We start from the raw sequence: 54,782 nt of genomic DNA, 5'->3' as shown, positions 1-54,782 counted from the left end.
GGCCACCTGCGCCTCCTGGAACGCGCCGCTGCCCTCGGCGATCACCTCGTAGTGGGGGTCGTTTCCGACGAACTCTGCGCCATTAAGGGCAAACAACCCTCCCAGGACGAGGCAACCCGCGCCGCTGCCATTCACGCCCTGCCCTTCGTCCGTGAGGTCTTCATCCAGCGCATGCTCGACCAGAAGGAGTTCGACATCGAACGGTTCGGCGCCGCCCATCTTGTCGTCGGCGACGATTGGATCAATCACCCGCGCTTCGAACAGGTGCGGGACTACCGGGGCGTCGAGCTTCACTACCTGCCCCGCACGCCAGGCATCTCGTCAACATCCCTCCGCGCGGAACTAACGGCAGGCAGCCGGGGCCCATGACCGCGGCTCTGCCCCTGCACCTGCAATCCTATTTGGCGACAGTCGAGCCGGGCAGCGTCGTCGCCGTCGAACCCATCGATCAGACGCCTCCACCCGCATCTGGATCGCGTCGGGTGACCTACGCCGATCCCACCACAGGCGTGATGTACTGCGTCCATCTCAGCCAGTTCGCGATCAGCCAGGTCAATCTCGACCTCAAAGCCGGCATTGTCACCAAGACCGTCGGCCGCTTCAGCGAATTCGGCATCCTGGAACGCGAAATCTTCTGGCTCAACCGTCTGGCCACTTCAGGCATTGTGCCAAGGCTGATCAGCACCACAGATATGACCCTCTGCCTCACCTATGTCGGCGAACCGGTCCGCCGCTACAATCTCCCTTCAGACTGGCGTGAGCAGGCCGAGATCATCCTATCCTCGCTGGCCGCCGCCGCCTGCCGGCATAACGACATCAAATGCGACAACCTCACGGTTCTCGACGGGTGCCTGTATCTGCTTGATTTCGGGTGGGCCACTGCCGCAGGAGACCCCATCCCTCCCGAATGGCCCGAAGGCATCGGCCGCCAGCACCGTCTCGGCATCCACCAGTTCGACGACCGGCACGCCATATTTGCCGCTCTCGAGTCTGCCGAACGAGACGCCGTGGATCGCTCCATCGCGATGAGAGTAGCGACGTCGTCTACAAATTAGCTGCTCAGGGGGGCTTTCCAGCAAGCGCCGTTACTATCCTCGACTTTTCGTGCTTCAGGGCCACCCGTCCACTTAACTTGCAATTATGAGATAATATATCATATTTGTGAATGTCGCACAGCACGGAATGACATGCGGAAATCACGATACGGCCGTTGTGAATCTCGATTGGCGCCTGAGGTCTGACCCTTGGCTGCTCGTCCCATTCGCTCTTTGTCCCCTCAATTGATCAATATTCTTCAACAATTCGCGCCGACGACCGAACTGGAAGCGCACTCGCTTCATGCATTTGGTTCGAACTTTGACCCAACCAAGATTTCCGTTGTTGCAGTTGTAGACTCTCACGAAATTGATCAAACTACTTTTGGTTTACGGCTACACTTCCGTCATGCATCAGGGAGAGTATTGGAGATTGTTTCCGAAACATCTGTGAAAAATACAGTACGCGTTAATCTCAATAATTCTATCGTATCAAAGATCTGTCTTTATCACCCCCACTTGGCACAACGAGAGGCCCACTGGTTGAGAAGGGTGAGAGGCCCCGTTGTTGCGCGTCTCGCTGGCGTAAAAGACGCAACAATCGCAACGTCTTACGAAGGCGAACCCGTCAACATCTATAACCTTCCTGAGGACTGGCGGCAGCAGGCTGAGGCCATCATCGCCCACCTGCGCACCGCTGGCTGTTGCCACAACGACATCAAGGCCGGAAATGTGGTGGTAAGCAATGGGCGCCTGAAGTTGATCGATTTTGCCTGGGCGACGCAAATCGGCGAACCTATCCCGGAGGAGTGGCCCATCGACCTCGGATTCCAGCACTTCATCGCCCCACACGAGTTCGACGACCGCAAGGCAATCTTCGAAGCGCTTGGCGAGGTTGAAACCGCCGCGCTGGCAGCGCTTACGCCACCAGCGCCTGCGGCACCGCCTCTGCGATAAACCCGCCACCGAGCACTTCGCTGGTCTCGCTCTCATCGGCGTAGAACACGCAGGCCTGCCCGGGCGAAATCCCGTATTCGCCAGCAAACAGCGTCACGAACACCTCACCATCCTGCATATGGATGGCACCCTGTTGCGGTGGCCGCGTCGAGCGTACCTTCACTTCAATTGGCGCGCCATTGCCTGACGCCAGTGCCTCAAGCCGCTCGATCCCAAGCCAGTTGACATCCCGTAACCGCACCGTCTTGGTCATCAGAGCCTCGCGCGGCCCGACGATCACCCGACCCGTCTTGTGCTCCAGCTTGACCACATAAAGCGGCTCACCCGCCGCCACGCCGAGCCCCTTGCGCTGCCCAACAGTATAATTGACGATCCCCTCGTGCCGCCCAAGTACGCGGCCATCCAGATGCACGATCTCCCCGCCTGCCAGGGCCTCGGGATGCATCTTGCGGATTACATCGGCATACTTGCCCTGCGGCACAAAACAGATGTCCTGGCTGTCGTGCTTTTCAGCAATCTCCAGCCCAAACTCGCGCGCCAGTTCGCGCACCGCCGGCTTGGTCATCCCACCCAGCGGAAAGCGCAGGAAATCAAGCTGCTCGTCCGTGGTAGCAAACAGGAAGTAGCTCTGGTCGCGCGACGCATCAACCGGCCGGAACATCCGCCGCTTGCCGTCGACCAGCTTGCTTTGAACATAGTGCCCGGTCGCCAGCACATCGGCCCCGAGGTCACGCGCCACTTCCATCAGGTCCACAAACTTGACGCTCTGGTTGCAGGCGATGCATGGCACCGGCGTCTCGCCCTGCCTATAGGCATTGGCGAACGGCTCCATCACCGATTTCTTGAAGCGCTCTTCATAGTCGAGCACGTAGTGCGGAATCTTCAGCGCTGCGGCCACCCGTCGGGCATCATGAATGTCCTGGCCAGCGCAGCACGCGCCCTTGCGGTGCGTCGCTTCGCCGTGATCGTAAAGTTGAAGGGTAACACCGACCACATCATACCCTTGGCGGGCGAGCAGGCCGGCAACAACGGAGCTATCAACGCCCCCCGACATCGCGACAACAACGCGCGTGTCTTCAGGGCGCTTGGGCAAATCAAGCGAATTCATCATCTCTCACATCCAGAAGGGTTCAAGGTCCAGCGGATGGCGCGGGTATAGAGCGGAGTAGCCCCAATGCGCAAGCCAGTCTCCCTGCGCTGGGGGATCGCCGCCAGGTTCGGTCGGCAGTTTTTGCCCAAGAGCACCTAAGCTGCCTAGCGGTCCGAGTCGATGCCCACTGGTAACTCATTGAAATAACTAGCCTGATGCATCCGGCACGCAACTTGCAGCTCACCTCCTGAACAACTGTGTCTCGTGAGGCCTTCGTGTCAGCAACGGTAACTGTGGGATTTGCTCCGGCATCAACGCCAGCCATCGCGGCCGGCCTCGCCAGCACGCCCGCCGCTGATGCAAACGCCGACGACGGCGGCAATCCCTTCGCCGCCTTTCTTGCTTTGGTCGGCGCCGCGATAGCGCCGACAACTGAACCAGTTGCCGATGCTGCAGTTACGCCGCCCGTTACCTTCAGCGTCCCCCAGACCGCCGCGCTGCCCGCCATCGATCTCACCGATCTCGGCAACGCCCCCGCCTTGCAGAGTGAAACCGGAAAGTCGCTGCTCAACGCCTTCAGTAAAGCGCTGATCGCGGTCAAGGATGCGCTTGCCGATGGCAAGCCGGTCGACCCAACGCTGGAAAAAAAGCTCCAGAAGACAGTAGACGACCTGTCAGCCCTGCTCGGCATTACCCTGCCTCAGCCCGTGCAGACGCCGTTTGCTCCGGTAATCGCTGCGGCAGCCAGCGGCGACTCTCTGCTCCCCGTCGGTGACACCGCCCCGGCGCCCCCAATCCAACAGACACCCGATCTCCCCGAAGCCGCCACCCCAATAGCGGCCGATCCAACTGGTGACATTTTCCCTGCCGAGACGAGCGCTTCTGCCAACACCGGCGCCGTTGTCCCAGCTTCGATCGATACAGCCGAGCCGGTCGCTGCAGCACCCGCAACAGAAACGCCTGTCGATACACTCGCCCGACTGGTCGAGGATCTGGGTGACAAGCTGCAGCAGCAATCGCCCGATCTCGCTAACAAGCTCAAGGCGGTCGCCGAGGCGCTCTCGTCAGGCAAGGTGCCGACCGATCTGCTCGCCAAGATCGGCCTCAGTACCGAGCCGGGCAAGTCCGCCCCCGAGCTCACCCAACTGATCGACGCGCTTGCCGCGCCAGCCAGCAGCAAGGAAAAGCCCGCGCCGGTCTTCACCGCTCCGGTCCTCGCGGCGCCCACTGCGGTTCTACCCAAAGGCGGGGCGAACAAAGTCGACAAGAGCGCCGCCCAAGTCGGCGCAACTGCTACTTCCGGCACTGCCACTGCAGACTCGACGGCAGACACCACGCTGGCGCCCACGGGGCCCGCACTCGATACAAATGCGGCCAAGTCCGACAAACCAGCTGATGCGAAGACCATCGACGCTACGAGTGCGTCAGGCACTGCGCATGACGCCACAAAGAGCGATAAAGCCGACAAGGCCGCCGCCGCTAACGCCAACACCATCGCCCCGGACGCCGCCGCCACGAGCCCCTCCCAGGTCGCGGTGACCAATGTCGTCGCGGGCACCCGGGCCATCCACGCCGCCTACCAGGCAGCCGTCCAGCAGATCAACCTGCCCCAGGTAGCCTTCGAGGTCGCCCGGCAGGTCCAGGCCGGCAATTCGCGTTTCCAGATTCGCCTCGATCCCGCCGAGCTCGGCCGCATCGATGTGCGTCTCGATGTCGACAAGGACGGTACGGTCAACGCCCGGATGTTCGTCGAGCGCCCCGAAACGCTCGATCTCATGCAGCGCGATCAGCGCGCCCTGCAGCAGGCGCTGCAGCAGGCGGGGCTCGATGGCAGCAAGACGAGCCTCGAATTCTCGCTGCGCCAGAACCCCTTCGCCGGCAATCCGGGTGGCAATGGCGGCAGCAGCGGCGAGCAGGGCTTCGGCCCCTTCGGCGATTTAACTACCGCCGACGCCACGGCAGAAGCAGCCCCCATCAGTCTCTACCGCGGCACCAGTTCTGCCAGCGGCGTCAATTTGGTCGTGTAGGAGTCAGCCATGTCCGTCAGCAGTGTCGCGTCCAACTCCGCCAGTTCCCTCACCGGATCGCGTGCGAGTATCGCTGACAATTTCGATACCTTCCTGCAGCTCCTCACTACCCAGCTCAAGAACCAGAATCCGCTCGATCCCCTCGACACCAACGCGTTCACCCAGCAGCTGGTGCAGTTCACTGGCGTCGAGCAGCAGCTCAAGACCAACGACTTCCTCGCCGCAATGATGAGCTCGACCCAGAACGCCAGCAATTCACAGGCGGTCGGCTATATTGGCAAGATGGTCAGTGCCTCTGGCGTGAAGTCCGAACTGGTCAAAGGTTCCGCCAGCTGGCATTTTGCCATCGCCAAGGACGCCGACGTTACGGTCACGGTCAAAGACGCCAAGGGCAACTCCGTGTTCACCAAGCAGGGCTCGGTCAAATCCGGCGAAAGCGTCTTCAACTGGGATGGCCTCGGCTCAGACGGCACCCAGAAGCCCGACGGCTCGTACACCATCTCGGTCCAGGCGCGGGATTCCGACGGCAAGCTCATCGACGTCGCCACCGAAATGACTGGCGAGGTCACCGGCATCGACCTTACCGGCTCCGAACCTGTGCTCATCATCGGCACTGCCCGCGTCAATCTTTCCAGCGTTCTGTCGGTCCGCTCCAAGACGGCGACCGATACCAGCACCGGCACGGGGACCGGCAGCAGCGTCTAGAGAGGGCAGTCTCCACCGCTACTTTCCGAACCCCGTGGGCAGCCCGTCCATGCTGACCATGTTCTTGTCGGCCCAGTAGTCGACGATCCCGTCGGGCCCCTTGGCTTCGGCCCAGCGGTCCATCGTGTCGCGCTCGCCCTCATAGCTCATCAGCGGTACGCCATAGCCGCATGAGGTCTTCACGAGGTCGAAATCCAGCACGATGATCTGCCGCGCTCCCAGTGGCTCCGTGTCGGCGAACTGCGCGCCCAGCAACTCCTGGTAGTCCGCGCTCCCGCGCGCCACCGCCCGCCCCTTGCCATAAAGTCTCAGGATCAGCGGCGGCCCCTCCACGGCACAGAACATGATGGTCAGCCGCCCGTCTGCCCTCAGGTGCGCCGCCGTCTCGTTGCCACTCCCGGTACGGTCCAGATAGCAGGCTGTATTGTCCCCCAGCACGCGGAACATATCGGTCGAACGCGGCGACAGGTTGATGCGCGTGCCGGCCGCTGCCGATGCGGTGAAAAAGAAGTGCTGCTTGGCGATGAACTCGCGATGATGCGGATTGAGTGCCGGAAAGTCCTTGGCCATTCGCAACTCCTTGAAGCTGTGTCGTGCCCTAGCCGCCTCCACTGTCGCAATCTATTCGACCATGGACTCAGCCTCGCACTGGCGCACCAGCAGACCTTAACGCCAAGCCACTCTCAACACTCGGTGTTTTAACGCCTTGTAAGCTTTGTCTTAGCCGATTTTTAAGCGCGATGGGCTAGGGTTTCCGAAGTGGTCAGGTTGAGTAAGTGAGTACAATGACCGTCCAAATGCGTCCCCGCGTAAAGTATGTCATCGGCCCCGATGGGAGCCCGCTGACAATAGCGGATCTGCCCCCGCGTAACACCAGGCGGTGGGTAATTCGTCGCAAAGCCGAGGTTGTCGCCGCAGTTCGCGGTGGCTTGCTCAGCCTTGAAGAAGCCTGTCAGCGCTATACCCTGTCAGTGGATGAGTTCCTCAACTGGCAGGCTGCGATTGACAAGCATGGCCTTGCTGGTCTGAGGACCACCTGGATCCAGCACTACCGAGAAGGCTGAGCCGCGCCCTAAGGGCCGTCTCTAGAACCAAATGCCCGCCCGGTCCGCCGCGGCGGGCTTTGCGTTTTTGGGCGTTCCTCCCTAGGGCGTCGCCTCTCCCAGATACTTGGCCCCGGCAGCCGTTGCCTGCATCGCCGCATAGTGCGCTGCGACCGCGGGCAGTTCCGGACCATCCGTCACCGTCGAAAACCAGCGGTGCGACGAGAGTGCCAGCGCAATATCGGCCAAACTCATTCTCCCGTTAACGACGAAGCCGTTCCCCTTGGCCAGTTGCGCCTCGACAATGCCCATCGCCGCGCCCCATTTGGCAATCGAGTCCGCAATCCTCGCCTCATCGGTGAATGCCGGGTTCTTCCGGATCAGCGCCTGCACCGCATAGACCCAGGCCGGATTGAGTTCGGTCGCCTGCCAGGTCAGCCATTGGTCCACCAGGGCCCGTTCACGCGGGTTGGCCGGCAACAGGTCGCTGCTCCGGGTCTCGGCGAGGTAGCGCATGATGGCGCCGCTCTCCCACAGCACGAACCCGTCATCGATGATCACCGGCACCGATCCGTTGGGGTTGAGCGCAAGGAACTCCGGCACCCTTGGGTCCCGATGCGGCAGCCCCCAAACCTCCTGTTCGTACGCGATGCCGATCAGGTCCGCCGTCCACATCACCTTGCGCACGTTGATCGAGGTGGTCCGGCCCAGAATCTTGAGGCGTGTCAATTTCATAAATCCTTAACTGCAAGCGGCAATCTCTGCCGGTTCTAGCAATCTGCGACCGCAAGTTAATAACTTGTTTACCATCCACTGGGTAATTTTTGCCTATGGGCTCGGTGTGCGTCGCGCAGCCGAATGGACGATAGGTCGGGTTACCGCGTGAACGGCTTGCTGCAGTTATTCAACCGCTTGGGATTGGCGCGCGTCGCGGCCATGGCCGTCATCGCCGTACTCATGCTCGGGTTCTTTGCCTTCCTCATCATGCGCGCCTCCACCCCACCGATGGCGCCGCTCTACACCGGCCTTTCGCTTGAGGACTCCTCGGCGATCGTCACCGAGCTGCAGAGCCAGAACATCCCATATGAGCTGCGCGGCGATGGCGACACTATCGTCATTCCGCGTGACCAGATCACCGCCACCCGCATGTCGCTCGCCCAGAACGGCCTGCCCACCCGCGGCCAGGTCGGCTACGAAATCTTCGACCAGCAGTCCTCGCTTGGCGCCACCAGCTTTGTGCAGAACATCAACAATGTGCGCGCCCTCGAAGGCGAGCTCGCCCGCACCATCTCATCGCTCGCCCGCATCAAGTCGGCCCGCGTCCACCTCGTGCTCCCCGAGCGCGCCCTGTTCAGCCGCGAGCAGAAAGATCCCACCGCCTCGATCGTCCTGTCGGTCCGCGGCGAACTCTCGGCTGGTGAAATCCGCGCCATCCAGCACCTCGTCGCCTCCGCCGTCGAGGGCCTGACCCCGATGCGCGTGTCGGTGGTCGATGACACCGGGCGCCTGCTCGCCAATGGCGCCGGCAATGGCCCTGACGAGATGGCCGCAGGCGAAAATGACGAGCGCACTGCCGCCGTCGAAACCCGCCTCCAGAGCCGGGTCGAAGACCTCTTGGCCAACATCGTCGGCTCCGGCCGCGCCCGGGTGCAGGTGAGCGTCGATCTCGACATGAACCGCGTCACCAAGACCGCCGAAACCTTCGATCCCAATGGTCAGGTGATCCGCTCCACCCAGACCCGCGACCTCGCCAATAACGCCACCGGCCCCGGCGACAGCGGCCAGGTCAGCGTCTCCAACAACCTGCCCAACGCCAGTGCCAGCGCTGGCACCTCGGCCAGCGGCACCTCCGAGCAGGCCTCGACCACCGAGGAAACCACCAACTACGAAATCTCCAAGGTCACCCAGACCGAACTTACCGAAGCTGGCAGCGTCAAGCGGCTCTCCGTCGCTGTCGTCGTCGATGGCGTCTACACGACCGATGCCAGCGGCAATTCCACCTATGCGCCGCGGCAGCAGGCCGAAATCGACCAGATCACCTCGCTGGTCAAATCGGCCATCGGCTACGACGAAAAGCGCGGTGACCAGGTGCAGGTCGCCAACCTGCAGTTCGCCTCCCGCCCCGATACCACCACCGGCACCGCCGCCCCAGGCCTCTTCGACTTCACCCGCGACGACCTGATGAACGGCGCGGAAATGGCCGTGACCTTGCTCATCGCCCTGGCCCTCGTCTTCTTCGTGCTGCGCCCCCTGCTTAAGCGCGTGCTGAGCCCCGAAAAGCAGATCCTCGCCCTGCCCCAGAGCGCCGAGATCAGCAATCCGGGCATGGCCGGCCCCGGCAATTTCGGCCCGGCAAGCGTCCATTCCCCCATGACCCAGTTGCAGCCCGGCGCCCAGAACGACGACGGCGAACGCGTTCCCGCCTGGATGGACAGCGCCAAATCGATGGGCGAAGCGCAGGCAAAGACGCTTCGGACGGTTGGCAATCTGGTCGACGAAAACCCCAAGCAGGCCGCGCTGATCGTGCGCGACTGGCTCTCTGCGGCCAGCTGAAGGTAGGACCAGAAACCAATGGCCGTCGCAACCCAACTCAACCCGCAGCAAGGCTCCAACGGCGGCAGCAAGCAGCTCGTTGTCGACGGCGGCGCCAACCAGCGCGCGCTCGCGGGCGACGAGAAGGCCGCCGTGCTGCTCTTGGCGCTCGGTCCCGATTTCGGCAAGCCGATCCTCCAGGAACTGGACGAAATGGAAATCCGCGCCCTGTCGCGCGCCATGGTCCGCCTCGGGCCGATCACCCAGGACATGCTGGACTCGCTCCTCGTTGAGTTCGTCACCACCGTCTCGTCCAACGGCAACATCTCGGGCAATTCCGAAAGCACTGAACGTCTCCTCCTGTCCTTCCTTCCGGCCGATCGCGTCGACGCCATCATGGAAGAGATCCGCGGGCCCGCCGGCCGCAACATGTGGGAGAAGCTCTCCAACGTTCAGGAGGACGTGCTCGCCAACTACCTGAAGAACGAATACCCGCAGACCATCGCCGTGGTGCTGTCCAAAATCGACTCCGACCATGCCAGCAAGGTCCTGGCCTCGCTCCCCGAGGAGCTGGCGATGGAAGTCGTGCAGCGCATGCTGTCACTCGACCCGGTGCAGAAGGAGATCCTCGAAAAGATCGAGACGACACTCCGCACCGAGTTCATGTCGACGCTGAGCCACACCAAGCGCCGCGACAGCCACGAACAGATGGCGGAGATCTTCAACTCCTTCGACCGCCAGACTGAAGCGCGCTTCATCACCACCCTCGAAGAGCGCAACCGCGAGGCCGCCGAGCGCATCAAGGCGCTCATGTTCACCTTCGAGGATCTTGCCCGCCTCGAAGCGGCCGCCATCCAGACCCTCGTCCAGAAAATGGACAAGAAGGAACTGGCGCTCTCCCTCAAGGGCGCCAACGACACCGTCAAGGAAACGTTCTTTGCCAACATGTCGGCGCGCGCCGGCAAGATGCTCAAGGACGACATGGAGTCCATGGGCCCGGTCCGTCTCAAGGACGTCGACGAATCCCAGGCCAAGATGGTCTCCACCGCCAAGGATCTGGCTGCCAAGGGCGAAATCGTCATCGCCAAGGGCAAGGCCGACGAACAGATGATCGGCTGAGATGACCGCCCCCCTCGCCAAATTCACCTTCGATCTCGACCTGGGCAGGCGCCAGGAGCGCAACTCCGTCGTCACCGAAACCGCCATGGCCACCATGCTGGCCGAGGCCCGCCGCGAGGGCCACAACCAGGGCCTGATCGAGGGCGAGCGCAGCGCCACCGCCCAGGCCGCGCGTCAGCTTGCCGCTTCCGCCGAAGACCTCGCCAACCGCGCCGCCGCCATCGCATCGGCCGTCGATGAGGCCAAAAAGCACACCCTCGCCGAGTCCATCACACTCGCCGTCTCGGTTGCCCGCAAGCTCGCCGGCGGCCTCATCGACCGGCAGCCCGCCTCCGAGATCGAATTGCTGATCACCGAGTGCCTTTCGACCATCGGCAGCGTCTCGCATCTCGTCATCCGCTGCCACCCCGAACTGGCCGACGCCGTCCGCGACCTAGCCTCTGCGCGAATGCAGACCTCCGGCTTTGCCGGCAGGCTCGTGGTCATGGGCGATCCCGAGATCGTTCCGGGCGATGCCCGTATCGAGTGGGCCGACGGCGGCATCGTCCGCGACGTCAACAAGCTCTCGGCCGAAATCGACGCCCGCATCGCCGAATATTTTGCCGCCCATAGCATCGACGCCCCCACTCCCGAGGAGACCCTGCCATGAGCACCGGCGACACTGATACCGGTATTGCCTTTGAGGAGATGGCTGCTCCCGGCCGCGATGGTCAGGGTGCCTACGGCGAGCGCACTGCTGCCGATCTCGAAGCGGTCTTCGACGTCCCTGTCCGCATTTCGGTCGTCCTCGGTCGCGCCAAGGTGCCGGTGGCGAACCTGCTCAAGATGGACGTCGGCACCGTCGTCGAACTCGATCGCCAGGTCGGTGAAGCGGTCGAAATCTACGTCAACGATCGCCTCGTCGCCCGCGGCGAAATCGTCCTCGTCGAGAACCGTCTCGGCGTCACCATGACTGAAATTATCAAAGCAGCCTGAGGAGTTTATCATGCGTCTGTTGATCGTCGGCGCCCTTGAAGGCCAGCTTTCCGAAGCCACCAAGCTCGCCATGGATGGTGGCGCCAAAGTATCGCACGCCCCCTCAATCGAGATCGCACTGGCGAGCCTCCGCGCCGGCCGCGGCGCCGACCTGCTTCTGGTCGACGTGATGATGGATATCGCAGCGCTGATCGCCGGGCTCGAAGCCGAACGCATCGTTATCCCGGTCGTCGCTTGCGGCACCGAGAGCAACGCCGCCGCTGCCGTCAGCGCCATCCGCGCCGGCGCCAAGGAATACATCCCGCTCCCGCCCGATGCCGAGCTGATCGCCGCCGTCATAGCTGCAGTGTCGCGTGAATCCTCCGATTTCCTCTATCGCGACCCCGCCATGGCGCGTGTCGTAAAGCTCGCCGATCAGGTCGCCAATTCCGATGCCTCCGTGCTGATCACCGGCGAGAGCGGCACCGGCAAGGAAGTGATGGCAAAATATCTGCACTCTCGTTCCAAGCGCGCCGGCCGCGCCTTTATCTCCATCAACTGCGCCGCCATCCCCGAGGCCCTGCTCGAAAGCGAACTGTTCGGCCACGAAAAGGGTGCTTTCACAGGCGCCATCGGCCGCCGCATCGGCAAGTTTGAAGAAGCCAATGGCGGGACGCTCCTGCTCGATGAAGTCTCGGAAATGGATGTGCGCCTGCAGGCCAAGCTCCTGCGCGCCATCCAGGAACGCCTGATCGACCGCGTCGGTGGCACCAAGCCGGTTCCGGTCGATATCCGCATCATCGCCACCTCGAACCGCAACCTCACCGATGCGGTGCGCGAAGGCAGCTTCCGCGAAGACCTTCTGTTCCGGCTCAACGTCGTCAACCTCAAGTTGCCGCCGCTGCGCGAACGCCCGGCCGACACAGCGGCGCTGGCCGAGCACTTCGTCGAAAAATACGCCAAGGCTAACGGCCTCGGCCGCCGTACCCTGTCGCCCGAAGCGCGCGACGCCCTGCTCCGCGCGCCATGGCCAGGCAACGTCCGTGAACTCGAAAATACGCTGCACCGCGCCGTACTGCTCTCGGGCGGCGAAATCATCACCCCCGACGCAATCTCGATGCCCGACGGCACCGGCCTCTCCGAAGTCGTCGCCATGGCCACCCTCGCCGGCCAGGCCGCCCAGACCGCAGAAACCATCTCGCGCACCATGGTCGGCCGCACCGTCGCCGACGTCGAGCGCGACCTGATCCTCGATACCCTCGACCACGTGCTCGGCAATCGCACCCACGCCGCCAACATCCTCGGCATCTCGATCCGCACCCTGCGCAACAAGCTCAACCAGTACGCCGACGAAGGCGTCCCCGTCGCCGCCCCCGGCGAACAGCGGCAATCCGCATGAGCCTCTTTCTGATCGGCCGCAGCCGCGATCTCTCTCCCCCCTCCCCACTGAGGGGAGGGGCCGGGGGCGGGGGTCCATCAGTCTGCACAGGTCCCACCCATGTCTGACCTCTCCCTCCCAGGCCCAAGGCCCACCCGGCTGCCGATCTTCTCCCTCGCCGGCATGCGCAAGTCGCTGCTCTCGAGCGATATCGGCCTCGCCATCGGCGTCATGGCGATCATCGTCGTGCTCATCGTACCGCTGCCGCCGATACTGCTCGACCTGCTCCTCGCCATCTCGATCGTCTTCTCGGTCTTGATCCTGATGACGGCGCTGTTCATCCAGACGCCGCTTGAGTTCTCGTCTTTTCCAACCGTGCTGCTGATCGCGGCCATGATGCGGCTGGCGCTCAACCTCGCCACCACACGTCTGATCCTCGCCGATGGCCACAAGGGCACTGCCGCGGCCGGTCACGTCATCGAGGCCTTCGGCCAGTTCGTCATGCGCGGCAATTTCGTCATTGGCGTCGTGGTCTTCACCATCCTGATCATCGTCAATTTCATCGTCATCACCAAAGGCTCGGGCCGCATCGCGGAAGTCGCGGCGCGCTTCAACCTCGACGCCATGCCCGGCAAGCAGATGGCGATCGACGCCGATCTCTCTGCCGGTCTCATCGACGAAGCCACCGCCAAAGCCCGCCGTGCTGTGCTCGAAGGCGAAAGCGCCTTTTTCGGTAACATGGACGGCGCGTCCAAGTTCGTGCGCGGCGACGCCATCGCCGGCCTTCTCATCACCTTCATCAACATCATCGCCGGCATGGTCATCGGCATGCTGCAGGAAGGTCTGACCTTCCAGGAAGCGGGCAGCAACTATACCCTCCTCACCGTCGGCGACGGCCTCGTCAGCCAGATCCCGTCGCTGATCGTTTCGACCGCCGCCGGCCTCCTCGTTTCGAAGGCCGGCGTCCTCGGCTCGGCCGACAAGGCGCTGGTCACCCAGTTCACTGAATATCCCAAGGCCCTGGGCATGTCGGCCGCCGTAATCGGTCTCCTCGCCTTCCTTCCCGGCATGCCGATCCTGCCCTTTATCACCCTCGCCGGTGGTGTCGGCTACCTCGCCTTCCGCTCGACCAAGAAGCGCGACAACGCCGCTCAACTGGTCACCGATCAGGCCGATGCAGTCACCGCCGCTGCCGCCGCGCCGCTGCAGGAAGCGCCGATCACCGACAGCCTCAAGATCGACGAGCTCAAGCTTGAACTCGGCTACGGGCTCCTCAGCCTCGTCAAGGAAGACGACACCGGCACCGATCGCCTTACCGAGCAGATTAAGGCGCTGCGCCGCCAGCTGGCGGGCGAACTCGGCTTCATCATGCCGCCCGTCCGTATCCTCGACAACATGCAGCTCGAGCCCAACGAGTACCGCGTCAAGATCAAGGAAGTCGACGGCGGCCGCGGCCAGATCTTCGCGCACCAGCTCATGGTCATGGATCCCATGGGCAAGGAGATCAACCTGCCCGGCATCCACACCACCGAGCCGACCTTCGGCCTCCCCGCCACCTGGATCGAGCCGGCGCTGCGCGACGAAGCCGAACTGCGCGGCTACTCGATCATCGATCCCTCGACGGTGATCTCCACCCACCTGACCGAGGTGCTGAAAGCCAACGTCTCCGATCTTTTGAGCTACGCTAACGTCCAGTCGCTGCTCGCCGGCCTCCCCAAGGACCAGCAGAAACTCGTCGAAGACATCGTCCCCTCGCAGATCTCGGTCTCGGGCATCCAGCGTGTCCTCCAGACCCTTCTGGGCGAACGCATCTCGATCCGCGACCTGCCCACCATCCTCGAAGGCGTCGCCGAAATCGCCGGCCCTGGCCGCACCGCCCAGACCATCGCCGAGCACGTCCGTTCCCGCCTCGCCCGCCAGCTCTGCGCCGCCAATCTCGGGCCCGATGGCAACCTGCCGCTCGTCACTCTCTCCCCGCAATGGGAACGTGACTTTGCCGAAGCCATGGTCGGCGACGGCAACGACCGCCACCTCGCTATGGCCCCCTCGCGCCTGCAGCAGTTCATCGTCGCAACGCAGAAGGCCTTCGAAAGTGCCGCCCAGATCGGCGAAATCCCGGTCCTCATCACCTCCCCCGGCATCCGCCCCCACGTCCGCGCCATCATCGAACGCTTCCGCCCCCAGACCGTCGTCATGAGCCAGAACGAAGTGCACCCGCGGGTCAGGTTGAAGACGATCGGGAGTGTGTAAGGCTAAAGATCATCCTCCCCACCGGTCGCGCCGGCTGAAGAAAGCGACTGGGATTGACGAAACTACGGACAGTCCGTATATTTTGTCATGCACACCGTCGTCGAGACGCCGAGTTTTATTGCGGCCGCAAAATCCGCGGGGATGACTGACGAGGTTCGCGCGGAAGTGGTATCGGCACTGGCCGCCAATCCTCGCCTGGGTGACCTCATGGAGGGAACGGGCGGGTTCCGAAAGCTGAGGTTCGCAAGACCCGGTCAGGGCAAGAGCGGAGGCTTTCGGGTCATCACCTATTTTTATTCCGAAGGGATGCCAGCCTTTCTGATCACGGTCTTCGGCAAGAACCAGAAGGCCAATCTCGAAGCAGGAACGAAACGGACTGGCGAAGCTCGCCGAAATTCTCGTGCAGAGCTTTCTGGGCAAACCGACCGAAAAGGACAAGCGATGAGCAAAACCGCATTCGACCAGATTTCCGCAGGGATGCAGGACGCCATCGCCTACGCGAACGGCAATACGGCAGGAGCGGAGACTCATATTCCGGCCACGGTTGACCTGAAGGCTATCCGCAAGCGGCTGCGTCTCAACCAGCCCGATTTCGCCCACCGCTTCGGCTTTACGGTGGGCCGCATTCGCGACTGGGAGCAGCACCGCACCTCAATCGATCCCGCCTCTCGCGTCCTTCTGACCATCATAGAACGGGAGCCCGAGGCCGTTCAGCGTGCCCTGGGAATGAGCCCAAAGACGGCCGCGGGATCGCGGTGATCGGGCGACATCCAGCCATCCTTGCTGGCTAAACCCGATACCTTTCCAGCAACCACGCCACCAGCGCCGCCCGCTCGCCCGGTAGTTCGTCCTTCCCCACCGCCGTCGCAGCAAAGCCATGCCGCCGCAGCGTTTCATTCAGCGCCAGCGCACGGTTTGCCGGGTTCACCACCTTGAGCGTGCGCTCGGCGATCTCCGTCGCCAGCGTCTTCGACAGTGATTTGCTCACGATGCTCGCCGCCTCACCACGTCCCGCGCGCCAACCCACGCCCACGCGACGCCCAACATCATCAACGGCGTAAACAGCGCCCCCCAATACCCGTTGAACGGCTTCCCCACCACCGCGAACAGCAGCACATACGCCGCCAAAGTCAGCGCCGCGCGCCCACCTCTCGGCCAGGCGATCAGCCCGAACAGCCCCAACGGCAGAAGCAGCGCGGCGAGCCAGCTCGGCGCAAGGCTCAAAAGTCCGTTGAACCCCGCGGCCTTCAACAGGAATCCCAGCCCCCCGAACTGCAGCCAGCCCTCCGCATAGGCCTTGTCCATCGGCCCCAGTTGCGCGGCCACCATGCTCCAGTGCCAGCCAAAATACCCCGCATAGGCGACAAGCCCAACGCCCCAGAGCGCCAGCTCCCGCCAACGCCGGTCCCTCAGCGCTAACACGGCGCAAACCACCACATAGGGTGCCGCCAGCTCGCGCAGAAACAGCGCCGCCAACCCCGCCACCAGTCCCGCCATCCGCCAGCCATTGCCGTAGGTCGCCACCGACACGAGGATCAGCGTCCCCGCCGCCACCTCTGAAAACACCACGCTCTCCGGCACCGCGATACCAAACAGGCTTAGTGCCACACCCCCGGCCGCCACCGCCGCAATCACCGGCCCGCCATCGGCCCGCATCATCCGGTAGACGCCGAGCACACCCACAAGCGCCAGCGCCCCCAGCAGCCCCTGTGCCCAGGCCAGCGACGGCAGCGCCGCCAGCAGCATCGGCCAGGCCGGCGTCCGCCAGTTGAACACCGAGCGCGTGCCATAGCCATCGGCCACCAGCACCTCGTGGGCCGCCGGATAGTACCCCACCCCCGCCTGCATCCGCGCAATGATCCGCTGATAGCTGACCAGATCGCCCGGCCCGCCGCTTGGCGCAGTCGTCGCCACCGGCCCGGAAAACAACGCCACCACCAGCATCCCAACGGCCAGCAAAACCACCGCCGCCAGCGCCGCATACCTCACCCAGCGCGGCCATTCGGCCAGTCTCGTCACCATGCGCAGACCTCACCCATTCGCCCAATTCTGCCGCAAGCCGCTTAAAAATCTGCATGGCGTGCGGAACCTCTTGGGCTCACACTGCATTGCCGACCCGTACCAATTCCCCCGGGGCTCCCGATGAAACTGTTCCGCTGCGATCACTGCAGCCACCTGATCTATTTCGAAAACACCCGCTGCGAGCGCTGCGGACACCGGCTCGGGTATGAGCCTCTGGGCAATACGCTTGTGTCGCTCGAAGCCGGTCCTGAAATCTGGACCGCACCCGCGCTCGACAACCGTCAGTTCGTCTTCTGCGCCAATGCCGAATATGGCGCCTGCAACTGGCTGGTCGAATCCCAGCCTGGCGCCGATCCCTATTGCCGCGCCTGCCGCCACAACGAGATGGTGCCCGATGTCGATAACCCGACCGACCTGGCGCATTGGCAGGTGATCGAGCGCGCGAAAAAGCGGCTCATCTATTCCCTGCTCCGCCTGCGATTGCCCCTCGCTACCCGCAACGAGGACGCCATCCACGGCCTCAGCTTCCGCTTCCTCGATGAGGACGTGTCACCCACCCCGGTCATGACCGGCCATGAAGATGGCATCATCACCATCGCGCTGAAGGAAGCCGACGACGCAGCCCGCGAATATCGCCGCACCCTGTTCAAAGAACCCTACCGGACGCTGCTCGGCCACTTCCGCCACGAGGTCGGCCACCATTTCTGGGATATCCTCGTCGACAACCAGCCCGCCCATGCCGAGTTCCGCCGCCTCTTCGGCGACGAAAGTACCGACTACGATGCCGCCCTCCAGGCCCACTACGCCAACGGCGCGCCCGCCGATTGGCAGGAAACCCACATCTCTGCCTACGCGACCTCTCACCCATGGGAAGATTTCGCCGAGACCTGGGCGCACTACCTCCACCTAGTCGATACCACCGAAATGGCCTCCGCCTTCGGCGTGCGCCTTCGTCCCGAGGTTGACCGCGCCGGCGAGTTCGCCGCCCGTCTCGATTTCGATCCGTACGGCGTCACCAGCATCGATGCGCTGGTCGAAAACTGGATTCCCCTCGCCTCGCTCATCAACAACCTCAACCGCGCCGTCGGCCAACACGACGCCTACCCGTTCGTCCTGACCTCCGCGATCATCGAAAAGCTGGACTTCATCCACCACCTCGTCCACGCCGCCGGCGCCGTCCAATGGACCGTCCCCAGCCGCGACGGCCCGGTCCCTATAAACGTGCCTATCGCGCAGTAAGCGTGAACAAATCCATCAGTCGTCCCCTCTCCCCTCTGGGGACTTCGAGCTGTCCCAAGGGCAAATCGGTCCGGTGGACCGATCTGAAGCGAGAAGGCCATGAGCGCTATGCGCGAATGGCGGGTCAGGGTGAGGGGCTCCCACGCTCAGTTCCTGCCCCCTCAACACTCCGGCAAGCTCACACTCAGCCCACCCAAACTCGTCTCCTTGTACCGCTCATCCATATCCCGTCCCGTCTGCCTCATCGTTTCGATGCAAGCATCCAGCGGCACGATATGCGTGCCATCGCCCAGTGCCGCGAGCGACGCTGCCGCTACGGCCTTCACCGCGCCCATCCCGTTGCGCTCGATGCAGGGCACCTGCACCAGCCCGCGGATCGGGTCGCACGTCATGCCCAGGTGATGCTCCAGCGCGATCTCGGCGGCATTCTCGATTTGCTCATTGGTCCCGCCCAGCGCCGCGCACAGCGCCGCCGCCGCCATCGCTGACGCCGACCCCACCTCGCCCTGGCAGCCGACTTCCGCCCCCGAAATTGAGGCGTTGAACTTGATCAACCCCCCCACTGCTGCCGCCACCAGCAGCATATCCACCACTTTGTCGCGGGACGCGCCCGGCACGAAATCGAGATAGTACCGCACCACCGCCGGGATCACGCCGGCCGCCCCGTTGGTGGGCGCCGTCACCACCTGCCCGCCCGCCGCATTCTCCTCGTTCACCGCCATCGCATAGGCCTGCAACCAGTCGACTGCGGCATGCAGCGGCGCCGAATTGCCACCGGCCATCGCCTCGAGCTTCCCTCGCAATCCGCCCGCCCGCCGCCGCACATTGAGCCCGCCGGGCAAAATCCCCTCGCCCAGGAGTCCCCGGTCGATGCAGCGATCCATCACCGCCCACACCGCCATCACCTTGTCGTCGAGTTGCGGGCCGGGCCACAGCACCGCCTCGTTGTGCCGCTTCATCTCCGCAATGCTGAGGCCGGTCTTCCGCCCCATCTCCAGCATCTCGGCCGCCGAACCGAATGGAAACGGCACATCGATCTCGCCAGTCTTACCTGACTGGTCCTCGGCAAACTCGGCCTCACTCAACACAAACCCGCCGCCCACCGAGTAGTAGATCTCCGACATCAGGTCCGGCTCGCCCCTCAGCAGCCTAAACTGCATGGCGTTCGGGTGGCCAGGAATGCGCTTGCCCTTTTCCGCGATCACCGCCACCGCCGGGTCCAGCACAATCCGGTGCGCCCCCATCAACGCCGTCTTACGCGCCGCGAGCGCCTCAAGCTCTGAACTCGCCGCCTCGCGGTCATACGTCTCCGGCGTCATCCCCATCAGCCCGCACAACACCGCGCGATGCGTCCCGTGCCCCTCCCCGGTATAGGCAAGCGAGCCATAAAGTCGGCATTCGATCCGCGCGCCCGTTGCCGATGGCATCGCCGCCACCGCATCGGCAAAGCGCTTGGCCGCCAGCATCGGCCCCATCGTGTGCGACGAGGACGGCCCTACGCTCACCTTGAAGATGTCGAACACCGAGAGAAACATGAGCCACTCTTGGCCCCCCGCACCCCAAGGTCAAGCGACCCCCCTGATCCTCCCCTGCGAAGCGGGGGAGGGGGACCGGCGAAGCCGGTGGAGGGGGCCGCCGGGTCAGCCTATTCCAGCCTCTTCACCCAAGCCGCAACTTCGTCCCCGCTGCTCATGTCAGCCTGAAAAATCCCGTCGATCATGAAACTTGGCGACACGTGGATGCCGTTCTGCCGCGCATAGCGCGCATCCCACCGCGTCGATCGGTCGAGCAGCGGCTCATCAAACGCCGCCATCAGGGCGAGGCCGGCATAGGCCTCGATCCGCCGGATGATGTCGTTCGGCGTCGCATCCCGGTTCGGCCCGGTCGCGTGCCGCTCGAACTCGAACTCGTCCTTGTGCGCATAGACCGCCGCCATCACCTTCCAGGCCGCTGCCTTGCCCTCCGGCAGCGATGCCGCCGCGTAGATCGCCCGCACGATCACTGGCGAAAACATGTGCCAAGGCTGGGAATGCAACCGGATCTTCACCGTCACCCGGTCCTCGCCCGCTTCGGCGAGCAGTTGCTCGAGCTTGCCGAACGCCTTCCCCGAATAGGGGCAGGTCGGCTCAAGAAACACCTCGAACTCCCTCGGTCCATGCCCCCACACCAACGGCTCCACGCGAAACGCCATCTGACTATTCTCCTTGTTAAGGGCGCCAAGCTGAGCCGCTGCACCCGTCCAGCCAATCGGACATTGGTCGCAGAACGCTCTCGGTGCTAGCAGCACGCCGCCTGGCATGCTGTAACCGCAGGACGACAACGGAGGGTCCCATGCCGAACGACAGCCTCACCATCCTCGCCGTTCCAGTGTTCTCGCCGCTCTGCAATCTGGGTTTCGCGCTGCGCCGCGAAGTCTTCATCGTCGAGCAGCAGATCCCCGAGGCGGAGGAGTTCGATGCGGCCGACCTCGACGCCACCCACTTTGTCGCCATCAAAGCCGGCGCCGTCGCCGGCACGATCCGCCTGCAGTTCTTCCCCGAACACGTCAAGATCGGGCGCGTCGTCGTTGCCGCCGCCTGGCGCGGGCATGGCATCGCCAAAGCCATGATGATCCACGTCATGGACCTCGCGCGGGCCGAGGGCGCCGAACGCTTCTACCTCACCGCGCAGGTCGACAAACTCGGTTTCTACCAGCGCCTCGGCTTTGTGGAATTCGACGAAGCATTCGATGATGGCGGCATCCCGCACCTCGCCATGAAAACCTACTGACCAAGACCTACTGAGCGGGTGCGTTAACCTCCGCTTAACCCGTTAGCCCGAGCCGGGCTTCGATGCCGTCAATTTTACGCTAATGTGATTGAGACGGGGATGGCCGACTTCCAACGCCCCCGTCGCCAGAGAACCGCTGGGAGGCGGCAAGGACCGGACTCCGTAAATCGGGGCCGGTCTTTTTGGCTTTAGCCGTTCCTCGGTCGCCGGGAACGCTCTTAGGAATCGTACGTTCTGAAATTATCGGTCGTGCAGCACGCCACAGCCAAGCGATGTGCCGCACGACCTTGTTCATAACGCACGAACCTGAGGACTATACGATGTTGAAGACCCTTATGACTACCACCGCACTCGTCGCCATGCTCGCCGCCAGCTCGGCAATCGCACAGGACGCTGCGCCTGCACCCGCGACGGATACCCCCGCGGCCACGGCCCCGGCCACAGATGCGACCGCGGTCAGCGCCCCGACCTCGATCCTCGCGAGCGGCTACACCGTCACCGACAAGGACAACCTCGCCACCGAGATCATCGGCCACCAGGTCTATTCCTCGGCCGCCGCTGACGCGGAGCACATTGGTGACGTGAACAATCTCGTCGTTGGCACCAACGGTGAAATCGCCGCAGTGATCATCGGCGTTGGCGGATTTCTCGGCATTGGCGAAAAGAACGTCGCCGTGAACTATTCCGAACTTCAGTGGGTAACCGCCGAGGACAACACCGAGCGCTTCGTCTTGCCCACCACCAAGGAAGCCCTCGAGGCAGCTCCGGATTTCAAGACCACTGACGCGCAGGCCCCGGTCGATGCGACAAACCCGCCGCCGGCTGACAACACCATGGCGCCTGCCGACAACAACACCATGGCCCCTGCCGATCCTGCTGTCCCGGCGCCGGCGACCAACTGAAGCTAGCCACATCGGCAAAAACGACAAAAGGCCCGCGCAAGCGGGCCTTTACGCATTCGAGAAAAGCGTGTCAGCGGCGAGTAATATGCCGCAGCCGCCCGATCTCGTCATATTCGGATTGCTCGATCTTGGCTTCCGCCGCCACCTCGCGGCCATGCTCGCGCTGGTCCAGCAGCTCGACCTTTTTGAGGTCGCCCACCGCTTCAGCCAGCGCATCCTGCGCCGCCTCGAGCTTGCCCTTCATATCATTGGCCGACGCCAGCAGGTTGTCCCGCCGCCCGATCGCCGCCTTTGCAAAGGTGGAATAGGCAAAGTGCGCCACATCCGAAATGCCGGTCTTGGTGTGCTCGATATCGATCTGCTGGTCGAGTTCGGCGGCCATGCGCTCGAAATCGGCAATCATCATCTCGATCTGCGTCACCTGCCGGCGCTTCTCGTCCACCTGGAATTTCTTGAGCCGGATCAGGCTCTCGTTCCGAGACTTCATGACTTGTACTCCTTACAACACCAAGTCATTCAACTGTATCGTCCGACTGTCCCCTCATGGTCCGGCGCCTGCCTTATCCACGATTGCCGCCAGCATGTTATAGCCGTCCGCAATCGAGGTGCGCTCTTCCCTTTGCTGGCTCATGAAGGCCTCCAGCGCCGGGTTGATGGCAATCGCACGGTCCACGCCTGGATCCGATCCCTTCCGGTAAGCCCCCAGCCGGATCAGTTCCTCCATGTCGGAATATGTCGACATGAGCTCTCGCGCCTTCTGCAGGACCGGCCGCACGTTCATCGGCACGCACCCTGGCATCGTCCGCGAGATGGACCGGAGCACATTCACGGCCGGGTATCGTCCCCGTTCCGCAATACTGCGCTCCATCACGATGTGCCCATCAAGAATGCCGCGAACGGCGTCCGCAATGGGCTCATTGTGATCATCACCTTCCACTAAAACGGTAAATAGACCTGTAATGGAACCCGAACCATGCAATCCAGGTCCGGCGCGCTCCAACAGCCGCGGCAACTCGGTAAATACCGTGGGCGGATAACCCTTTGCCGTCGGGGGTTCGCCGATCGCCAGCCCGATTTCGCGCTGCGCCTGCGCAAACCGGGTAAGGCTGTCCATCATGCACAGCACTTTGAGGCCCTGGTCGCGGAAATACTCGCTCAGTGTCAGCGTCAGGTATGCCGCCTGCCGCCGCATCAGCGCCGCCTCGTCGGAGGTCGCCACCACCACCACGGCCTGCTTCAGCCCAACCTCGCCTAAATACTCGGTCACGAACTCCTGAACCTCGCGCCCGCGCTCGCCGATCAGCCCGATCACCGCCACGTCGACCTGCGCATTCCGCGCCAGCATCGACATCAAAACCGACTTGCCGACGCCCGAGCCGGCAAAGATCCCCATGCGCTGGCCGTCGCACATGGTGGTGAAGGTGTTGAGCGTGCGCACCCCCATATCAATCGGCGGCCCCACCCGCTCGCGCTCGTGCGCGGGCAGCGGCACCTGCCGCAACGGATAGGACAGCGCGCCCTTGATCAGCGGCCCCTTGCCATCGATCGGCTCGGCATCGGCGTTGATCACCCGCCCCAGCCAGTGCTCATTGGGCTGCACCGCACCGTCATGCCGCTTGAAAACTGCCTTGCACCCCAGCCGCACCCCGCTCAGCGGCCCGAACGGCAGGCAAAGCGCGTGGCCATCGCGAAACCCGATGATCTCGGAGCCGAGCATGCCGCCGGCGGTGGTCTCAATCTCGACACGCCCGCCAACCCGCAGCTCCCGCACCGGGCCGACAATCTCGATCAACAGGCCCTGCACCGTCTTGACCCGGCCGAACACCTCGACATCGTCGATCGCATTGATGGCGGCTGTGAGGGACTGCATGAGCGGGTATGAAACCTCGAATCGCTTGCGACCGACGGTAACCGAACGTTAAGCAAAAAGCGTTAACCATAGCCTCAAGGCTCTGCTGTCCGCGATTTCGACCAGGCGCCTTTTTCTCCCATTCCCACACGCAAATCAGTGAGTCCGCAGAGTCATGTGAAGGGCTTTCTTAACCTAGTTTCTTAAGTCGAAAAAATCTATTTTCTTCAGCGTTTTCAACGGCTTAATATATCACTAACGTCCAATCGTTTGCATCTTGCGGATCAGAATTAAACTTTGTTAACTAATTGCGCTTAGGTTTGGGTCATATCCAGTAGGGTTCGGTTAATGGTGAAGACGTTTCGTGCTTCGCCGGTTCCAGCTAGGAACGTTTAAGGGGATCGACGGCATGCGTGTACTCTTGATCGAGGACGACAGCGCGACAGCGCAGAGCATCGAGTTGATGCTCAAATCGGAGAGCTTCAATGTCTACACGACCGACCTTGGTGAGGAAGGCGTGGACCTTGGCAAGCTCTACGATTACGACATCATCCTGCTCGATCTGAATCTGCCCGATATGTCGGGTTACGAAGTGCTGCGCACGTTGCGCGTCGCCAAGGTGCAGACGCCCATCCTCATTCTGTCGGGTCTCGCCGGCATCGAGGACAAGGTGCGCGGCCTCGGCTTCGGCGCCGACGACTACATGACCAAGCCCTTCCACAAGGACGAGCTGGTCGCCCGCATCCACGCCATTGTCCGCCGTTCCAAGGGCCACGCCCAGTCGGTCATCTCTACCGGTGATCTCACCGTCAACCTCGACACCAAGACCGTCGAAGTCCAGTCGGCCCGCGTGCACCTCACCGGCAAGGAATACCAGATGCTGGAGCTGCTCTCGCTCCGCAAGGGCACCACGCTCACCAAGGAAATGTTCCTCAACCACCTCTATGGCGGTATGGACGAGCCCGAACTGAAGATCATCGACGTGTTCATCTGCAAGCTGCGCAAGAAGCTCAGCGTCGCCACCGGCGGCAAGAACTACATCGAAACCGTCTGGGGCCGCGGCTACGTCCTGCGCGAACCCGACGAAAACGAATCCTTCGCCGAGTCGAGCGTCGCCTGATTTGCCCAACGACCCCGGCCTAAGCATCCGGTCCCCCTACAAAAACCCTCGCGCCCCGGCGCGGGGGTTTTGCATTTTTGGCCACCCCCTCACCCCACGCTCTCTTCCATCGCCCCCATCGGTGCCGTCGCCTGCTGCCGCAGCACCCGCAGAAAACTCTGCACCAGCGGGTCGCTCGCATCGCTCCGCCGAATGGCCGCGAAGTGCTGGGATTCGAACGAGTAGATCTCCGGCCGCAGCCGCCGCATCTGCCCCTGCGCCGCCCAGTGCTCGCCGATATGGCACGGCAGGAACCCAATGAACCGCCCCGAGAGGATCAGCATCGTCTGAGCCTCCATATGGATCACACTGGCGCTCGCCCGCGGATGATCGACGCGGTACAGGTCCTCAAGATGCCGGTAGCCGCGCACCGAAAAGCTTGCCTCGCTGATCGCCTCCCGCGTCACCGCCTCCGGGCTCGCATCGAACAGCGCATGCGCCTGCCCGCAATAGAGCCCGTGCGCCTCTCTGCAGAGCGAGAGATAGGTCAGCCCCGGCGCCTTCTGTGAAAACGGCCCCACAGCTAGGTCCCGCTGACCCTGCGTCACCGCATGTTCCAGCTCGTTCGGCGTCCCCTGCGTCAAATCGATGAAAACGCTCTCCGCATAACCCGAGAACGCCCGCAGCGCCGTCTGCAGCCCGAGCTTGGGATAGGTCACGACGCCATCAACAATGCCGATCCTGAGCCGCCCCACCAGCTTGCCATTGGTCCGCCCCAGGCTCGCCTGGAACGCATCGATATCGGAGAATAACTGCTTGGCCGCCTTGTAGGTCGATTGCCCGAAATCGGTCAGCCGGAACCCGCCCCTGCCCCGCTCGCACAACTGCCCGCCCACGATCCGCTCCAGCGCCGCGAGGTGCGTCGAGAGCGTCGATGACGAGAGGTTGAGCACAATCTGCGCATCGGCAAACCCGCCCGCCTCCGCCAGCGTCACGAACACCCGCAGCAGGCGCAGATCAATGTTGTCAAGGCGACGCATCGGCACGACACTCCTCGGCTCAAGCTACCGCCAGAGGAGCTCATAGTTTCATGATTTTCAATCTATGGTTCCAATAAATCCGATTTGCTTCAACCTGAAACTGCCCGATCATCCCTCATTCGCGCTGTTCAGAACCCGGGGTCTCGCATGCATAAAACCGCAGTTTCCTTAGCTGTCGCCGCCCTGCTGGCCGCCACGCTCGGCACGGCCAGTGCCGCCGACACCATCCGCATCCTCACGCCCACCTGGCTCGGCTTTGCGCCGGTCCTCGTCGCCAAGGACCTCGGCTATTTCGAAGCCGCCGGCCTCGATGTTGACCTCAAGTTCGAGGATGACCGCTCCAACGTCATGGCCGCCATGGCCCGCGGCGACATCGATATGGACATGCGCACCGTCGGCGAACACCAGGGCCGTCCGCGCGACGCCTCTACCCCCGGCGTGATCATCGGCACGATCGACAAGTCCGTCGGTGGCGACGGCGTCATCGCTGATGGCTCCATCAACTCCGTAGCTGATCTCAAGGGCAAGACCATCGCCGCCGAGCCGAACATCCCGGCGCGTCTATTGCTGCAGCTGGCGCTGAAGGAGCAGGGGATGACCCTTGCCGATCTCAAGATCAAGGAGATCGCCACCGCCGATACCGCCGCGGTCTTTGCCGACAGCTCGATCTCCGCCGTAGCGAGCTACGAGCCCGCCATGTCGCAGGCCCTCAAGGTCAACGCCGGGCGCAATCCCAAGCTGCTGCTGTCCAGCAAGGACTCCGATATCATCATCGACATCATTACTGTCCGTAAGGATGAGCTCGCGGCGCACCCCGAAAAATACGCCAAGTTCCTCGCGGCCGTTTACAAGGCCGTCGACTACTACAAGACCAACCCGGCCGATTACATCAAGCTCGCCGCCCCGCATTTCGGCCTGAGCGAAGCCGAGGTGAAGGACATCCTCGACACCAGCCTCAACTACACCAGCTTTGCCGAAGCCCAGGAAATGCTCGGCGCCCCCGGCACTCCGGGCAAGCTCTACGGCATCTTCGATACCGTCATGGGCCTCAACCTCGACAATGGCGCCGCCGATACCAAGCTCGATGCCAATCAGCAGATCGATCCGTCGGTGATCGCCGCCGCTGCCGGGTTGATGAAGTAAGTGACCAACGAGGTGGCCCAGCAGCGCGCCCCCGTGCGAGCGAGCACATCGCAACCGGTGGAGGCTCCTGCCTCCACCGCCCGCCCGCGCCTCTTTGCCTTTCGCGGCAAACTCGACCGGCGGGTGCAGATGTCCATCGCCATCGGCACCAGCGCACTGGTGCTGCTGATCTGGGAACTCGTCGGCCAGAGCCACCTCGTCAATCCGCTCTTCCTGCCTGCCCCCAGCGCCGTGCTCAACGCGCTGTGGCAGATGACGCTCAACCAGAACCTTCTGGGGCATGCCTGGATTTCCACCCAGCGCGTCTGGCTCGCCTTCATCATTGCCGCCGTGATGGCGGTCCCCATCGGCATCCTGATGTCGAGCTATCGCCCCATCGGCGCGGCGCTCGAGCCGATCATCGATTTCATCCGCTACCTGCCGGTCCCCGCTTTGGTGCCGCTCTCGATCATCTGGTTCGGCGTTGGTGAGGAAACCAAAATCTTCCTCCTCTGGCTCGGCACCTTCTTCCAGCTCGTCCTCATGGTCGCCGACGACATGCGCCGCGTGCCGCACGAATATATCGAGATCGCATGGACCGTCGGCGCCAAGCAGCGCCAGGTGCTCACCGACGTCGCCTTCCGCGCCATGCTGCCCAGCCTCGTCGACAATCTCCGCATCACGCTTGGCTGGTGCTGGACCTACCTGATCGTCGCCGAAATCGTCGCCGCCGATAGCGGCATCGGCTTCGTCATCTGGACCTCGCGCCGCTACATGAAGACGCCCGAAGTCATGGCCGGCGTCGTCACCATCGGGCTCATCGGGCTCTTCAGCGACCAGATCCTCCGCGCGCTGCACCGCCGCTGGTTCCGGTATCTGTGAGGAGCACCAGCATGGAAACCGGACACGTCACCTTCGATCGCGTCACCAAGCAGTTCGACACCCTGCCGGTGATTGCCGAACCCTTCTCGCTCTCCATCGCCCGCAACGAGTTCATCGTCTTCCTCGGCCCCTCGGGCTGCGGCAAGACCACGCTCATGCGCATGATCGGCGGCCTCGATACGCCCTCCTCCGGCAATATCCGGCTCGGCGGCGAGATCGTCGAAGGCCCCGATTGGCGCCGCGGCATGGTCTCGCAATCCTATTCGTCCTTCCCCTGGCTCACCGTCGCCGAAAACGTCGCGTTCGGCATGCGTTACCGCAAGGACCTCTCCGCCGAGGACAAGCTGAAGCGCCGCGACCACTACCTGAAGCTGGTCGGGCTCGAAGAATTCGCCGATACCTTCCCAAACAAGGTCTCGGGTGGCATGCGCCAGCGCGTCGCCATTGCCCGCACCCTCGCGGCAGGCAGCGAAGTGCTGCTGATGGATGAGCCCTTTGGCGCGCTCGATGCGCTGCGCCGGGAGTCGCTCCAGGTCGAACTTCGCCGCCTGCAGCGTCAGGATGCCAAGACCATCGTCTTCGTCACCCACGATGTCGATGAGGCCGCCTTCCTTGCCGATCGTGTCGTGGTGTTTTCGAAGCGCCCCGCCCGCATCACTGCCATCGTCGATGTCACCACCCAGATCGGCCCCGAGCGCACTATCGCCCTGCGTGAATCTGCCGAGTTCTTCAAGTTGCGCACCCAGTTGCTGCAGGCCGTTCGCCTCAGCGGAGAGGTTGACGAGTGAGCCTGCCATTTGAAGGACAACAGGTTGTCGTCACCGGCGCCAGCCGTGGCATCGGCCGGGGCATCGCTGAGGCCTTCATCGCCGCCGGCGCCACTGTCCGCATTGTCGCCGACGATGCCAATGTCACCGAAACCGGCATCGCTATCGGCGCCGAAGCTCGCCTCGCCGACATTACCGATGCAGCGGCCGTCGCCGCGGCCCTCGCCGACCTCAGCCACATCGATGTGCTGGTCAACAATGCCGGCCTCGAACGGCTAACCCCGGTCGATGGCCCCTCGCCCGAAACCGAAACCACCTTCCGGCGCATCCTCGATATCAACGTCTCCGGAACCTTCATCGTCACCCGCGCCGCCCTGCCAAAGATGCAGGCCGGCGGCCGCATCATCAACACCGCCTCGGTCTGGAGCCGATCGGTTGAGCCGCTGTTCGCGGGCTATGTCTCCTCCAAGCATGCTGTCCTCGGCCTCACCAAGACGCTCGCCAAGGAACTCGGCCCGCGCGGCATCACCGTCAATGCGGTCTGCCCGGGTTGGGTCAAAACCGAAGCTTCGCTCCGCTCACTCAAGGCGATGAGCGAACGCAGCGGTCGCCCCGAACAGGACCTCCTCGACGAAATCGTCGCCACCCAGGCCCTTCCCGGCTTCATGGATCCCTCCGATATCGCCGGCCCCTACCTGTTCTTTGCCTCACCGTGGGCAAATAACGTCACCGCCCAGAGCCTCGGCGTTGATCGCGGCGAGGTGCCGTGGTGAGCGCGCTACTAGGCCAGAAGGCCATCGTCACCGGCGCCGGCAGCGGCATCGGCCGCGCCGCTGCGCTTGAGCTAATCCGCCAAGGCGCCGGCGTCATCGGCCTCGATCTCAATCCCGCCGATGGCCTTGATATCATCGTCACCGACGTCGCCGACGCCGAAAGTGTAACCGCCGGAGTTGCTGCTGCCGTCGCCCAACTCGGCGGTCTCGATATCGTCGTCAATGTCGCCGGTCTCATGCGCGAGAGTTCACTCCGCGAGTTCGATTTCGCCGCGTTCGACCGCATGGTCGCCGTGAACCTCACCGGCACCATCCGCGTCACCCAGTCGGCCCTGCCCCACCTCAAGCTAGGTAGCCGCATCATCAATGTGGCGTCCGAACTCGCCTTCCTCGGCCGCCAGCAGGCCTCGGGCTACGCCGCCACTAAAGGGGCCATCCTCACCCTGACCCGCTCCTGGGCTCGCGAACTGGCGCCAAATATCCTCGTCAACGCCGTGGCCCCCGGCCCCATCGACACCCCACTGCTCGGCTTTGGCGCCATGACCGAAGCCCAGCAGGCGCTGGAGATCGAAAATCCGCTCCGCCGCATCGGCAGGCCCGAAGAGGTCGCCGCGGTCATCGCCTTTCTCGCCTCCCCCGCCGCCAGTTTCATCACCGGCCAATGCTTTTCCGCCGATGGCGGCGCGGCAATGCACTGAACACGAAGGACTTTTCTCGATGGTCGATAGCGTTTTCATCTCGGAACTGAGTTCCGCCGAGTTCAAGGCCAAGGTCGCAGCCGGCGCCCCGGTGTTCCTGCCCCTAGGTGCTACCGAACAGCACGGCCCGCACCTGCCTCTCGGTGTCGACGTCGTGTTGCCCACCGGGGTCTGTGAGCGTGTCGCGCGCGAAGTGGGCGGCCTCGTCGCCCCCACCATCCCCTACGGCTACAAGTCCCAGCCGCGCTCCGGTGGCGGCGAAGCTTTCCCCGGCACCATCAGCCTTGACGCCAACACCTTCTCGCTCGTCATCCGCGATGTCATCCGCAGCCTCGGCCACCACGGCGTACGCCGTTTCGTCCTCGTCATCGGCCATTTCGAAAACACCTGGCCCTCCGTCGAAGGCCTCGACCTCGGCCTCCGCGAACTCCGCCGCGACGGCATCACCGATGTCACCGCCCTCCGCCTCGAATATTGGGATTTCGTCGATCGCTCCACCCTCGATCGCCTGTTCCCCGATGGCTTCCCAGGCACCGAGCTCGAACACGCAAGCCTTCTCGAAACCTCACTGATGCTCCTGCTCCGCCCCGAACTGGTCGACATGTCGAAAGTCCCGTCCGACGGCCCCGCAAAATTCCCCAACTACGACGTCACCCCCTTCCCCAAGGGCCTGGTCCCTGCCTCTGGCGTCCTCGCCGACGCCCGCGGCTCATCCGCCGAAAAGGGCCAGTGGCTGATGGACGATCACGTCCGCAAGATCGCCGCTGCCGTGAAAAAGGAGCTCGGCCTTTGAACCAGCACGCTCCCCATATCCGCTACGAGCCGATCGATGCCGCCCTGGTGCCGCGCTTTGCCGGCCTGCCCACCTTCATGCGCCTCCCCATGGTCACCGATTTCTCCAAGCTCGATATCGCGCTGGTCGGCGTGCCTTTCGATGGCGGCACCACCAACCGCGCCGGCACCCGCCACGGCCCGCGCGAAATCCGCAGCCAGTCGAGCATGATGCGGCGCGTCCACCACGTCACCAATACCGCCCCCTACGAGCTGGTCAGCGTCGCTGACGGCGGCGACAGCCCGGTCAACCCAATTGACCTCAAGGATGCGCTGGCAAAGATCGAGGGCTTCTTCGCCGAAATCCGCCAAGGCGGTGCGCTGCCCATCACCGCCGGCGGCGACCACCTCATCACCCTGCCGATCCTCCGTGCGCTCGGCAAAGGCCGTCCGCTTGGCCTCATCCATTTTGACGCCCATTCCGACACCAACGACCGCTATTTCGGTGACAACCCCTACACCCACGGCACGCCCTTCCGCCGCGCCGTCGAGGAAAGTCTGCTCGATCCGCACCGCGTCACCCAGATCGGCATCCGCGGCTCGATCTATGATCCGTCCGACTATGATTTCGCCAAAGCCACCGGCATCCGCATCATCTTCATCGAAGAACTGCTGTCCCGCGGCCCCGCCGATGTGATGGCCGAAGCCCGCGCCCGCGCTGGCGACCAGCCCACTTATGTCTCCTTCGACATCGACGTCCTAGACCCCTCCATGGCCCCCGGCACTGGCACCCCGGAAATCGGCGGCCTCTTCACCCGCGACGCCCAGGCCATGGTCCGCGCCCTCGCTGGCATCGACATCGTCGGCGCCGACGTCGTCGAAGTCTCCCCGCCCTTTGATGTCGGCGGCATGACGGCGCTCGCGGGCGCCACCATGATGTTCGAACTGCTCTGCGTCATAGCCGCCAATCGCGCGGCAGGGAGGCGCTGATGGCCCATGGCTACGAGTCCGGCCGCCTGAACCTGCCCTTTGTCGGCTTTTCCACCTTCGGCAAAAGCCCCATCGAGGAAAACTGGGACAACATCGACGCCGACGTCGCCGTGATCGGCGCGCCCTTCGATCTCGGCACGCAATGGCGCTCCGGCGCCCGCTTCGGACCCCGCGCCATCCGCGAAGCCTCGACGCTCTTCGCCTTCGGCCATTCCGGCGCCTATGACCACGAAGACGATTTCACCTATCTCGACGGCGTCCGCATCGTCGATATCGGCGACGCCGACATGGTCCACACCGACACCCTCACCAGCCATTCCAACATCGAACTTGGTGTGCGGAAAATACTCGCCGCCGGGGCCCTGCCCGTGATCCTCGGGGGCGATCACTCGATCAACATCCCCTGCATCAACGCCTATGCCGACGAAGCGCCGATCCACATCGTGCAGTTCGACGCCCATCTCGATTTCGTCGATGAGCGCCACGGTGTCCGCTACGGCCACGGCAACCCGATGCGCCGCGCCTCCGAAAAACCCTGGGTCACCGGCCTCACCCAGCTTGGCATCCGCAACGTCTCGTCTACCGCCCGCGAAGGCTACGAATACGCCCGCGCCCACGGCTCCGACATCCTCTCGGTCCGCCAGATCCGCAAGCTCGGCAACGAAGCCGTTCTCGCCCGCATTCCCGCCGGCCAGCGCTACTATGTCACCATCGATATCGATGGCTTCGATCCCTCGATCGCCCCCGGCACCGGCACCCCCAGTCACGGCGGCTTCAGCTATTACGAGGTGCTTGAACTGCTCGATGGCCTCGCCCAGCGCGGCACCATCGTCGGCATTGACCTGGTCGAAGTCTCCCGCGACCACGACCCCACCGCCGTCACCGCCATCCTCGCCGCCCAGATCCTGCTGAACCTCATCGGCCGCATCTACCGCTACGCGCCCGAACGCCGGAAAGCTGTCTGATAAAGCCCGCTAGGACGCGTCGAACGCCAGGAGCGCCGCACCAATCAGGCACGCCATCGGCCCCAGCGCCGCCGGAACGATCGGCGTGTGCTTGCTCGCCCCCAGCGCCTCGCGCACTGCAGCTGCCCTGGCCGGCGCCAGCAGCACCTCGCCCAGTTCCGCAACCCCGCCGCCCACCACGATCACATCGGCATCGATGAGGTTGTTGGCGCTGCCGATCACCGCCCCCAGCACCTCCGCCGCCTCGACGATCACCGCATTGGCCACCGCATCGCCTGCCGCAGCCAGCGCCGCAATCTCCCGCAACAACAGCGCGCGGCCAGTGCGGCGCTCATACTCATTCTGCATGCCCGTCCCGCTGGCATAAGCCTCGAGATGGTCCACCGCGCCACACGCACACACCCGTCCCTGCCGCAGCGGCGACAGATGATGGCCGATGCTCCCAGCGATCCCCGTCGCCCCGCGCACCACCACCCCGTCCCGCACGATCGCGCCGCCAATCCCGGTGCCCAGCGCCAGCACCAGCGCCGAGCGCTTGCCCCGCGCCGCACCAAGCCGCGATTCTGCCAGCCCCGCCGCTTGCACGTCATTGAGCACGCGGGTCGGCAGCCGCAGCACATCGGTCAGCCGGCGGCTCAATTCAGTGCCGGCCCACGCTGCAATATGGTCGGTTGCTGACGTGATCTCGCCGTTCTCGCCCACCACCCCCGCGGTTCCAACGCCGCACCGCCGCACTCCAGGTGCCGTGGCCAGCAGTTGCGCCGCGAGCGCCGCAACGGTCGCGATGATCGCCTCCGCGCCTTCCCGCGCCGGCGTCGGCGCCTGCCGCTGCGCCATGACGCTCCCACCGGCGGCCACCAGCCCGACAAGGATCTTGGTGCCCCCGATATCGACCGCAAGCACGGGCTCGCTCACTTCAGCGCGCCCGTTGCGATGCCGCCGATGAAGTAGCGCTGGAACACGAGGAAGATCACGAACGCCGGCAGCGTGAACAGCACGCACGCCGCCATCAGCGGCCCCCACTGCACACCATGCTGGCCGAGGAACGAGTAGAGCCCGATCGACAGCGTGTAGCTCTCCTCATCATTGAGGTAGATCAGCGGATAGAGGAAATCCGTCCACGCCCAGACGAACTGGAACACCGCCGAGGTGATGAGGGCGGGGCGGGCGATAGGAAGCACGATCGACCAGTAGATCCGCAACTCCGACGCCCCATCGACCTTTGCCGCCTCGATCAACTCGTCCGGCACGCTCAACAGGAACTGGCGGATGAGGAAGATGAAGAATGGCGTGCCGAGGAACGCCGGAATGATCAGCGGCAGGATGGTGCCCGTCGCGCCGATCTTGTTCCACATCATGTAGATCGGGATCAGCGTCACCTGCGGCGGCAGCATCATGGTCGCGAGCACCATGATGAACAGCAGGTTGCGGCCCCGCCAGCGCAGTTTCGCCAGCGAGTAGGCGACAAGTGGCGAGACCAGCACCGTGCCAAGCACGCTCAGCCCGGCGATGACGATGGTGTTCGCCAGAAACCGGAAGAACGGAATCTGCGTCAGCGCGTTGGCGAAATGCTCGAGTGTCCATGTCCGTGGCAGCAGCTCGGGCGGCGCCACGAAGATTTCGTCCGAGACTTTGAATGCGGTCGTCAGCATCACGACGAACGGAAACACGAACACCGCGGCGAGGATGATCACCAGCGCGTAGCGGTAGATCAGCATCAGCCGGCCGAACCGGCCGCCGACCGGCACGCGGTCGCCCGCAGCTGTGCCTTGGAGTTCAGCGGTTGTCATAGAACACCCACTTTTTGGCCGACCACAGGATCAGCAGGGTTATGCCGAGCGTCACGAACAGCAGCACCCAGGCCATGGCCGAGGCATAGCCCATCTTGAGGAAGGTGAAGCCGTTCTGGAACAGATAGATCGAGTAACTCAGCATCGAGTCACCCGGACCGGTGGCGGTCTGCGTGCCCAGCCCCGGATCCTTCGACAAGACGAACGGTTGGGTAAAGACCTGGAGGAACGCGATCAACAGCACGATGACCTGGAACAGGGTAACCGGCGAGATCATCGGCCAGGTGATATGCCAGAACCGGCGCAGCGGGCCGGCGCCGTCGAGTTCAGCCGCCTCATAGAGCTCCTGCGGCACGTTCTTCAGCGCCGCGAGGTAGATCAGCATCGTGCCGCCCACCGTCCACAGCATCAGGACGATCACTGAAATCCCGCCCCACGCGGAATCGAGCAGCCAGTTGGGCTGCGGAATATGGAACCAGCGCAGGATCTCGTTGACGAAGCCATATTGCGCGTTGAGCAGCCAGCGCCAGAGAAAGCCCGCAGCAACGGCGGGCACGATCGAGGGCAGGTAGACCAGCGCACGCCACAGCGGCTGGCCCTTCAGTTTCTGGTTGAGGATATGGGCGCCGAAGATCGATAGCGCGATGTCGATCGGCACGCCGACAAAGGTGAAGAAAAGCGTGTTGTAGAGGCTCTTCCAGAACTTGGCATCGTGAAGCATGCGCTCGTAATTGGCGAGCCCGACCCATTTGGGCGCCTTGAACAGGCTGAAATCGGTGAGGCTGTAATAGCCCGACGCAAGGATCGGCCACGCATAGAGCAGCACAAAGCCGATCAGGAATGGCGACGCGAAGGCCAGGCCCTTCAACAGGGCCCGGCCAGTCGGTTCGCGGAAGTTCGAACGCGCGTCGACCAAGGTCTTACTGCGTGTACGAGGAGGTACGGTCAGCAACGGCCTTGAGGGCATCCGCCGGAGTCTGCGAACCCTGCAGCACCGCGTCGAATGCTGACGCGAGGTCTGCATTGTATTCGGCCATGTAGAGCGCCGGTGGCAGGCCATGCGTATTGGGGCTCTTCAGCGCGTCGAGCCAGACTTTGAAGTTCGGCAGGTCGTCATAGGTCGCGCTTTCGGTGAGCGACAGGCGGCCGGGTAGGTTCGCCAGCACGTGGCTGAACTTTTCCATCGCCGGCGGGCTGATCAGGTACTTGAGGAACTCAGCAGCCGCTTCCTTGTTGGGCGAGTTGGTCGGGATGAAGATCGTCGACACGTCCACCCAGGTCGAACCCAGGAGTTCCGGGGTTTCGCCCGGCACCGGCACCACGCCCCAGTCCATACCGGCTTCGGTATTGAACTTCGAACGCCACTCGCCATCGAACACCATGGCAATCTTGCCCATCTTGAACGAGTCCTGGTCCGACATGTACGGGCCGAACCCTGCAACGAACTTGTTATAGGCCGCAGGGGTCACCGGCGCGACGACATTGTCATAGTAGAACTGCACGCCCTTGATGAAGTTCTCGTCCGTCGGCGTTGGCTTGCCATCGCGGTTCCAGTCGCCGCCAAAGGCATACCCGAGGGTCTTGAGTCCGGCCGACACGTCAGTCAGGCCAAGCCCGAGCTGGGTGACATTGCCCGAAGCATCGACCTTGGTCAGCTTCTTGATCGCGTCCGCAAGCTCGGCCATCGTCGTCGGCGGGGTGACGCCGGCTTCATCAAGCAGCTTCTTGTTGTAGATCAGCTGGAAATTGTGGGTGGCGATCGGCACCGAGTAGAGCTGGCCGTCGACCACCAGCTGCTGCATCACGCTCTCGGGAAAGTCCGCGGTGTCGATGTTGAAATCGTTCAGCGGCTGCAGGATGCCCTGGTTCGCCCACGAGGCAATGTTGCTCGCGAAATTGTCGGAAATGTCGAAAGCGCCCTTGCTGCTCGACATCGATGCCAGCTGCTTGGTCATGTCCGGGCTCGAGACGCCCTTGACCACAATCTTGTCCTGGCTGGCGTTGAAGTCTGCGACGATCTGCTCGAGCGCCTGCCCCTCGGCACCGCCCCACAGATACGAGAAGGTGATCTCGGTCTTGTCCTGGGCATAGGCGCCGAGAACTCCACTGAACATCATCACCGCGCCGAACGCGGTCGCCATTGCGGCACGCGCCGCCCGGCCATGAGCTTTCCGCTCCATCTGCAATCTCCCTTGGCTCAATGCCACAAATGGTGTAGCCCAATTTTTTAGAAGTCGTCAACACACCGTCGCAATTGGCGTGATATCGGCCAATTTGCGTAAATTGGAGTATACCATTGACTTGCCGCACAGGACCATTCCGTGCTGATATGCAAGCCAATGGGAGGATGCCGAATCATGAATGAGAGCATCGGAAGCGGCCGTGCGGCCGGTAAAGGCGCACAATTGCGGGCCTATCTGCTCGGCCTCATCGATGCCGAAATGAAGCCGCACGAAAAGCTCCCCACCGAGCGGGAACTGGCCGAAAGCTTCGGCGTCACCCGCCTCACCGTGCGCCGTGCGCTGGACCAGCTGGGCTATGAGGGCCGCGTCTATCGTACCCAGGGCGCCGGCACCTTCGTCTCCGAACCGCGCATCGCCAAGTCGGTGGAACTGACCTCGTTTACCCAGGATATGCGAGCCCGCGGGCTCGTGCCCGGCTCACTCGAAACCATCGTTGAAGAGATTGCCGCCGGTGCTGAAATCGGCGCCCGGCTCGCGCTCAGCCCGCGCGACCACGTCGCCCACATCTTCCGCGTCCGTACCGCCGATGGCGAACCGATGTGTATCGAGCACACCTACATTCCGGCCAAGCTCGCGCCTGGGCTGGCGCAGGTCAGCCTCGAAGGCTCGCTCTACAAGCTGCTCACCGAAAGCTATAATCTCAAGGTCGAAAAGGCCGAGCAGTCGATCCACGCCACCGTGCTGGATGCCCCCCTCGCCAAGCTCCTCGGCGTCCCCGAATTCTCACCTGCCTTCAAGGTGTCGCGCGTCGCCTTCGATGCCCGCAACCAGCGCATCGAATACGCGGAAAGCGTCTATCGCGCCGACCGCTACTCCTATGATTTCGTTATTTTCCGCACGACCAGAGACCAGTCCAATTGACGTCGCACCCGCGCGCTCTTTCCATTGCTTTCCTTCCGCTCGACGAACGCCCGGTCAATATCGGGCTGCCTGAGGGCGTTGCCGCAATTGCGGGTGCCGAACTGCTGCTGCCGCCCGACGCGCTCCTCCCCAAACTGCGGCAGCCCGGCGACGCCGACGCCCTCGGTCGTTGGTTTGAGCGCACCGCGGCCTCTGCAGATGCCGCCATCGTCTCGCTGGATATGCTTTGCTATGGCGGCCTGATCGCCGCCCGCACCACTCATGACACCACCCTCGCCGCGCTTGGCCGCCTCGATCTGCTGCGCCGTATCCACGCCGCCCACCCCCGCCTGCCGCTGGGCGCCGTGTCGCTGGTGATGCGCGCCTCCAATTCCTACAATCCGCAGGAAGAACCCGAGTACTGGGCCCAGCACGGCAAGGAACTCCACCATTTGGGTGCGCTCCACCACCGCGATTTCCTCGAATCCGCAAGCGCCACCCATTCCGGCAATAGCGACGAACTCGCCTCCCTCCGGAAGGCGTTGCCTGCCGAAATCGTTGCTGATTTCGAGCGCCGCCGCCTCCGCAACCACCACGTCAATCTCGAAGCCTTAGCCCTCGCGTCCACAGGTGCTATCGACCCCCTGCTGATCACCGCCGATGACACGGCCGAACACTCCGCCGGCTCGGTCGAGCAGCTCTGGCTCCGCCAGTGGAGCGCCGTCCTTCCGATTGGCGGCGAAGTGCTGATGTATCCCGGCGCCGATGAAGTCGCGGCCGTTCTCGTTGCCCGCCAACTGGGGCACCGCTTTGGCATCACCCCCACCTTCACCGTGGAATGCGCCGATCCCGAAGGCATGGCGCGCATCGCCAAATACGAAAACAGCCCCATGGACGAAGCCGTCGACCGGCAGATTCGCGCCAGCGGTTCGGTAGTTACTGACGATCGGTCCGCGATGGCGCTGGTGATCCATGCCCCCGACCCGAAACGACGCGACCATTGCGGCATGGTCATAAGCCGAACCGACCCCAGGCAACATGACGGTGGTGGAGCCGAGTATGACGACGCCGACTCTTCGGATGCCCGTAAGTCGGCCGATCTGATCCTTCGCCTGCTGGGGGAAGGTCGCCAGGTAGCGCTTGCAGACCTCAAATACTCCAACGGCGCCGATCCGCTTCTGGTCGAAGCGCTGGAGCGCGCCGGCGTGCTGATGCAACTCGTCGCCTATGGCGGCTGGAACACCGCAGGCAATGCGCTGGGCTCAGTGGTCGCCGCCGCCGCTGCGATGCAGATCGGCTCGCAGGCTGGCACACTCGATGCGGCTGCCGCCCAGCGCCTGTTGCTGCACCGGCTGATCGAGGACTACGGCTATCAGGCGCTTGCGCGCCGGCCGCTGAATTTTGGCGTCTATACGTTCCCCGACCGTGCTGAGGAGCAGGCTGCCGAAGCGGCCATGACCACCGCACTCACCGAAACGCTCCACCGCCTCTCCGGCCGCAACGACCTCGGCATCGCCGATGTCCGCTTCCCCTGGCACCGCAGCTTCGAGATCGATTTCACCATCACGGGCGACCTGTCATGACCAGTGCCCTGCTCAACCAGCTCCAGCGCAAGCTCATCGTCTCATCGCAGGCCATGAACCCCGCCAGCCCATTGCGGCACCCGGAAATCCTCGTTCTCCTTGCCGAGGCTGCCGAGCTTGGCGGCGCCGGCGGCTTTCGCGTCGACGGCGCCGATGTGGTGCGGCTGCTGCGCGGACGAACCAGCCTGCCGATCATCGGCATCGTCAAGGACAACCGCACCGGGTTTGACAACTACATCACCACATCCCTCACAGACGTCCATGACTTAGCCACAGCCGGAGCCGACATTATCGCCATCCAGGCGACCGACGGCACCCGCCCAGCCGACAGCTTTGCCGAACTCGCCGCCGCCGCCCATCGCGCCGGTAAACTGGTAATGGCCGACATCGCCACCTTCGAGGAAGCCATGCGCGCCGCCGCCGAAGGCGCCGACCTCATCGCCACCACCATGGTCGGCCACACCGCAGCCACCAACGGCCACACCCGGCCCCCGCTGGATCTCGTGCGCGTCCTGTCCCAAATGCCAACCCCCGTAGTGGTCGAAGGTGGCATCTGGACCCCCGAGCACGTCGCAGCCGCCTTCGCCCACGGCGCCCTCGCGGTCGTCTGCGGCTCGGCCATCACTGCTCCCGATATCATCACCAGCCGTCTGGTCGCCGCCATCCCCGCCTGACCCTCCGCGTCATCGCGACACTTTTGCTGGCGCGGCACAGGGCGTAGAAGGCAGGCGCGCCACTGCGCCCGGAAGCCCTGCCGTGTCCAACCCGCAAGACAACCGTATGCTCCCCACGGGGCGCCTGATCCCGCCCGACCTGGATGACGCCATGGTCACGGCGGTGGTCGAGAGCTTTTACGCCAAAGCGCGACAGGATGACGTCATCGGCCCGGTGTTCAATCGCATCATCGCGCCCGAAGCATGGCCCGCGCACCTGAAAACCATCGCCGATTTCTGGAGTTCCATGCTGCTGGGCACCGGCCGGTACGCTGGCCGCCCCATGCCAAAGCACATCGCCATTCCCGAACTCAGCGACGCCCATTTCGCCCGCTGGCTGGCCCTGTTCCGCGAAACGGTAGAAGACCTCTGCCCACCCGGCCCGGCAGCCCTGTTCATCGAGCGAGCTGAAGTCATCGGAAACAATTTCAGGGTGCGCATCGCGCAATACCGCGGCGAGGATATCTCGCTGATGAGGCCAATACGTGCCGCACCACCCGAAAGCTGGCGGCCGGACTGACGCCTCAGCTCGCGACCCGCTCCATCACCTGCTCGGTGAACTTGCCTTCGAGGATATCGCGATCGAATGGCTTCATCATGTAGTCGCTCACGCCTGCCTTCAGCGCCAGCGCGATCTGCCCGATGTCGTTCTCGGTGACCACATAGACCACCTTGGGCTTCTGCCCGCCGACATAGGCGCGCAGCAGCTTGAGGAACTCGAGTCCGCTCATCACCGGCATCTGCCAGTCGAGCAGGATCGCATCCGGCATCTCCTGGCGGCACTTGTCGAATGCCTCCTGCCCGTCCTCGGCCTCGTCGACGATATAGTCGAGATCTTCCAGAATCCGGCGCGCCACTTTGCGCACTACGCTGGAATCATCCACGACAAGGCAGGATTTCATGACGCGCTTCTCCGGCATTTGGGCGCAAGACTAGACGTCTCTTGCCCACTATCCCGCAAATCTCCCTACGAATGGTTAGCGAGACCTGAAAATTCCGCTCGCTCACACCCCCGGCCTCTCGCTCCCAACCAGTTTGCCTAACCACGCGCCACTGCCTCACTCCTCCGACGCAGCCATCGAAAAAACTCCAACAACATCAGTAGAGATAGGGGCCAGCCAAGCGCCCATCGCATGGCTGCCATGTTCCCAACGCGCTGGTTCACACCCCTCCCGCGCCCGACGCTTGCGGGCACCGACAAGCCCCGGAGGCGCAAATGCCTAGCCCAGATCCGCTCTTCGCCCCCGATTTCGAAGACTATGTCGACGACGGCAACCCGCCCCCGCAGCCCATTATCACCGGCACCAACGGCAACGACCGCCTCGTCGGGACCGCAGGCGAGGATCACATTGCGGGTGGCAACGGCAGTGATGTGCTCATCGGCAAGGCCGGTGACGATATCCTTGATGGCGGCGCCGGAAACGACACGCTCTATGGCGGCCTCGGCGACGACTGGCTCTCGGGAGGCGTCGGCAACGACACCTATTTCCTTGCCCACGACACCGGCGACCACGTCCTCGACATCGGCGGCATCGACACCATCCACGCCGGCGGCAGCTACAGCCTCGCTGCCCTGCCCGACATCGAAAGCCTCATCATCGAAGGCCATGGCCGACACAACGGCATTGGCAACGATGGCGACAACACGCTCTCGTTCTCACCGACCACCACTGGCGTCCTCGACGGCGGCGCCGGCAACGATCGGCTGATCGGCAATCCTGAAGGCAACGACATCCTCATCGGCGGGCTCGGCACCGACTACATGTTCGGCGGTCCGGACACTGATGAACCCTGGCTCGGCCAGCTCTCCGATCGGGACCGCTTCGATTTCAACAGCATCACCGAAAGCGTCGTCGGCAGCGGCCGGGACATCATCGACCAGTTCCACTCCGGCGATGACTGGATCAACCTCGGTCGCATCGACGCCGACACCACCCACTCCGGCAACCAGGACTTCACCCTCATCGACGGCGCCTTCACCGGCGTTGCCGGCCAGCTCCGCATCTTCACCGACCCAGACAACGCCTCCCAGTTGATCCTCGCCGGCGACGTCAACGGCGATGGTCTCGCCGATTTCGAAATCGGCTTCATCAACACCAACCGCATCGAGGCCAGCGACATCATCCTCTAGCGTGGTGCCGTCAGGGCACCTTGAACTCTTCCACCGCCTTGAGCTTGTCGATCCCGAGCAGCTTCAGAGCGAACTTCTCGTAGAACGTCTCCGGCTGGCCAGTCCTGATCTTGTGGAGGAAATACTTCTCAAAGCCGATCTTGGCCGTGTGCACCCACGCCCCCGATGCAGACCAGTTGACGTTGCGCGGTGGGATCTGCGGCTGGGCGATGAACGCCACCCCGCTATCGCCGAAATCCGCAAGGCACACCGCGTTCCACGTCGCCTGCGCCCGCGGCGCTTCTCCCGCAATCGCCAGCACGATATTGCGCGTCGTCGCCGTCACCATGGATTCAATCATGAACCCGGTCTTGGGCACCCCCACCGCCAGCGGTGTCTTGCCCATCGGCGGAATCGCCACGCACACCCCGATCCCGTAGACCTCCGGATAGGTCGGGTTGCGCTGGAACTTGTCGATGATCACGAAGCCGCGCGGGTTAGTCAGCCCCTCGATTCCCCGCACCGCCGCCACGCCCCTGAACGCCGGCAGCAGCATCGAGTACACGAACGGCAGCTCAAGGCTCTGCTTGACGCTCGCATCCTCGTTCACCTCGGTGACAAAGAGCTTGCCCGCCTCAACCTTGTCGACCCGCGTATTGGTCATCCACTTGATATGCCGCTCGCGGAGCTTGCTCTCGAGCAGCCCCTTGGTGTCCCCCACCCCATCAAGCCCCAGATGCCCGATATAAGGCTCGGGGGTAATGAACGTCATCGGCACCTTGTCGCGCATCTTCGCGTCGCGCAGTGCCTTTTCGAGGATGAACGCAAACTCATAGGCCGGCCCGTAGCACGACGCTCCCTGCACCGCCCCGATCACCACCGGCCCCGGTGCTGCCTTCAACTGCTCGAACGCCGCTTTGGCATCGAGCGCGTGATCGACGTGGCAGATCGATTGCGTGTACCCCGCCGGCCCCAGCCCCTCGATCTCGTCGAACGCCAGGTCCGGCCCGGTCGCGACCACCAGGTAGTCGTAGGAAAGCATCTCGCCGTCGCCGAGCTCCACCTTCCGCTCCGCCGGCAGCAGCCGCGCCGCGCCCTGCGGGTAGAACCCGATATTGTGGCTCGCCATCACCGGCGCCAGCTCGACCTCGATCTGCTTTTTCTCCCGCCAGCCCACCGCTATCCAGGGGTTCGACGGCACAAAGCTGTAGGTCGCGCCCTTGTTGATCACCGAAACCCGATGCTCGGGTCCCAGTTCCTTGCGCAGTTCATAGGCCATGATCGTTCCGCCGAGACCGGCGCCAAGTACGACAACGTGAGCCATGGGTTCTCCTCCCCTTTGTTTTTTAGCGGGCTCCGGTCTTGTTGCCGTTCCCCCGACAATGCCATTTTGCACCCCGTCTCACCGAGGCATCTTGATCTGGCTCAATTTATATACGTATATTCGATTATTCTAATATTTTTGCCATGCGATGTCCAGTGCTGTGCATGCGCCGGTCTTTCGCCAGACTTCAAGCAACGAACCGGGGCGAAGCACAAGCGGGCAGTTCGGGCTGGAATACCCCGGTCGTGGGGACGGTTACGCCGCCACAGCCACCGGCTTGGGCGTCGCCGAGAACACGAACACATCGTTCTCGATGCCGATCTTGATCTCCATGTCGGTCATACGCGCCAAAATCCCCGTATAGAACGGCTGGATCCCCCGCGCGTCGACGCCGCCTTCCGGTGCGCCAGACAGCAGCCCTTCGGCGCCCGACGGCATCAGCGTCTTCTGCCGCTTTTCCGGGTCGGATTTGGAGAGGAACGTGAACGACTCGGCGCCCGGCGCACCCTCCACCTTCACCGTCACCACGCCACCACGCGGCACCGCCATGGCTGCGATGAGCATCATGTTCATCATCAGCTTGGCCTTGTGCTTGGGCAAGAGGATCAGCGGCACCTGCCAGTCGAGCTCGGCCTTCTCGATCTCGAAATAAAGCCGCGCCACGCGCTCGCACTCGCGCGTGTCAAAATCCGTGCCCGCCGTGGAGGAAGCCCCATAAGCCAGCCGCGCAAACTCAAGCTTTGCTCGCGCCTGCTTCGCCGCATTGGCGATCAGTTCCTGCGCGCCCTCGGCCATCGCGGTCTGTGTCGGGTCGGCCAGAACCTCGAGCCCATTGCCGATCGCCCCTACCGGGTTGATCAGGTCGTGACACACCCGCGAACACAACATCGCGGCGAGGTCAGTCGCCTTGAGCTCGATAATATCCGACATTCGCTTTGGCTCCGCTGCAAGCTCGAATCAACCAGCGCACAATAGAGCATCGCGCCCGGGCGCTACAGGCGCTTGCCCGCTCTGCGCCGCCCGTCAGCTTCAGGCGAAGCTGTCGTCGCCGGTTTCGCCGGGGAACAGCGCCTTGAGGTCGAGAATGGCGATCAGCCGGTCCTCGTTGCGCACCAGACCAAGCACCGGGCCCGAGCCCGACCGGTCGCTGGCCTTGGGTGCCGGACGCAGGTCCTCGCCCTGGGCGAAAATGATGTCGGAAACAGTATCGACCAAGAGGCCAACGTCCTGGGTCTTCAGCGACACGACCAGCACGACCTGGCCGCCCTTTTCCTCGCCATAACCGCCATGTCCGCCAATCAACGTCGTCAGGTCATAGACCTGGACGATCGAGCCGCGGATATCGAGCACGCCCTTGGCGCCAAACGGCTGGTTCGGCAACTCGGTCACTGGCGACCAGCTGCGGATTTCACGCACCGCCATGATGTCGATGCCGAAGGCGCGCGGTCCGCAGGTAAAGGTCACGAACTGGCTCGGTGTCACCGGCCCCGTCGCAACCGGACGCGGCTCCTCATACGAGGTGTGCATTGCTGCGCTTTGCATTTTTGCCTGCTCCGGTCTCGGTTTCGTCTGCCCCTCCGCGCGGGGTCACCCTTCGCGGACTCGAATGCCTCCGACTTTCGTACTTATTGATGAATTCAAGATTAAGTGACGCGGCGCCCACAGCGAGATTTTTGCCCCGAGTCTTTTGCCCAATAGATAAAGGGCGCCCCAACCATCGGGCGCCCCTCCATATTGCCTCAGTCCATCGTCTCAGGTGATCGAGCCGACAATGCCTTCGAGCAGATAGTCCGTGCCCCACAGCGCCCCGTCATAAAGCCCGAGCGTGCCCTCGATCACCACCTTGCCGGTGTTGTCCTTCAGCGGGCCGACGAAGATCGGCGCCCCGCCCTTGGTCTCCTCGATCGCCTTGGTGGCAGCGGCGATCGCTGCTTCGCTGGCCCCGGCGCCGAAGGCGGTCGAGGCCACCATGTCCTTGTCGTAGCCGCCCTCGTTGACGTTCGGCAGCTTCTCGCCCGCCGCCAGCAATTTGGCGTAGTCGCTGTAGACCGTACCCCACTTGAGTTCGGCTCCGGTGATGAACCCCTTGGGCGCCAGCGATGCCTGGTCGGCATTATGCCCGCAGGTCTTGACCCCGCGGCCCTCGGCGGTCTCCACCACCACTTTAGGCGAATCCACGTGGCAGGCGATCACATCGCAGCCGGCGTCGATCAGGGCGTTGGTGGCCTCGGCCTCACGCACCGGCAGGCTCCACTCCCCGGTGATGATCAGCCGCACCTCGGCGTTCGGGTTGACCTTCTTCACGCCCACGAGGAAAGCGTTGACGTTGCGCAGCACCAGCGCAATCGGCTTGGCGGCGATGAAGCCGATCTTGTTCGATTTGGTCGACAGCCCTGCGGCTACGCCGTTCACATAGTGGCCCTGATCGAGATAGCAGAAGTAACCGCCCAGGTTGATCGGGTCGGTATCCTTGTTCCACAGCGAGGTCGGGTGCCGGAACTCGACGTCCGGATATTTCTTGGCCGCTTCCTTCATAAAGGGATCGAAATAGCCGAACGAGGTCGGGAACAGCAGCTTGGCGCCATCGAGCTGGATCATCGACTCCATCGACTTGGCGACGGCGTCGGTCTCGGGCACATTCTCTTCTTCCACCACGGTGACATCCGGCAGCGCCTTCAGCGCCGCGGCGCCCACCGCGTGTGATTGATTCCAGCCGAAATCGTCCTTCGGTCCGACATAGATCATGCCGATGGTCAGCGGTGTTGCCGCCTGCACCCTGAGGCCGCTGGCGAGCAGCAGGCTGCCGGCGGCCGCACTGCCGAGAAACCCGCGGCGGGTCATATTGAGAATGGACATGAGTTGCACCCCTTTGTGTCCTGGCCAGCGCCTGCCGGCCATGCGTTTTCGTTCTGGGAAATGCCGCAAAGCATTTCCCGGCTCGGCGGCGTGTCCCCACGCCGCCATTTCACTTGTCTTCGGATCGTCCCGGTCGCGGGCCCGTTGCCCCGCACCCGTTCGTCGGCAGACGGCCTCAGGCCTTCTGCTTTTCCCACTCGCTGACGCTGAGCGTCCGGATATCGAACTGCTCGCGTGAGCGAGAATATGTGTGGCCGCCCAGCCGCCCGATGGCATCCATCTTCATCTGGTCGATATGCATCGTCTCCGGGTCCACCGCATCCTCGCGGACGAACACCCCCAGAACCTCACCCAACACGATCTCGCGCGCCTTGCCCACTTCCAGCGTCATGTAACGCCGGCACTCCAGCGCCGCCGGCGCTTCCAGAATACGCGGGCTCCGTACATTGAGCCCCGGCACGGTCGTGAGCCCCGCCTCCGCCAGCTCGTCGACATCCGGCCCGAACTTGATGGCGCAAATCTCCATCTGCTGGACCAGCGCGTCATCGACAATGTGGACGGTGAACTCCTCGGTCTCGCGGATATTGCGCGAAGTGTCCTTCATCCGCATGTCGGCATAGTTCTCGATGCCAATGGCGACAATCGCAGGATCATGGGTTAGCACGTTGAAAAAGCTGAACGGACCGGCGTTGCGCTGTCCGTCCTTACTGAGCGTGGTGATGAACGCAATCGGCCGTGGGATCACCGTGCCGATCAGCAATTTGTAGCGCTCGCGCTCAGTCAGAGCGGCAAAGTCGAAATGCACATGGCTGCGGATCTGTGCCGTCATTTCGCCCGCACCGGTGCCTTCAGCGGTATGGCAGCGTCCTTGGCAGCAATCGCCCCCGCATAACGCGCCAGCACGTCACCCAGCGCCGGCGTCTCCGCCGGGGTTTCCTCGGCGATGGCACGGCGCTCCACCACTTCCATATGATGGTCCATAATGGCGACAGCCTGGCCCGCGTCACCTGCCCGCAGCGCCGCGATGATCTCGGCATGTTCGTTGACGCCGCCGTCATGCGCATGCGGCCGGCCATAGACCGCCAGGATGAGCGAGCAGCGCGTCACCAGCTCTTCCATGTAGCGCACGAGTACAGCGTTGCCGCTCAGCCGTGCCAGCGTGATGTGGAACTCGCCCGCGAGCCGCCCCCATACCGCCGGCAGGTCCCTTTCGCGCGCCGCGTCTTCTTCCCGCACCAACCCTTCGAGCTGGGCGCCGAAGGCCGGCTCCCAGCGTTTGATCACCAGCCGCACGACCTCGGCCTCGAGCGCCCGGCGCACCTCGAATACGTCGCGCGCCTCGGTGAGCGAAGGCTGGGCTACAGTGGCCGTTCGCTTCGGCCGTGCATCGACCAGCCCCTCAGCCTGCAGCCTCCCCAGCACCGCGCGCACCAGCGTGCGGCTCATGCCAAAATGCGCACCAATCTCGTCCTCAGGCAGCTTGGTGCCCGGCTGAAGCGCCTGCTCCAGGATTGCCCGCTTCAGGGCTTCATGTGCGATCTCGATGCGTGGCGACGGACGGCTCATCGGGTCCTCGATCTGATGGTTTCAATTCATGCATACAAGATTAGCCACCGCAAGTATGCGGGATGGAGGCCAACGCGTTACTCGCGTGCCCGCTAACGCCATATATTCACTAGCATTTCTTTGAATGAAACAGGTCTGAACAGCCGAAATGCAATTTTCGCATACCGGATATGCGGATTTTGGCATCCATGATTTCTCCATCATGTATACGATTTAGGTATCCATATTGGAGGGGCGAATGCCGAGCCGAACCGTCATCCTCAAACTCAACCAGCAGCAGTTGGAGCTACTCGACCGCACCATCGCCAATGGGGCTGCCGCCGATCGCGAGGCGCTCGTCCGCCTGGCGCTGCGCGAATATGCGGAGCGGCACAAATGAGAGTCGAGCTCAATTCCTTCATCCTTGAGCCCGGCACCGGCAAAGCCATCGAACTCCTCGCCGGGCAGATCCTTCGCATCGAGCAGGTTGAGGGCGGCCAGTGCGTCGATTTCAACGCCTTCAACCTTCACGACTACAAGGAATTCATGCATTGCGGCCGCACCCGCACGGTGCACGGCTTCAATCCCACTGAAGGCACCTTTCTATGGAGCCAGCCTCCACGTGAGCGCGCCCTGCTCTACATTCTGAAGGATACGGTCAAGCGCAACGACGTGCTGTTCCCGCGCTGCTCGGCCTACCTCTATGAAAGCGCCTACGGCTTTCACGATCACACCAATTGTCACGACATCCAGTCAGAGGCGCAGCGCGAGTACGGGCTGACGCCCGATGACGTCCACGACAGCTTCAATTTCTTCATGAACACCGAAATCGGCACCGACGGCAAAGCCACCATCACCCGCCAGTCGAGCCGGGCGGGCGACTTTGTAGACCTGCTGGCGCTCACCGACGTGCTGGCGATTCCCAACGTCTGCGGGGCCGATGTCATGCGGACCTCGAATTTCTCGCTGAAGCCGATCCGGGTGACGATTTTCGAGTCAGATGCTGACGATCTTTCCAAAGTGCCGCCGACACCAATCCTGAAAAGCCAGCGTACCCCCAAGGATTTTCGCCAGTCCGTCATCAAGGCCGACCGGGAACTCTATCGCGACCCCGCCTATGTGCCGGCCTTCACCAACGTCCCAATCCGCACCGAGGAGATCTCCATCACCCTCACCGATGCCGAGGCAGCCCTCTTCGACAGCGTCCGCCTGCCGCTCTACGGCGACGATGATGGGGCCGCACTGCGCGACCTGATCTTTACCTGGTGGGAAGAACGCTACCTGGCCGGAAACGCAGGCGCTCCGGCTGTCGGACGCCAGGAAGCCTCAGGGGGTTAGTGCGGCGGCGCAGTTTCGCCGTCCTTGGGAGCATCCACTGCTCCCGCCGGGTCGCCTACTGCGTCCGCGACGCTTTGCTCTTCGCCCGTAAGGCCGGTTTCGAGCGTCACCCAGTTATTGCTCGCCTGCCGCACCGAGGCCGCCTCGCTCTGGAGGAACGCATCACGGTTGGCCACTGAATAAAAGAAGTAGAGCTTCATGCCCCGGATCAGGAACAGCCGCGGCTTGCCGTCCGACAGGTACCCGCGCGACAGGCTGGTCACGCAGTGCCCACCATATTGCGGCGCATAGATCTCGGGGTTGCGGATGAAGATATCGCGGTTCGCCGCTGACACGAAATACCACGGCACCCCCTGCCACTGATATTCGAAATCCGGCAGGCCGGGTTGTGGGTTCCCGTCGATGAAGTAGGTCACCGGGTCATAGCCCTCGATGGCGATGCCGCTGATCGGATCTGTCACCACGGTCTCGACCAGCGCCGCCGCCCGCGCCGCCACCGGCAGCGTGCAAAGCGCCAGGCCGAAGGCAATCGCAGCCGTTATGGTTAAGATTTGTTTACGCTTTTGCCGCATCATTGCCGCCTTGAGGGTCTAGATCTGAGTCCTGTCAGCTAGGGCCCGATGCTCGAACTTACCGCGTTAGGGTAAGGGCGGTGTAAATGGACCACCAGCGACCAACATACTTCCTGGAGTGCCCCGAATGGTCAGCCGCCTCGTCTACATCATCCTCGCAGCGTTCCTGCTGACAACTGCGGCCACACTCATCGTGGCCCCAACGCTGAGCTACGCCCAGGAATCGAACGGCTCGCTCTCCGACACCTATTCAGGCGAAGAACTCGTCGGCACGGGCGGTGCCTTCTTCGGCTCCGTCGCCCAGGGCCTCGCCTCTCTGGTCGAGCGCGCCGTCAGCCAGTTCGGCCTCCCCAACGCCTACATCCTTGGCGAGGAGGCCGGCGGCGCCATCTTCGCTGGCGCCCGCTATGGTGAGGGCACCATGTACACCCGCAACCAGGGTGAGCACCCCGTCTACTGGCAGGGCCCAAGCGTCGGCTTCGATTTCGGCGGCGACGGCTCCAAGGTGATGATGCTGGTCTACAACCTCTCCACCGTCTCCGATGTCTACGGCCGCTACCCCGGCGTCGATGGCTCCGCCTACGCCTTCGGCGGCCTCGGCATGACGGTGATCAAGTACGGCGACGTCATCATGGTCCCGATCCGCTCCGGCGTCGGCGCCCGCCTCGGCGTCAATGTAGGCTACCTGAAGTTCACCCAGGAACCCACGTGGAATCCCTTCTGAGCGTCATCCCGATAATCCCGTTCATAAGCCGTTCATCGGCGGGGAATGAGCGTGTTGAGATTGCGGCGGCAGTGTCGTGACCCTGCGCCGCGCTTGCGCTAAGCTTACCTGACGGAAAAGCTGGCATGATCCCTCGCCAGCTGCCAGCTTCAGCTGCCGGCACCGCGTATGGAGTCCGGGGAGTAGCGCTATGGGTATTGAAAACGTTATGTATTTTGTCCTCGGCGTACTCGTCGCCGGGCTCATTGCGCTGATCATCATCCCCGCCGTCTGGCGCCGCGCTGTCCGCCTCACCAAAAAGCGCATCGAAGCCGCCACGCCCATGACTATGGCCGAGTTCCGCGCCGACAAGGATCAGCTCCGCGCCGAATTCGCCTTATCCACCAGGCGCTTAGAGATGAACGTCGAGGCCCTCCGCCGCCGCCTCGCCGACCAGCTGCGCGATATCAACCGCAAGAAATCCGAGCTCGGCGGCATCAAGGGCGAGCGCGACACCCACCTCGAAGTGGTCCGCGAGCTCGAAGAGCGCGAAGGCGAACTCCGCCGCCGCGTCCTCGCGCTGGAGAAAGAGAGCGCCGACCTCAGCCAGAAATTACGTATGCGCGACAGGGAGTTCGCCGAAAAGTCCGCCCAGCTCGACGCCGCCCGCGAAGCCATCCGCACCACCTCGCCCCGCGCCTATTCCCTCGACGGCAAGTCCCTCAGCGGCGACTACAACGCCGACATCGCCCGCCTGCTCGAGCACCTCGAAGTCGAGCGCAAGCGCGCCGCCTTCCTCGAAAACCAGAACGGCACCCTGCTTATCCAGCTCGAAAGTTCGGACAAAAGCGCGGCCGAAGCCCGTGCACAAGTCGCAGACTTCCGTGAAAAGCTGGCCAAAAGCGGTGACGACACAGACGCCGCGCGCGGCGAACTTATCGACGCCGAAGCCCGGATGGCCGATTCCGAGACCCGCGTCTCCGCCCTCCTGACCCAGACCACCAAGCTGGTCGAAGACGGCGAAACAAAGCGCGATATGCTGCTCGCCGAAAAGCTCGGCCTCGAAGACGAAATGGCCGCCCTCCGCGCCCAAGTCGCGGATGTCGAAGCGAAGGTCATGGCCGACTGGGATACCGACCGGATCGAGCAGTCGCATCTGCGCGAGCGCTTGAACGACATCGCCGCCAATGTCAGCCGGCTGGTCTACACGCTCGAAGGCAATGGCCCGCCGGACACCGAGGACAGCCTGTTCGACCGGGTGCAGAAATTTGCCGGCGAAGCGGCTCCGGAGCCTGAGCAGGTGCGCGGACCAGCGTCGCGTCAGCCGCGCCCACCAGCCGAAGCTCACGCCGTCTCAGACCGTCTCAAGGCCTTGAGAGAACTGCAGGACGGCAACTGAGCTACTCGCTGACGACCGGGATCTCGCGGATCATCTCACCGGTCTTGCCGTTAAAGATCCGGACGCTGGTCATCGGCCCGAGCTTGTAGGTCAGCGTTACCTGCCCATCGGCGGCAACGGCCGACACGACGGAGGCACCATCCGGTATCTTGAGGGCAGCGATGACGTAGTCGCTGCCGCCGCCTTTGCCCTCGCTCTGCGATGCGCGGTAGACAAGCGCCACGCCGACAGTGATAAGGCCGACAACGAGAAGCCCGATCGAGATCAGGAAACTCTTGCGCGCCCGGCCAAGCACCGCCCTTGCTTCCGGCGTAAGTTCCTGGGGTTCGGCTTTATCTTGAGGATCGCTCATGCAGGATGTTTCCGGCGAGGATATGGAATGGCTCGTTTCGGCCGACGCGGAGACCGCGGGAGACCGGCTTGATGCCGTGCTCGCCAAGGCCGTTCCGGCCTTCTCGCGCAACCGCATCAAGGACCTGATACTGTCGGGGAGCGTCGCGATCAATGGCCGTGCGCTGCTTGAGCCAAATTACCGGCTGAAAGCCGGCGACGAAATCCTGCTGGTGGCACCCGAACCGGTCGATGCCGATCCGACACCGGAGAATATCCCGCTCGATATCCTCTACGAAGACAATGACTTGATCGTCATCAACAAGCCGGTTGGCATGGTGGTGCACCCGGCGCCGGGCAATCTCGCGGGTACACTTGTCAACGCCCTGCTCTACCATTGCGGCGATAGCCTTGCTGGGATTGGCGGCGTCAAGCGGCCCGGCATTGTTCACCGCCTCGACAAGGATACGTCCGGCGTGATGGTCGCTGCCAAGACCGAGCGCGCCCACAACCACCTGGCAGCGCAGTTTGCCGATCACGGCCGCACTGGGCCACTGCACAGGGCCTACATCGCCTTTGCCTGGGGCCGCACCCAGCAGGCGAAGGGCACGGTCGACGCCCCGATTGGCCGCGACGCCAACAATCGGCTGAAGCAAGCCATTCGAAAGGATGGCCGCGAAGCCATTACCCACTACGCGGTCGAAGCACGATACGGCGACGAAGGTTGGGACATCACCCGCATCAAGTGCGAATTGGAAACTGGCCGCACGCACCAGATCCGTGTGCACATGGCCCATATCGGCCACCCGCTCGTCGCCGACCAAGTTTATGCGTCAGGCTTCGTCACCAAGGCCAACCGCTTGCCGGAAACCGCCAAGGTGGCTGTGCAGGCACTGGGCCGGCAGGCCCTGCACGCGGCCGAACTCGGCTTTGAGCACCCGCGGACGGGTGAAGAAATGTTCTTTGAAGCGCCGCTCCCGGCGGACCTGCAGGCGTTGCAGGATGCGATAGAGCCCTACAATCTTGCGTTTGCACGTTAGTAGAGCGGAACTGAACGCGCGCGAGATCGTTACCCGTTCGTGCGGTGGTGGGTCTTATCAACCGGCCTTTCCGACCTATATATTGCTGACAGCCGGACGCGTGCCGTTTGGACGCTGGCTGCAACTCTGCCCGCAAGGGGGAAAGACGAGGGGTGCAATATGGCCCAAACCAACCTGCCAATCCTCTCCGCAGAGGGCGGCCTTAGCCGCTACCTGCAGGAAATCCGCAAGTTCCCGATGCTGGAACCGGATGAAGAATTCATGCTCGCCAAGCGCTACAAGGAGCACGCCGATCCCGGCGCGGCCCAGCGCCTGATCACTTCGCACCTGCGCCTAGTGGCCAAGATCGCCATGGGCTATCGCGGCTATGGCCTGCCGATTTCCGAAGTGATTTCCGAAGGCAATGTCGGTTTGATGCACGCTGTAAAGCGCTTCGAGCCCGACAAGGGCTTCCGGCTCGCCACCTATGCCATGTGGTGGATCCGAGCTGCCATCCAGGAATACGTTCTGCGCTCGTGGAGCCTCGTCAAGATCGGCACCACGGCCGCGCAGAAGCGGTTGTTCTTCAACCTGCGCAAGATCAAGGGACAGATTGCTGCTCTCGATGACGGCAACCTCCACCCCGACCAGATCAAGCAGATCGCCACCACGCTTTCAGTGACCGAGGCCGATGTCGTCTCGATGAACCAGCGCCTTTCGGGCGACGCTTCGCTCAATGCCCCGATGCGGGCTGACGAGGGCGCATCGGAATGGCAGGACTGGCTGGTGGACGACACACCGGACCAGGAAACCACGCTTGGCGACTCCGAGGAGTATACCGAGCGCATGGGGCTGCTGAGCAACGCCATGCATGACCTCAACGAGCGCGAGAAGGCGATCTTCCAGGCACGGCGCCTGCGGGACGAGCCGGCAACGCTTGAGGAACTGGCCCAGGAATACAACGTCAGCCGCGAGCGTATCCGGCAGATCGAAGTCCGTGCCTTCGAGAAGGTGCAGGAAGCCGTACAGCAGGCCGCTCGCGCCAAGTCACGCGAACAGGCATAACGCCACCTGCCACAAGCATACCAAAGCCCCGGCTTAGACCGGGGCTTTTCTTTGCCGAGTCGGCTTTTGCGTGAGCAGCTTGGCGACCAGCCCCATCAAGTGCCGGCGAGGCAGGATCAGCAGATAGGGGGCGTGGACGCCCTCTTCCGGCACGATCGTGAACGGCCCTTCGAGCGCCTCATTGGAGGTGCCGGTCCGCACGCCGGGCGCCAGCTTGACCGCATCGAGGGGATATTTGAGGCCCTCCGAGCGCCAGAAGGTGACTGGGGCCAGGGGGTGGATCGAGACCCGCTCCCCAGGGGCAACCGTGAAGGAGAAGGCGTCGGTGAGCGCGAGCGCAACGTCTTCCTCATCGACGAGGATGATCTTGCGGCG

The 54,782-nt window shown here is 63.4% G+C and carries 60 protein-coding genes (2 of these 60 running past the window's edge); 36 read left to right on the top strand and 24 right to left on the bottom strand.

Annotated features, from left to right (window positions below; genetic code table 11):
- From ACO06J_RS01730 to ACO06J_RS01720, 3 genes are all read left to right on the top strand, one after another.
- Positions 1-369, top strand: partial view of an adenylyltransferase/cytidyltransferase family protein gene (locus ACO06J_RS01730; protein ID WP_421758975.1) — the 3' portion only. Its footprint begins 519 nt before the window's first position; only the last 369 of its 888 coding nucleotides appear in the window; its start codon lies beyond the left edge, outside the window; its stop codon occupies positions 367-369.
- A complete protein-coding gene (locus ACO06J_RS01725; RefSeq protein ID WP_421758974.1) occupies positions 366-1,055 on the top strand; it encodes a hypothetical protein in 690 nt (229 codons plus the stop codon). Before ACO06J_RS01730 ends, ACO06J_RS01725 begins: the two co-directional genes overlap by 4 nt.
- A 189-nt stretch (positions 1,056-1,244) precedes the next feature.
- Positions 1,245-1,991 carry a hypothetical protein gene (locus ACO06J_RS01720; protein ID WP_421758973.1) on the top strand — a complete coding sequence of 249 codons (747 nt, stop codon included), beginning with the start codon at positions 1,245-1,247 and terminating at the stop codon, positions 1,989-1,991.
- Here ACO06J_RS01720 and mnmA read toward each other — a convergent pair.
- Positions 1,954-3,102, bottom strand: coding sequence for a tRNA 2-thiouridine(34) synthase MnmA (mnmA, locus tag ACO06J_RS01715; RefSeq protein ID WP_421758972.1), 1,149 nt, complete (start codon positions 3,100-3,102; stop codon positions 1,954-1,956). The two genes, ACO06J_RS01720 and mnmA, sit on opposite strands and share 38 nt — an antisense overlap.
- A gap of 254 nt (positions 3,103-3,356) precedes the next feature.
- Here mnmA and ACO06J_RS01710 point away from each other — a divergent pair, with 254 nt between their 5' ends.
- Positions 3,357-5,108, top strand: a complete 1,752-nt coding sequence (locus ACO06J_RS01710; protein ID WP_421758971.1) for a flagellar hook-length control protein FliK — start codon at positions 3,357-3,359, stop codon at positions 5,106-5,108.
- A 9-nt stretch (positions 5,109-5,117) separates the two neighbouring features.
- Entirely contained in the window at positions 5,118-5,813 is a 696-nt protein-coding gene (locus ACO06J_RS01705) for a flagellar hook assembly protein FlgD (RefSeq protein ID WP_421758970.1), read from the top strand.
- An 18-nt stretch (positions 5,814-5,831) separates the two neighbouring features.
- Here ACO06J_RS01705 and ACO06J_RS01700 read toward each other — a convergent pair whose 3' ends face one another.
- Entirely contained in the window at positions 5,832-6,383 is a 552-nt protein-coding gene (locus ACO06J_RS01700; RefSeq protein WP_421758969.1) for a pyridoxamine 5'-phosphate oxidase family protein, read from the bottom strand.
- Positions 6,384-6,598: 215 nt separating this feature from the next.
- Here ACO06J_RS01700 and ACO06J_RS01695 point away from each other — a divergent pair, with 215 nt between their 5' ends.
- Positions 6,599-6,877 carry a DUF1153 domain-containing protein gene (locus tag ACO06J_RS01695; RefSeq protein ID WP_421758968.1) on the top strand — a complete coding sequence of 93 codons (279 nt, stop codon included), beginning with the start codon at positions 6,599-6,601 and terminating at the stop codon, positions 6,875-6,877.
- An 81-nt stretch (positions 6,878-6,958) separates the two neighbouring features.
- Here the strand turns inward: ACO06J_RS01695 and ACO06J_RS01690 are convergent, their stop codons facing one another.
- Positions 6,959-7,585, bottom strand: a complete 627-nt coding sequence (locus ACO06J_RS01690; RefSeq protein WP_421758967.1) for a glutathione S-transferase family protein — start codon at positions 7,583-7,585, stop codon at positions 6,959-6,961.
- A gap of 129 nt (positions 7,586-7,714) precedes the next feature.
- Between ACO06J_RS01690 and fliF the strand changes: the two genes are divergently transcribed.
- From fliF to ACO06J_RS01655, 7 genes are all read left to right on the top strand, one after another.
- Positions 7,715-9,409 (top strand): flagellar basal-body MS-ring/collar protein FliF, encoded by a 1,695-nt coding sequence (gene fliF / locus ACO06J_RS01685; RefSeq protein ID WP_421758966.1) that lies wholly within the window; start codon positions 7,715-7,717, stop codon positions 9,407-9,409.
- An 18-nt stretch (positions 9,410-9,427) separates the two neighbouring features.
- Complete coding sequence (gene fliG, locus ACO06J_RS01680; RefSeq protein ID WP_421758965.1) at positions 9,428-10,507, top strand: flagellar motor switch protein FliG; 1,080 nt, start codon at positions 9,428-9,430, stop codon at positions 10,505-10,507.
- Between the two features lies 1 nt (position 10,508).
- Entirely contained in the window at positions 10,509-11,156 is a 648-nt protein-coding gene (locus tag ACO06J_RS01675) for a hypothetical protein (RefSeq protein WP_421758964.1), read from the top strand.
- Between the two features lie 38 nt (positions 11,157-11,194).
- Positions 11,195-11,482, top strand: coding sequence for a flagellar motor switch protein FliN (gene fliN, locus ACO06J_RS01670; RefSeq protein WP_421762424.1), 288 nt, complete (start codon positions 11,195-11,197; stop codon positions 11,480-11,482).
- A 10-nt stretch (positions 11,483-11,492) separates the two neighbouring features.
- On the top strand, positions 11,493-12,860 hold the full coding sequence (locus tag ACO06J_RS01665; protein ID WP_421758963.1) for a sigma 54-interacting transcriptional regulator: 1,368 nt from the start codon (positions 11,493-11,495) through the stop codon (positions 12,858-12,860).
- Between the two features lie 99 nt (positions 12,861-12,959).
- Positions 12,960-15,089, top strand: a complete 2,130-nt coding sequence (gene flhA, locus ACO06J_RS01660; RefSeq protein WP_421758962.1) for a flagellar biosynthesis protein FlhA — start codon at positions 12,960-12,962, stop codon at positions 15,087-15,089.
- 87 nt (positions 15,090-15,176) lie between these two features.
- On the top strand, positions 15,177-15,848 hold the full coding sequence (locus ACO06J_RS01655) for a type II toxin-antitoxin system RelE/ParE family toxin (RefSeq protein ID WP_421758961.1): 672 nt from the start codon (positions 15,177-15,179) through the stop codon (positions 15,846-15,848).
- Positions 15,849-15,876: 28 nt separating this feature from the next.
- Here the strand turns inward: ACO06J_RS01655 and ACO06J_RS01650 are convergent, their stop codons facing one another.
- A complete protein-coding gene (locus tag ACO06J_RS01650; RefSeq protein WP_421758960.1) occupies positions 15,877-16,077 on the bottom strand; it encodes a hypothetical protein in 201 nt (66 codons plus the stop codon).
- Positions 16,074-17,111, bottom strand: coding sequence for a hypothetical protein (locus ACO06J_RS01645; protein ID WP_421758959.1), 1,038 nt, complete (start codon positions 17,109-17,111; stop codon positions 16,074-16,076). The genes ACO06J_RS01650 and ACO06J_RS01645 overlap by 4 nt, the downstream gene beginning before the upstream one ends.
- A 120-nt stretch (positions 17,112-17,231) precedes the next feature.
- Here ACO06J_RS01645 and ACO06J_RS01640 point away from each other — a divergent pair, with 120 nt between their 5' ends.
- Positions 17,232-18,350, top strand: a complete 1,119-nt coding sequence (locus tag ACO06J_RS01640) for a zinc-binding metallopeptidase family protein (RefSeq protein ID WP_421758958.1) — start codon at positions 17,232-17,234, stop codon at positions 18,348-18,350.
- Positions 18,351-18,511: 161 nt separating this feature from the next.
- Here the strand turns inward: ACO06J_RS01640 and ACO06J_RS01635 are convergent, their stop codons facing one another.
- Together ACO06J_RS01635 and ACO06J_RS01630 are read right to left on the bottom strand one after the other, a co-directional pair.
- Positions 18,512-19,885, bottom strand: coding sequence for an L-serine ammonia-lyase (locus ACO06J_RS01635; protein WP_421758957.1), 1,374 nt, complete (start codon positions 19,883-19,885; stop codon positions 18,512-18,514).
- A 110-nt stretch (positions 19,886-19,995) separates the two neighbouring features.
- Entirely contained in the window at positions 19,996-20,541 is a 546-nt protein-coding gene (locus tag ACO06J_RS01630) for a DsbA family protein (protein ID WP_421758956.1), read from the bottom strand.
- Positions 20,542-20,681: 140 nt separating this feature from the next.
- Between ACO06J_RS01630 and ACO06J_RS01625 the strand changes: the two genes are divergently transcribed.
- Positions 20,682-21,119, top strand: coding sequence for a GNAT family N-acetyltransferase (locus tag ACO06J_RS01625; protein ID WP_421758955.1), 438 nt, complete (start codon positions 20,682-20,684; stop codon positions 21,117-21,119).
- Between the two features lie 320 nt (positions 21,120-21,439).
- Positions 21,440-22,021, top strand: coding sequence for a PRC-barrel domain-containing protein (locus ACO06J_RS01620; protein WP_421758954.1), 582 nt, complete (start codon positions 21,440-21,442; stop codon positions 22,019-22,021).
- 70 nt (positions 22,022-22,091) lie between these two features.
- On the opposite strand, the gene fliJ is transcribed toward ACO06J_RS01620, so the two are convergent.
- A complete protein-coding gene (gene fliJ, locus ACO06J_RS01615; protein ID WP_421758953.1) occupies positions 22,092-22,508 on the bottom strand; it encodes a flagellar export protein FliJ in 417 nt (138 codons plus the stop codon).
- Positions 22,509-22,562: 54 nt separating this feature from the next.
- Positions 22,563-23,891 carry a flagellar protein export ATPase FliI gene (gene fliI / locus ACO06J_RS01610; protein WP_421758952.1) on the bottom strand — a complete coding sequence of 443 codons (1,329 nt, stop codon included), beginning with the start codon at positions 23,889-23,891 and terminating at the stop codon, positions 22,563-22,565.
- A gap of 388 nt (positions 23,892-24,279) precedes the next feature.
- Here fliI and ctrA point away from each other — a divergent pair, with 388 nt between their 5' ends.
- On the top strand, positions 24,280-24,990 hold the full coding sequence (gene ctrA, locus ACO06J_RS01605) for a response regulator transcription factor CtrA (protein ID WP_055877515.1): 711 nt from the start codon (positions 24,280-24,282) through the stop codon (positions 24,988-24,990).
- An 89-nt stretch (positions 24,991-25,079) separates the two neighbouring features.
- Here ctrA and ACO06J_RS01600 read toward each other — a convergent pair whose 3' ends face one another.
- The gene (locus ACO06J_RS01600; RefSeq protein ID WP_421758951.1) at positions 25,080-26,009 is read right to left on the bottom strand and encodes a LysR family transcriptional regulator; all 930 of its coding nucleotides are present in this window, start codon (positions 26,007-26,009) and stop codon (positions 25,080-25,082) included.
- Between the two features lie 147 nt (positions 26,010-26,156).
- Between ACO06J_RS01600 and ACO06J_RS01595 the strand changes: the two genes are divergently transcribed.
- The 8 genes from ACO06J_RS01595 to speB (ACO06J_RS01560) all read left to right on the top strand — a co-directional run bounded on the left by ACO06J_RS01595 (position 26,157) and on the right by speB (ACO06J_RS01560) (position 32,977).
- Positions 26,157-27,152 carry an ABC transporter substrate-binding protein gene (locus ACO06J_RS01595; RefSeq protein WP_421758950.1) on the top strand — a complete coding sequence of 332 codons (996 nt, stop codon included), beginning with the start codon at positions 26,157-26,159 and terminating at the stop codon, positions 27,150-27,152.
- A complete protein-coding gene (locus ACO06J_RS01590) occupies positions 27,153-28,013 on the top strand; it encodes an ABC transporter permease (RefSeq protein WP_421758949.1) in 861 nt (286 codons plus the stop codon). It abuts the gene before it with no gap.
- An 11-nt stretch (positions 28,014-28,024) separates the two neighbouring features.
- Complete coding sequence (locus ACO06J_RS01585; protein WP_421758948.1) at positions 28,025-28,801, top strand: ABC transporter ATP-binding protein; 777 nt, start codon at positions 28,025-28,027, stop codon at positions 28,799-28,801.
- Complete coding sequence (locus ACO06J_RS01580) at positions 28,798-29,553, top strand: SDR family NAD(P)-dependent oxidoreductase (protein ID WP_421758947.1); 756 nt, start codon at positions 28,798-28,800, stop codon at positions 29,551-29,553. Before ACO06J_RS01585 ends, ACO06J_RS01580 begins: the two co-directional genes overlap by 4 nt.
- The gene (locus tag ACO06J_RS01575) at positions 29,550-30,251 is read left to right on the top strand and encodes an SDR family NAD(P)-dependent oxidoreductase (protein ID WP_421758946.1); all 702 of its coding nucleotides are present in this window, start codon (positions 29,550-29,552) and stop codon (positions 30,249-30,251) included. Before ACO06J_RS01580 ends, ACO06J_RS01575 begins: the two co-directional genes overlap by 4 nt.
- A gap of 19 nt (positions 30,252-30,270) precedes the next feature.
- Positions 30,271-31,044, top strand: a complete 774-nt coding sequence (locus ACO06J_RS01570; protein WP_421758945.1) for a creatininase — start codon at positions 30,271-30,273, stop codon at positions 31,042-31,044.
- A gap of 77 nt (positions 31,045-31,121) precedes the next feature.
- Positions 31,122-32,012 (top strand): agmatinase, encoded by an 891-nt coding sequence (speB, locus tag ACO06J_RS01565; RefSeq protein ID WP_421762423.1) that lies wholly within the window; start codon positions 31,122-31,124, stop codon positions 32,010-32,012.
- A complete protein-coding gene (gene speB, locus ACO06J_RS01560; protein ID WP_421762422.1) occupies positions 32,009-32,977 on the top strand; it encodes an agmatinase in 969 nt (322 codons plus the stop codon). The genes speB (ACO06J_RS01565) and speB (ACO06J_RS01560) overlap by 4 nt, the downstream gene beginning before the upstream one ends.
- Before the next feature lie 9 nt (positions 32,978-32,986).
- On the opposite strand, the gene ACO06J_RS01555 is transcribed toward speB (ACO06J_RS01560), so the two are convergent.
- The 4 genes from ACO06J_RS01555 to ACO06J_RS01540 are packed head-to-tail and all read right to left on the bottom strand — an operon-like array spanning position 32,987 to position 36,947.
- Complete coding sequence (locus ACO06J_RS01555; RefSeq protein WP_421758944.1) at positions 32,987-33,892, bottom strand: ROK family protein; 906 nt, start codon at positions 33,890-33,892, stop codon at positions 32,987-32,989.
- Positions 33,889-34,767 (bottom strand): carbohydrate ABC transporter permease, encoded by an 879-nt coding sequence (locus tag ACO06J_RS01550; RefSeq protein ID WP_421758943.1) that lies wholly within the window; start codon positions 34,765-34,767, stop codon positions 33,889-33,891. Before ACO06J_RS01550 ends, ACO06J_RS01555 begins: the two co-directional genes overlap by 4 nt.
- Positions 34,754-35,683 (bottom strand): carbohydrate ABC transporter permease, encoded by a 930-nt coding sequence (locus ACO06J_RS01545; protein ID WP_421758942.1) that lies wholly within the window; start codon positions 35,681-35,683, stop codon positions 34,754-34,756. The genes ACO06J_RS01550 and ACO06J_RS01545 overlap by 14 nt, the downstream gene beginning before the upstream one ends.
- Positions 35,684-35,687: 4 nt before the next feature.
- Complete coding sequence (locus ACO06J_RS01540) at positions 35,688-36,947, bottom strand: ABC transporter substrate-binding protein (RefSeq protein WP_421758941.1); 1,260 nt, start codon at positions 36,945-36,947, stop codon at positions 35,688-35,690.
- A 177-nt stretch (positions 36,948-37,124) separates the two neighbouring features.
- Here ACO06J_RS01540 and ACO06J_RS01535 point away from each other — a divergent pair, with 177 nt between their 5' ends.
- The 4 genes from ACO06J_RS01535 (at position 37,125) to ACO06J_RS01520 (ending at position 40,666) form a co-directional block, all read left to right on the top strand.
- Positions 37,125-37,871 carry a GntR family transcriptional regulator gene (locus ACO06J_RS01535; protein WP_421758940.1) on the top strand — a complete coding sequence of 249 codons (747 nt, stop codon included), beginning with the start codon at positions 37,125-37,127 and terminating at the stop codon, positions 37,869-37,871.
- The gene (locus tag ACO06J_RS01530) at positions 37,868-39,433 is read left to right on the top strand and encodes a DUF4127 family protein (RefSeq protein WP_421758939.1); all 1,566 of its coding nucleotides are present in this window, start codon (positions 37,868-37,870) and stop codon (positions 39,431-39,433) included. Before ACO06J_RS01535 ends, ACO06J_RS01530 begins: the two co-directional genes overlap by 4 nt.
- Positions 39,430-40,107 (top strand): N-acetylmannosamine-6-phosphate 2-epimerase, encoded by a 678-nt coding sequence (locus tag ACO06J_RS01525; RefSeq protein WP_421758938.1) that lies wholly within the window; start codon positions 39,430-39,432, stop codon positions 40,105-40,107. Before ACO06J_RS01530 ends, ACO06J_RS01525 begins: the two co-directional genes overlap by 4 nt.
- A gap of 82 nt (positions 40,108-40,189) precedes the next feature.
- Positions 40,190-40,666: a group III truncated hemoglobin gene (locus ACO06J_RS01520; RefSeq protein ID WP_421758937.1), complete on the top strand. Its 477-nt coding sequence runs from the start codon at positions 40,190-40,192 to the stop codon at positions 40,664-40,666.
- Positions 40,667-40,670: 4 nt separating this feature from the next.
- Here the strand turns inward: ACO06J_RS01520 and ACO06J_RS01515 are convergent, their stop codons facing one another.
- A complete protein-coding gene (locus tag ACO06J_RS01515; protein ID WP_421758936.1) occupies positions 40,671-41,048 on the bottom strand; it encodes a response regulator in 378 nt (125 codons plus the stop codon).
- A 314-nt stretch (positions 41,049-41,362) separates the two neighbouring features.
- Between ACO06J_RS01515 and ACO06J_RS01510 the strand changes: the two genes are divergently transcribed.
- The gene (locus ACO06J_RS01510; protein ID WP_421758935.1) at positions 41,363-42,277 is read left to right on the top strand and encodes a calcium-binding protein; all 915 of its coding nucleotides are present in this window, start codon (positions 41,363-41,365) and stop codon (positions 42,275-42,277) included.
- A 10-nt stretch (positions 42,278-42,287) separates the two neighbouring features.
- Here ACO06J_RS01510 and ACO06J_RS01505 read toward each other — a convergent pair whose 3' ends face one another.
- From ACO06J_RS01505 to ACO06J_RS01480, 6 genes are all read right to left on the bottom strand, one after another.
- Positions 42,288-43,580, bottom strand: coding sequence for an NAD(P)/FAD-dependent oxidoreductase (locus ACO06J_RS01505; protein ID WP_421758934.1), 1,293 nt, complete (start codon positions 43,578-43,580; stop codon positions 42,288-42,290).
- Positions 43,581-43,835: 255 nt separating this feature from the next.
- Positions 43,836-44,510, bottom strand: coding sequence for a histidine phosphotransferase ChpT (gene chpT, locus ACO06J_RS01500; protein ID WP_421758933.1), 675 nt, complete (start codon positions 44,508-44,510; stop codon positions 43,836-43,838).
- 99 nt (positions 44,511-44,609) lie between these two features.
- A complete protein-coding gene (locus tag ACO06J_RS01495; protein ID WP_421758932.1) occupies positions 44,610-45,122 on the bottom strand; it encodes a chemotaxis protein CheW in 513 nt (170 codons plus the stop codon).
- 210 nt (positions 45,123-45,332) lie between these two features.
- Positions 45,333-46,436: a BMP family ABC transporter substrate-binding protein gene (locus tag ACO06J_RS01490; RefSeq protein ID WP_421758931.1), complete on the bottom strand. Its 1,104-nt coding sequence runs from the start codon at positions 46,434-46,436 to the stop codon at positions 45,333-45,335.
- 175 nt (positions 46,437-46,611) lie between these two features.
- Positions 46,612-47,265 (bottom strand): flavin reductase family protein, encoded by a 654-nt coding sequence (locus ACO06J_RS01485; protein WP_421758930.1) that lies wholly within the window; start codon positions 47,263-47,265, stop codon positions 46,612-46,614.
- Positions 47,262-48,002, bottom strand: coding sequence for a GntR family transcriptional regulator (locus tag ACO06J_RS01480; RefSeq protein WP_421758929.1), 741 nt, complete (start codon positions 48,000-48,002; stop codon positions 47,262-47,264). The genes ACO06J_RS01485 and ACO06J_RS01480 overlap by 4 nt, the downstream gene beginning before the upstream one ends.
- Before the next feature lie 238 nt (positions 48,003-48,240).
- Between ACO06J_RS01480 and ACO06J_RS01475 the strand changes: the two genes are divergently transcribed.
- Positions 48,241-48,381, top strand: coding sequence for a hypothetical protein (locus ACO06J_RS01475; protein ID WP_421758928.1), 141 nt, complete (start codon positions 48,241-48,243; stop codon positions 48,379-48,381).
- Entirely contained in the window at positions 48,378-49,319 is a 942-nt protein-coding gene (locus tag ACO06J_RS01470) for a DUF1989 domain-containing protein (protein WP_421758927.1), read from the top strand. The genes ACO06J_RS01475 and ACO06J_RS01470 overlap by 4 nt, the downstream gene beginning before the upstream one ends.
- Here ACO06J_RS01470 and ACO06J_RS01465 read toward each other — a convergent pair.
- The gene (locus ACO06J_RS01465) at positions 49,316-49,891 is read right to left on the bottom strand and encodes a YHS domain-containing (seleno)protein (protein ID WP_421758926.1); all 576 of its coding nucleotides are present in this window, start codon (positions 49,889-49,891) and stop codon (positions 49,316-49,318) included. The two genes, ACO06J_RS01470 and ACO06J_RS01465, sit on opposite strands and share 4 nt — an antisense overlap.
- Before the next feature lie 127 nt (positions 49,892-50,018).
- Between ACO06J_RS01465 and ACO06J_RS01460 the strand changes: the two genes are divergently transcribed.
- Both ACO06J_RS01460 and ACO06J_RS01455 read left to right on the top strand, forming a co-directional pair.
- Positions 50,019-50,615 carry a DUF1134 domain-containing protein gene (locus ACO06J_RS01460; RefSeq protein ID WP_421758925.1) on the top strand — a complete coding sequence of 199 codons (597 nt, stop codon included), beginning with the start codon at positions 50,019-50,021 and terminating at the stop codon, positions 50,613-50,615.
- Between the two features lie 190 nt (positions 50,616-50,805).
- A complete protein-coding gene (locus ACO06J_RS01455; protein ID WP_421758924.1) occupies positions 50,806-51,993 on the top strand; it encodes a hypothetical protein in 1,188 nt (395 codons plus the stop codon).
- Between the two features lies 1 nt (position 51,994).
- Here ACO06J_RS01455 and ACO06J_RS01450 read toward each other — a convergent pair whose 3' ends face one another.
- A complete protein-coding gene (locus ACO06J_RS01450; protein WP_421758923.1) occupies positions 51,995-52,345 on the bottom strand; it encodes a hypothetical protein in 351 nt (116 codons plus the stop codon).
- Between ACO06J_RS01450 and ACO06J_RS01445 the strand changes: the two genes are divergently transcribed.
- Together ACO06J_RS01445 and rpoH are read left to right on the top strand one after the other, a co-directional pair.
- A complete protein-coding gene (locus ACO06J_RS01445; protein WP_421758922.1) occupies positions 52,344-53,363 on the top strand; it encodes an RluA family pseudouridine synthase in 1,020 nt (339 codons plus the stop codon). The two genes, ACO06J_RS01450 and ACO06J_RS01445, sit on opposite strands and share 2 nt — an antisense overlap.
- 159 nt (positions 53,364-53,522) lie before the next feature.
- Entirely contained in the window at positions 53,523-54,407 is an 885-nt protein-coding gene (gene rpoH / locus ACO06J_RS01440; protein ID WP_421758921.1) for an RNA polymerase sigma factor RpoH, read from the top strand.
- A gap of 33 nt (positions 54,408-54,440) precedes the next feature.
- Here the strand turns inward: rpoH and ACO06J_RS01435 are convergent, their stop codons facing one another.
- Positions 54,441-54,782, bottom strand: the 3' portion of a protein-coding gene (locus ACO06J_RS01435) for a thiamine diphosphokinase (RefSeq protein WP_421758920.1). Its footprint extends 333 nt past the window's final position; 342 of the gene's 675 nt are visible here — the last part of the coding sequence; the start codon falls outside the window, past its right edge; the stop codon is at positions 54,441-54,443.

The sequence above is a fragment of the Devosia sp. genome (assembly GCF_965229025.1).
Classification (GTDB): Bacteria; Pseudomonadota; Alphaproteobacteria; order Rhizobiales; family Devosiaceae; genus Devosia_A.
Note: the sequence above shows the minus strand (reverse complement) of the source record. Positions and strands in the feature narration are given on the sequence as shown.

What these genes read in the sequence shown, in the direction of transcription:
- fliJ (WP_421758953.1), bottom strand. Translation starts at nt 22,508, where the DNA reads ATGAAGTCTCGGAACGAGAGCCTGATCCGGCTCAAGAAATTCCAGGTG.
- fliN (WP_421762424.1), top strand. Translation starts at nt 11,195, where the DNA reads ATGGCTGCTCCCGGCCGCGATGGTCAGGGTGCCTACGGCGAGCGCACT.
- ACO06J_RS01725 (WP_421758974.1), top strand. Translation starts at nt 366, where the DNA reads ATGACCGCGGCTCTGCCCCTGCACCTGCAATCCTATTTGGCGACAGTC.
- ACO06J_RS01535 (WP_421758940.1), top strand. Translation starts at nt 37,125, where the DNA reads ATGAATGAGAGCATCGGAAGCGGCCGTGCGGCCGGTAAAGGCGCACAA.
- ACO06J_RS01705 (WP_421758970.1), top strand. Translation starts at nt 5,118, where the DNA reads ATGTCCGTCAGCAGTGTCGCGTCCAACTCCGCCAGTTCCCTCACCGGA.
- chpT (WP_421758933.1), bottom strand. Translation starts at nt 44,510, where the DNA reads ATGTCGGATATTATCGAGCTCAAGGCGACTGACCTCGCCGCGATGTTG.
- ACO06J_RS01465 (WP_421758926.1), bottom strand. Translation starts at nt 49,891, where the DNA reads ATGCGGCAAAAGCGTAAACAAATCTTAACCATAACGGCTGCGATTGCC.
- speB (WP_421762423.1), top strand. Translation starts at nt 31,122, where the DNA reads ATGCGCCTCCCCATGGTCACCGATTTCTCCAAGCTCGATATCGCGCTG.
- rpoH (WP_421758921.1), top strand. Translation starts at nt 53,523, where the DNA reads ATGGCCCAAACCAACCTGCCAATCCTCTCCGCAGAGGGCGGCCTTAGC.
- fliF (WP_421758966.1), top strand. Translation starts at nt 7,715, where the DNA reads ATGGACGATAGGTCGGGTTACCGCGTGAACGGCTTGCTGCAGTTATTC.
- ACO06J_RS01645 (WP_421758959.1), bottom strand. Translation starts at nt 17,111, where the DNA reads ATGGTGACGAGACTGGCCGAATGGCCGCGCTGGGTGAGGTATGCGGCG.
- ACO06J_RS01490 (WP_421758931.1), bottom strand. Translation starts at nt 46,436, where the DNA reads ATGTCCATTCTCAATATGACCCGCCGCGGGTTTCTCGGCAGTGCGGCC.
- fliG (WP_421758965.1), top strand. Translation starts at nt 9,428, where the DNA reads ATGGCCGTCGCAACCCAACTCAACCCGCAGCAAGGCTCCAACGGCGGC.
- ACO06J_RS01540 (WP_421758941.1), bottom strand. Translation starts at nt 36,947, where the DNA reads ATGGAGCGGAAAGCTCATGGCCGGGCGGCGCGTGCCGCAATGGCGACC.
- ACO06J_RS01480 (WP_421758929.1), bottom strand. Translation starts at nt 48,002, where the DNA reads ATGAGCCGTCCGTCGCCACGCATCGAGATCGCACATGAAGCCCTGAAG.
- ACO06J_RS01470 (WP_421758927.1), top strand. Translation starts at nt 48,378, where the DNA reads ATGAGAGTCGAGCTCAATTCCTTCATCCTTGAGCCCGGCACCGGCAAA.
- ACO06J_RS01655 (WP_421758961.1), top strand. Translation starts at nt 15,177, where the DNA reads ATGCACACCGTCGTCGAGACGCCGAGTTTTATTGCGGCCGCAAAATCC.
- ACO06J_RS01525 (WP_421758938.1), top strand. Translation starts at nt 39,430, where the DNA reads ATGACCAGTGCCCTGCTCAACCAGCTCCAGCGCAAGCTCATCGTCTCA.
- mnmA (WP_421758972.1), bottom strand. Translation starts at nt 3,102, where the DNA reads ATGATGAATTCGCTTGATTTGCCCAAGCGCCCTGAAGACACGCGCGTT.
- ACO06J_RS01625 (WP_421758955.1), top strand. Translation starts at nt 20,682, where the DNA reads ATGCCGAACGACAGCCTCACCATCCTCGCCGTTCCAGTGTTCTCGCCG.
- ACO06J_RS01665 (WP_421758963.1), top strand. Translation starts at nt 11,493, where the DNA reads ATGCGTCTGTTGATCGTCGGCGCCCTTGAAGGCCAGCTTTCCGAAGCC.
- ACO06J_RS01695 (WP_421758968.1), top strand. Translation starts at nt 6,599, where the DNA reads ATGACCGTCCAAATGCGTCCCCGCGTAAAGTATGTCATCGGCCCCGAT.
- ACO06J_RS01675 (WP_421758964.1), top strand. Translation starts at nt 10,509, where the DNA reads ATGACCGCCCCCCTCGCCAAATTCACCTTCGATCTCGACCTGGGCAGG.
- ACO06J_RS01600 (WP_421758951.1), bottom strand. Translation starts at nt 26,009, where the DNA reads ATGCGTCGCCTTGACAACATTGATCTGCGCCTGCTGCGGGTGTTCGTG.
- ACO06J_RS01550 (WP_421758943.1), bottom strand. Translation starts at nt 34,767, where the DNA reads ATGACAACCGCTGAACTCCAAGGCACAGCTGCGGGCGACCGCGTGCCG.
- ACO06J_RS01505 (WP_421758934.1), bottom strand. Translation starts at nt 43,580, where the DNA reads ATGGCTCACGTTGTCGTACTTGGCGCCGGTCTCGGCGGAACGATCATG.
- ACO06J_RS01495 (WP_421758932.1), bottom strand. Translation starts at nt 45,122, where the DNA reads ATGCAAAGCGCAGCAATGCACACCTCGTATGAGGAGCCGCGTCCGGTT.
- ACO06J_RS01485 (WP_421758930.1), bottom strand. Translation starts at nt 47,265, where the DNA reads ATGACGGCACAGATCCGCAGCCATGTGCATTTCGACTTTGCCGCTCTG.
- ACO06J_RS01455 (WP_421758924.1), top strand. Translation starts at nt 50,806, where the DNA reads ATGGGTATTGAAAACGTTATGTATTTTGTCCTCGGCGTACTCGTCGCC.
- ACO06J_RS01585 (WP_421758948.1), top strand. Translation starts at nt 28,025, where the DNA reads ATGGAAACCGGACACGTCACCTTCGATCGCGTCACCAAGCAGTTCGAC.
- ACO06J_RS01450 (WP_421758923.1), bottom strand. Translation starts at nt 52,345, where the DNA reads ATGAGCGATCCTCAAGATAAAGCCGAACCCCAGGAACTTACGCCGGAA.
- ACO06J_RS01620 (WP_421758954.1), top strand. Translation starts at nt 21,440, where the DNA reads ATGTTGAAGACCCTTATGACTACCACCGCACTCGTCGCCATGCTCGCC.
- ACO06J_RS01445 (WP_421758922.1), top strand. Translation starts at nt 52,344, where the DNA reads ATGCAGGATGTTTCCGGCGAGGATATGGAATGGCTCGTTTCGGCCGAC.
- ACO06J_RS01630 (WP_421758956.1), bottom strand. Translation starts at nt 20,541, where the DNA reads ATGGCGTTTCGCGTGGAGCCGTTGGTGTGGGGGCATGGACCGAGGGAG.
- ACO06J_RS01475 (WP_421758928.1), top strand. Translation starts at nt 48,241, where the DNA reads ATGCCGAGCCGAACCGTCATCCTCAAACTCAACCAGCAGCAGTTGGAG.
- flhA (WP_421758962.1), top strand. Translation starts at nt 12,960, where the DNA reads ATGTCTGACCTCTCCCTCCCAGGCCCAAGGCCCACCCGGCTGCCGATC.
- ACO06J_RS01595 (WP_421758950.1), top strand. Translation starts at nt 26,157, where the DNA reads ATGCATAAAACCGCAGTTTCCTTAGCTGTCGCCGCCCTGCTGGCCGCC.
- ACO06J_RS01515 (WP_421758936.1), bottom strand. Translation starts at nt 41,048, where the DNA reads ATGAAATCCTGCCTTGTCGTGGATGATTCCAGCGTAGTGCGCAAAGTG.
- ACO06J_RS01460 (WP_421758925.1), top strand. Translation starts at nt 50,019, where the DNA reads ATGGTCAGCCGCCTCGTCTACATCATCCTCGCAGCGTTCCTGCTGACA.
- ACO06J_RS01510 (WP_421758935.1), top strand. Translation starts at nt 41,363, where the DNA reads ATGCCTAGCCCAGATCCGCTCTTCGCCCCCGATTTCGAAGACTATGTC.
- fliI (WP_421758952.1), bottom strand. Translation starts at nt 23,891, where the DNA reads ATGCAGTCCCTCACAGCCGCCATCAATGCGATCGACGATGTCGAGGTG.
- ACO06J_RS01640 (WP_421758958.1), top strand. Translation starts at nt 17,232, where the DNA reads ATGAAACTGTTCCGCTGCGATCACTGCAGCCACCTGATCTATTTCGAA.
- ctrA (WP_055877515.1), top strand. Translation starts at nt 24,280, where the DNA reads ATGCGTGTACTCTTGATCGAGGACGACAGCGCGACAGCGCAGAGCATC.
- ACO06J_RS01700 (WP_421758969.1), bottom strand. Translation starts at nt 6,383, where the DNA reads ATGGCCAAGGACTTTCCGGCACTCAATCCGCATCATCGCGAGTTCATC.
- ACO06J_RS01635 (WP_421758957.1), bottom strand. Translation starts at nt 19,885, where the DNA reads ATGTTTCTCTCGGTGTTCGACATCTTCAAGGTGAGCGTAGGGCCGTCC.
- ACO06J_RS01570 (WP_421758945.1), top strand. Translation starts at nt 30,271, where the DNA reads ATGGTCGATAGCGTTTTCATCTCGGAACTGAGTTCCGCCGAGTTCAAG.